This is a genomic window from Pseudooceanicola lipolyticus, assembly GCF_002786325.1.
In the GTDB taxonomy this organism is placed as follows: domain Bacteria; phylum Pseudomonadota; class Alphaproteobacteria; order Rhodobacterales; family Rhodobacteraceae; genus Pseudooceanicola_C; species Pseudooceanicola_C lipolyticus.
This window is the reverse complement of the sequence record NZ_PGTB01000005.1, coordinates 1-57,160: the sequence shown is the minus strand read 5'-3', so window position 1 is coordinate 57,160 and position 57,160 is coordinate 1. Positions and strand designations below refer to the sequence as shown.

Below are 57,160 nucleotides of genomic sequence, written 5' to 3'. Positions count from 1 at the left end.
CGCCCCCGCGCTTGCGCATGACGGGCATGACCGCCCGCGCGCCCAGAAACGGACCCTTCGCGTTGACCTCCATCATCCGGTCCCAGGCGTCGTCGCTGACCTCCTCCAGGGGCAGGTTCTCGTAGATCCCGGCATTGTTGATCAGCACGTCGACACCGCCATGGGCAGCAGCAATATCCGCGATGACACGCTCCCAATTGTCCGAACGGGTGACATCGAGAGAGACGGCGAACACCGCTCCAGTCGCAGACCCCGCCAGGTCCGCCGCCAGGGCCTCGGCTGGTCGGGTGTCAATATCGGCTATGGCCACCGTTGCGCCTTCGGCGGCAAATCGGCGCACAATGGCCGCGCCAATGCCCCGGCCGCCGCCGGTGACCAACACCACCTTGCCTGCCAATTTCATTTCGCCCTCTTTCATCGTTCCGCGGCGCGTTCTAGCCGACATTTACCCCCGCGGCACCATCAACCCGCAGGGAAATTCCGCTGACAAACCCGGATTCATCCGAGGCCAGGTACAGCGCGGCATAGGCCACATCCCAGCCGGTGCCCATGCGGTTGCGCAGCGGCACCCGTTTGTTCCGGGCCGCCTCGACCTCGGCGCGGCTCTGCCCCCACATGCGGGCACGGGTATCGACGGCCATCGGCGTGTCCATCAGACCGGGCAGAATTGCATTGGCGCGCACGCCGTGGGCAGCGTTGGTGATGGCCAACTGCTCGGTAAAGGCAACCATCGCCGCCTTGCTGGCCTTGTAGGTCACCATCGGATTCTTCTCGATCGCCGCCAGCGACGAAATGTTGATGATCGATCCGCCGCCCTGCTCGATCATGATCGGCACCACGTGCTTGCAGGCCATGATATTGCCCCGCAGGTTCACCGCCATCACCCGGTCAAAGGCCTCTTCGGTCACCTCGGGCAGTTTGCCGTCGCCACCGGCCAGGCTGATGCCGACATTATAGTCGAGAATATCGATGCGGCCGAACTCTTCCATGCAGCGTTCGACCATCTGGACGAGGTCGCGTTCCGACGTGACATCGGCTCGCATCGCAATGGCGCTGCCGCCCTCGGCCGTGACCTTGTCGGCGGTCTCCTGCGCCCGTTCCAGGTGCTGATCCACGCAGAGAACCTGCGCCCCTTCGCGTGCGAACAGTAGGCAGGTCGCCCGCCCGTTTCCGACCGTCTCACCGGGGGACTGGCCCGCGCCGATCACGATGGCGATCTTGTTTTTTAGCCGCATCTCTCATGCTCCCTGAATGCTGCGCTGTCGCGAATGGTTGGCCGGGCTCAAAGCAATTCGAAACCGCGGTAATCGTTCTCGACCACCTCGTCGCATTTGCGGACATAGGCCGGCAGGCCGCCGATATAGGGCATGAACACCGACGGCTTGTCGCCGATGTTGCCGCCGTTGTACCAGCTCTTAACCGTGGATCGCAGGCTGCCCTGGGCCACCTCGTTGACGTGGGCAACCCAATCCGCTTCGGCTTGGGGCGTTGCTTCGATCACCCGCTTCTGCTTGCGGCGCATCGTGTCGATGGCCTCGGTCATCCACTCGACCGACATCTCGATCGACGGCAACATGTTGGTCAGCACGCTGGGGCTGCCCGGACCGGTCACCGTGAACATGTTGGGAAAGCCCGCCACGGCCATGCCGATATAGGTGCGCGGCCCGCCCTCCCAATGGTCTTTCAGTGCGCGCCCGTTGCGGCCGCGAATGTCGATGCGCAAATAGCTGCCGGTGATCGCGTCAAAGCCGGTGGCATAAACGATGCTGTCGAACTTCAACACCTCGCCACCCCGCAAGATACCCTCGGGCGTGATCCGTTCGATCGGCGTGCCGGCAATGTCGACAAGCTGCACATGGGGCAGGTTGAACATCTTGTAATAGCCACTGTCGACACAAAGCCGCTTGCCACCGATGATGTTCGTCGGGCAAAGCAGTTCCGCCGTCTCCGGATCCTCGACGATGGACCGGATCTTGTCCCGTACGAAATCCGCAGCAATGATGTTGGCGCGGTGGTCGTAAAGCATGTCGGCGAAACCGCCCAGAAAGGTCAGGCCGCCCTTCTTCCATCGGGCTTCGAGCACCGCTTCGACCTCCTCGCGGGGGGTTTCCACCGCCAGCCGTTCGTCGAAATCGTCCAGCAGACCGCCATAGACCGTCTTCGCCTTGGCGCGCAGTTCAGGATAGTTCGCCTTGAAATAGGCCACATATTCGGGGTCCTGCGGCCGGTTATGCGCTGGGATCGAGAAATTGGGCGTGCGCTGAAACACGGTGAGAGACTTTGCCTGTTTGGCGATCTCGACGCTGGATTGCATCGCCGTCGATCCGGTGCCGATAACCGCCACGTCCTGGCCCGAGAAATCCACCGGTCTATGCGGCCATTGCCCGGTAAAGTAACTGTTCCCCGAAAAGTCATCGAGCCCGGGAATATCGGGTTTGTTGAAGGATGACAGGCAGCCGACAGCCAAAACGAAGAAACGCGACCGGGTCTGTTTGCCGTCATCCGTGGTAATCTTCCAGTTCACTGCCTGATCGTCGAAATGCGCGGCCACCACCCTGGTGTTGAACTGGATATCGCGGCGCAGGTCGAAACGGTCGGCGACATGCTGGGCATAGCGCAGGATCTCGGGCTGCGGCGAATAGCGCTCGCTCCATTCCCACTCCTGCTGCAGCTCTTCGTCGAACTGATAGGAATATTGCATGCTTTCCACGTCTACCCGCGCACCCGGATAGCGGTTCCAGTACCAGGTGCCGCCCACGTCCGAGCCGGTCTCGAAAGCCCTGGCGGTCATTCCCATCTGGCGGAACCGGTGCAGCAGATACATGCCTGCGAACCCCGCGCCGACAACGATGACGTCGAAATCCTCATGATCCATTTCTCGCTCCTCCTCCTCTTCGTTTCCTGCCGGTTCGGCCCCCGTACAGGCCGACCGGCATCGTGCAGCGGCGTTTCACGGCCGCTTGTTTCATTCACTTCTTCCCGTCGCGCGGAAAACCCGGCGCATTTTCCGTGGGAAAATAATCGCGTCAAACCAGGCGCTTCAGCCGCTCACACTGCCCAGTTTCTCCTCCGGCATCGGCATCTCGAACGCATTTAAGGTGAAGGCGACCAAGCTGTAATAGCCAATCAATGCGACCAGATCGATCACCCCGCTTTCGCTCAGCTCGGACACCGCGCGCGCGTGCATCGCGTCACCTACGCGGCCGGACGCCAGCAGTTCCTTCGTGTAGTCATAAACCGCCCGGGCCTTCGAATCCTCCAGGTGCGGCGGCCTGCCCTCCTCGATATCGAGGATCACTTGTTCGGGCAGCCCGGCCCTGCGCGCAATCGGGGCATGGATCCCCCATTCGACCGGGGCATCCCAATACCCGGCCACGACGAGGATCGCGAGTTCGGACAGGATCGGTGGCAGACAGGTGTCATAGCGGCAATAGGCTCCCAGCTTCTGCGCGCATTCCGCCAGTTCGGGATTGCGCAGCCAGACCGGAAAAGGTCCACCCACCCGCCCACGACGGGACAGAATGTCGTCGTGGATCTCCCGCTGGCGGGGGGACAGCTTGTTCAGATCATGTGCGCTCAGACGCGGTGACATGGCAGGTTTCCCGGCAGGTTGATCTTGCAGAAGGGGTGCGGCGAGGGGGAACCGGCTACACGGTTTTCACCTCGCCCAGGCCGCTTTTCGCGCCGGTGATGTAGATGATCCAGCGATAGATCAGCACCGCCGTCATCAGCCCGGTGCCGATCGGCAGCAGGTAATAGGACGGCCAGATCACCACCTTGTAGCCCTGCTCTACGATGAACGAGCCTGCCTGGAACGATTTGTTGGCCTCCATCCAGGTCTTGTAGGTCAGCAGACCATAGACAACGGCGGAAAGCAGATAGGTCCAGGAATAAAGGTGATAGCGTGTTCTGATCGGCAGGAATTCGGTCACGACCTCCACGGTGATGTGCTCGTTCCGGGTTTCGACATAGGCAATCGGAATGAAGGCCACCACCACCATGTAATAATTCGAAACCATCGAAATCGTTGCCGGGATCGGGGCGTTGAACAGATATTTTCCGGCAACGTCGATGGTGATCTGAAGCATCATCAGGATGACCGCCAGCATACCCACCCAGGTCAACACCCGGATCATGCCCGCCATTACCCGACCAATCATTTGCATATTCGTTCTCCACCCTAGAAATTTGGGTTCAAGGTTGCCACGCAAGGGCCCGGGGAGGCCAGCCCTTGCGTGGCCGTGACGAGGGCAAGGTCAATGCTTTGTCCCACAGGCCTCGGAAACAACTGCTCGACTTGCAGACACCGACCAGTCCCCGCCTCACTCCATCCCGAAGGTCTTCGGGTCGAGCTTGGAATAGATGTTGTCCCAGTAGACCTGGGCGAGGACCTGCTTGTCACCGGCCGCATCGGCGGTGAGGCCTTTCCACTTTTCCACCAGCGCCATGATCTCGGCGACCTTCCTGCCGGTGTCGGCAACGCCGTAATCGGTGGCGAATTGCTGTTCGATGATCTTGACGTCATCCATCACGAAGGCATCGGTTTCAGCCACGAGATCCGGAGAGGGTTCAAGAAGCTCCACACCCTTGCCTGGCGCCGCTTCCATGTCAGCCACCGAAAGATTGTGATAGCCGAGGGTCATGTCGGCCTGCATCAGCGACATCGCCTCCAGGATGACGGCACGCTGTTCATCAGTAAGGCCCTGCCAGCTGGGAATGCCGAAATTGGCCGTTGCCGCGCCGGCAAAAACCCCGCCGGGCACCCTGAGGGTGACGTATTTGGTGACATCGGCGAGTGAATTGTTGGTCAATTCGCTGACCGCCGCCATGGTGCAGTCGATCACGCCCTGGCCAAGCGCCTCGTATTGATCATTGCCCGACATCGACACCGCGACGGCACCGAATTTCTCGGCCCAGCGAGAGAAATTCGGCGAACCGGATCTCAGCTTCTTGCCTTTCAGGTCCTCGATGGTGGCAACAGGTTGGTTGCACAGCAGCACGTAAGAGGCACTTGACATGCTGCCAAGAAACACCTGGCCCTGTGCCTTGTACTCGGCCAGGCATTCCGGGCAGTTGAAGAAGATGTACTCGGTCATCGCCCCCGTCATCGCGGCGCCCGGGCTGGCCACCTGCGTGCCCGCGGTCGACAGCATCGACAGGTTGGCGACAAGGTTGCTCTCGGCAAATTCGGCCGGGTAGTAAACAGGAAGAACAAAGCCAAGATCGGCGAGCCCGTCGCGGATCCCCGGCGAGGTTTCCTTCATGCTGAGCAGAGACAGCGAATAGACCTTGATCTCCAGGTCGGACCGCTCGGCCACGTAGTCCGCGAAAGCCTCATAGCTGACGACGGTAGAATTTTTCGGCGGAAGGCCAACCGCGGCTTTCAGTGGTTCGGCAACCGCGGCGCTGGATGCAAGCGAGGCCGCCAAGGCAAGCGGAACCCATGCAGTTTTGAGAAAAGTCGACCGTGCCATTTGATTCCTCCCAATCAAAACGTCGATGTCGCCTCATGTTCCACTAGTTGTTTCGTTATGCATAATGAAATGATGTAGAATTTCCTGTTCAAAAAGTAATACTTTTAATGCGGGAACAGCCCTCCATGCCGCGCCAAGATCCGGCGCGGTTTGAACTGGGTTGGTTGGTCTGCGGGCGAACCCTATGCGGGGCTAGGACCCAATGGTGCGGTTGGGCCGGTTCCAGGTCTTGCTGAGAAAGGCCGCCACGGCTGCATGGGCCTCTTCGGCGGCATCGACAAGGCCGAGAAATCCGAAAAAGCCGTGAATCATCCCCTCGAACCCCAGGTGATCCACCGCAACGCCCGCCGTGCGCAACTGTTCGGCATAGGCGACAGCCTCGTCATGCAGCGGATCGCATTGCGCGGTGATAACCAGCGCGGGCGGCAGATCCCCGGCAAGGTCGGCATTGGCCGGGCAGGCCCGCCAGTCGTCCCGGCTGGCGGGATCTGGCAGATAGTGGTCCATGAACCAGCGCAGGGTCGCCGTGCCGAAATTGCCATAGCCGGTGCCATAGCGCGCCGCCGAGGCGGTGCCGCCCCGATAATCGATCACCGGGTAGACAAGCACCTGCGCCGCGATGGCCGGGCCGCCGCTGCGCCGTGCCATGATCGCGACCACGGTGGCAAGATTGGCCCCGGCACTGTCGCCGCATAGGGCCAGGCGCGCCGGGTCCACCCGCAGGGCCTCGGCATTTTCGGCAACCCATCTGGTGGCGGCAAAGCTGTCCTCCACCGCCGCCGGAAAGGGATGCTCGGGCGCCATGCGATAATCCACGGAGATCACCGTACAGCCGGCCTGATGGGCCAGGTGGCGGGCGATGTCGTCATGGGTATCGAGGCTGCAAATCACATGCCCGCCGCCATGAAAAAACACCACCACCGGCGCCGCGGCCTCGTTGCTGGCCCGGTAGATACGCACCGGAACGTTACCAAACCCGATCCCTGTACGGGTGTCCTGAACCTCCAGCAACTGCGGCGGCGGGCTGGCCTCTTTTCGCGCCGCGGCAAGCTGTTCAGCCTGGGCCCGCCCAGCGGTCAGCCCCAGCTCTTCCACCGGCTTCAGCCCCGCTGCGGCGGTTCGGTCAAGAATGTCCTGAATCTGTGGGTGGACATCATCCGGCATGGTCGCCCCCTTTGTTGGTGTTCCGATCGCCCCGACCGACAGAAATACGGCTTCACGATGCCGGGCAAGGCCAATATCACAGGTGCCGCCGATCCGGCTACGCCGCCTTGGCGATTGGTGTCAGACGGCATCCTCAAGCAGCATGTCCGCCGCCTTCTCGGCAATCATGATGGTGGGCGCATTGGTATTGCCCGAAACCACCTTGGGCATGACCGAAGCATCAACAACCCTAAGCCCTTCGATCCCGCACACCCGCAACCGGGTGTCGACCACGGCCATCTGGTCGTCGTCATGGCCCATCCGGCAGGAACTGGTGGCATGAAAATTCGACCCACCGGTTTCCCGCGCATAGGCCAGAAACTCGTCATCGGTCTGTACATCCTTGCCCGGCGTCAATTCACATTCATAAAATGGCTGTATCGGGCGGGTCTCCATCAGGCGCCGCGCAAACTTCATTGCCAGAAGTGCCGTCTGCCGATCCGACTCGGTTCCCAATATGTTGGTCACGATCGACGGGGCTTCAAACGGGTCAGACGATTTGGCATGCACCGAACCCCGGCTTTCCGGACGCAGCAGCGTCGGCCCGAGGGTGATACCCGGATGACGGTGCAGGCGGCGGTCCTGCATCGAGTTATAGCTGCCGGGAAAGACCTGCAAATGCGTGTCGGGCGTGGCAAGCTCAGGACGGGTGCGAAAGAAGGCATTGACCGGGTTGGTCGGGCTGGCCAGCACGCCGGTGCCGTTCATGTAGTATCGCAACCCCTCGGTCAGTCCCCGAATTCCGCGCGTGCGTTCGTTGAAGGTGCCGGGCGCGTTCTTCAGACGCCAGCGCAGGCGATAGACTTGGTGATCCTGCATACCCTCACCCACACCGGGCAGGTGGTGGGCCACCTCGATTCCGATCGCCCGCAGGCGGTTGGCGTCGCCGATGCCGGAAAGCTCCAGCATATGGGGCGACCCGTATACGCCACCGCTTAGGATCACCGCCCGGCCGGCGCGGGCCTCTGTCACCCGTCCGCCACGGCTATAGCGCACGCCCGAAGCCCTCTTGCCCTCCAACAGCACCCGCAGCACGTGGGCACCGGTATGCACATGGAGGTTGGGCCGTGACCGAACCGGTTTGAGGTAGGCCTGGGCAGTGCTGGAGCGGCGTCCCCGTTGCATCGTCACCTGGGCCAGGCCGATACCCTCTTGAACGGCACCATTGAAATCGGGATTGTGCGCCAGGCCGACCTCGGCACCCGCCTCGATCAGCGCCCGGCTGATCGGCGTCACCTCGGTCTGGTCGGTCACCTGAAGCGGCCCGCCGACTCCGTGAAATTCACATTCGCCGCGCTGGTTGTTCTCGGCCTTGCGAAAATACGGCAGCACATCGTCGTAGGACCAGCCGCGACAGCCCATCTGCGCCCAGGTGTCATAATCGGCCGGCTGACCCCGCATGTAGATCATGCCATTGATCGAACTGGACCCGCCTAGCACCTTGCCGCGCGGCAGATAATCGCGCTTGTTGTTCGCATAGGGCTCGGGTTCGCTTTCGAAACACCAGTTGATCTTGGGGTTGGTCAGCACCTTCCCGAACCCGAGCGGAATGCTCAGCCAGAAATTTCGGTCTTCCGGCCCGGCCTCCAGCAACAGAACCTTGGTATTCGGCTCTGCGGACAAGCGATTGGCAAGAACACACCCGGCCGATCCGGCGCCTGCGATAATGTAATCGTAATCCATCAAAGCAATTCCTGTCTGATATCTGGGATCAAATGCTGCGAGGGCGACTGAGGGGTCATGTCAGCACCGCGCCGCCGTCGACGCAGATCTCGGCGCCGGTCATGAACGAGGCCTCGTCAGAGGCGAGAAAAGCGACCACGCTGGCAATTTCGGAAGGATCGGCAAACCGCCCCAGAGGCAGGCGCGCCAGGCGCTCTTCGCGCGCGCCGGGCCTGGCCACCGCGGCACGTGCCATCTCGGTTTCGACCATTCCCGGATGGACCGAGTTGCACCGGATGTTGTCGGGCGCCCCGATCAAAGCCGCGGATTTCGTCAAAAGCCGCACCGCCCCCTTGGACGAAACGTAATGCGCCGCCCGCCCGCCGCTGATCCCGGCCATCGAGGACACGTTCACGATGGCCCCACCGCCGCGCGCGCGCATCACTGCCATCACCGCCCGCGTTCCCAGAAATGGGCCCTTTGCATTTATCGCCATTGTCTGGTCCCATGACGCGTCGGTGATGTCTTCCAGCGGGGACATGTCGAGAATGCCGGCATTGTTCACCAGGATGTCGACCCCGCCATGAACCGCGCGCAGTTGGTCGAGAACCGCCGCCCAGTCGGCCGAGCGGGTCACGTCAAGCCGCATCGAACTGGCGGAGACAGGGCCGGTCGCTTCTTCGTTCAGCCCGGTGACCAAGGCCTCCGCCGCTGCCTCATTCACATCGGTGACGGAGGTCACAGCGCCCTCGGCGTGAAATCTGCGCGCGATGGCCGCACCGATGCCGGTCGCACCGCCGGTGACCAGAGCCACCTTCCCGCCCAGGCCCAATCCTTGCCGTTTGCTCATCCTGTTTCGCCTCTGCTGCGCCTAGCCGACATTCACGCCGGCGGCGCCGTCCACCCGCAGGGAAATGCCACTGACAAACCCGGATTCATCCGAGGCCAGGTACAGCGCCGCATGCGCCACATCCCAGGCGGTGCCCATGCGGTTGCGCAGCGGCACCCGTTTGTTGCGGGCCTCTTCCATCTCGGCACGGGTCTGGCCCAGCAGGGGCGCCCGCATGTCGATGGCCATCGGCGTGTCCATCAGCCCCGGCAGAATGGCATTGGCGCGCACGCCATGGGCCGCGTTGGTGATCGCCAACTGCTCGGTAAAGGCAACCATCGCCGCCTTGCTGGTCTTGTAGGTCACCATCGGATTCTTCTCGATCGCCGCCAGCGACGAGATGTTGATGATCGATCCGCCGCCCTGCTCGATCATGATCGGCACCACGTGCTTGCAGGCCATGATATTGCCGCGCAGGTTCACCGCCATGACCCGGTCAAAGGCCTCTTCGGTAATGCCGGGCAGCTTGGCGTCGCCCCCGACGGTCCCGATGCCGACATTGTAATGCAATACGTCGATCCGGCCCCATTCGGCCACGCAATGCGCTGCCATCGCGGCCAGCTCGGCCTCGATGGTCACATCGGCCCGAAAGGCCTGTGCGGTTCCGCCCTCGGCCCGGATCGCCTCGGCGGTCTGCTCGGCGCTGTCGATGTCCCGGTCGACGCACAGCACCTTGGCACCCTCGCGGGCGAAGACCAGACAGGTGGCGCGGCCGTTGCCAATGGTTTCCCCCGGCGACTGGCCGGCGCCGATGACGATCGCGATCTTGTTTTCAAGTCTCATCGCGGCGCTCCTCACACGGCCTGTTTGGCATCGGCAGAAACCGCGTCACCGGGGACGAACCTGTCAAAATCGAGCTCTTCGTAACCGCCGCTGATCACCGCCTCGCAGCGGGCTCGGTATTCCGGCGCCGTGCCGCTATAGCGCACCAGCCCCCGTTTCTCCTTGCCCTGGACGTTCATGTTCACGCCGGTCATCCAGCTGTCGACCTCGTTCGCCAACAGGCCCTTGGCCTTTTCCGCGACAAAGTCGTGCCACTCCTCCACGGCCTCCGGTTTCGGCGCGGCGAGTTCGATGCCCTGCTGCTCCATGTGGCCGATCACCCGGCTGATCCAATCGACATTGTGCTCGATGGACCGTGGCTGGTTGCCCAATGCACCGTGGGGCCCCATCACCATGAACATGTTGGGAAAATCTTTTACCATCATGCCGACGAAGGTGGTCGGACCGTGCTGCCACTCTTCGCGCAGAGTACGGCCATTGCGCCCCTCGAACTCGATCTGGTTGAAGGCTCCGGTGATCCCGTCAAAGCCGGTGGCATAGATGATGACGTCGAATTCGAACTCCCGTTCGCTGGTGCGAATGCCAGTTGGGGTGATCCGCTCGATCGGCGTTTCCAGAACGGCAATCAGTTCAACATTGTCCTGGTTGAAGACCTCGTAATATTTTGTCTCCTGCGGCACGCGTCGCGTCCCGAAACCGTGATCCTTCGGGATCAGCATCTCGGCGACTTTCGGTGCTTTCACACGTTCGCGGATCTTGTCGGCGACGAATTCCGACAATTGCCGGTTCACCTCGCGATTGGTGTGAATGTCGTGGAAGTTTCCTTGCCAGATCCCGAAACCGGGTGTGGCGTACAGCTTTTCCCAGAAAGCGATCCGCTCTTCCTGCGAAACATCCAGGGCGCTTCGCGGATCATGGGTATGGATAAAGCAGGCCGCCGTGGTCTGGCAGTGTTTGAAAATCTCCGGATAGCGCGCGCGGATATCCTCCATTTCCTCGGTGGAGATCGGCGCGTTATGCAGCGGCGTGCACCAGTTGGGGCGCCGCTGGAAAACGGTGAGGGACTTGGCCGTCTTGGCAATCTCCTGGATCGCCTGGATGCCGCTGGCGCCGGTGCCGATGACCGCGACACGCTTACCATCGTAATCGATGCCCTCTTTCGGCCACAGGCCGGTATGGCACCACACGCCCTTGAAGTCGTTCACCCCTTCGAACCGGGGCATGGTCGGTATCGATAGCAGGCCGATGGCGGTGATCAGATAGCGGGTGACGAATTCGGTACCATCCGTCAGCGTCACCCGCCATCGGTTGCTCTCCTCGAGATATCGCGCAGAAGCGACCCGCGAGTTGAAGCGGATATCCTTTTTCAGGTCCAGCTTGTCGGCCACCAGGTTGCAATAGCGCTGGATCTCCGGCTGGCCGGCAAAATGCTCGCTCCAGCTCCATTCCTTCAGGATCTCTTCGTTGAAGGAATACCCGTAGGACCAGCTTTCGGAATCGAAGCGCGCGCCGGGGTATTTGTTCCAATACCAGGTGCCGCCCACGCCGGTGCCGGCCTCCAGCGCAAGCGTGTTCAAGCCAAGCTCGCGCAGGCGGTACAGCTGGTACATGCCGGACATCCCGGCGCCGATGATGATCGCATCATACTCGGTGTGTTCAGCGGCGCGTCGGGCGGCCTTGTCCTTGCTGTCGTAGCTCATATTCAATCTCCAGGCACTGGGAGGTTTCTGTCGTCAGGCCGAGTTCAGCCTTTGCGCGAACGGCCCAAACCGCCCGCGCATCTGTGTCTGCATTCGTCGCGACGCCCGTCAGGCCACCGCAAATCCTTCGTAATCGTTGGCCACCACCTGTTCGCACTTCTCGATGTACGCGGGCAGTCCGGCGTTATAGGGCATGAAGACCCTTGGCTTTCCGGGAATGTTCGAGCCGAGATACCAACAGTCGGCATGGTATCTCAGGCTTGGCCGCGCCACCTCGTCACAGTGACGCACCCAATAGTCTTCTGCGGTCTCGGTGGCTTCGATGACGGATTTGTCCTGTTCCCGAACGTATTCGATCGCGTCGGTGATCCATTCGACGGACTGTTCGATCGTCGGGAGCATGTTGGTGAAGACGCTCGGGCTGAGCGGCCCGGTGACGGTAAACATGTTGGGAAACCCGGCGACCGCCATGCCAAGGAAATTGCGCGGCCCGGCCTCCCAGTGGTCTTTCAGCCTCACACCGCCGCGGCCACGGATGTCGATGCGGTTATAGCTGCCGGTGAACGCATCAAAGCCGGTGGCATAGACAATGCTGTCAAACTCGTGCTCGACGCCGCCGCGCACGATCCCCTTTTCGGAAATGCGCTCGATCGGCGTGTTGCGCACCTCCATGATGCTGACGTTCGGCCGATTGAAAATCTGGAAATAGCCGGTATCCACGCAGATCCGCTTCACGCCGATCTCGTTGGTCGGACACAACAGTTCGGCGGTCTCGGGATCCTTCACGATCTCGCGGATCTTCCGGCGCACGAACTCGGCCGCAAATTCGTTGGTGTCCTTGTCGTACATCGAGTCTGTATAGCCGCCAAGAAAGGTCAGCCCCCCTCGCCGCCAGCGGCGCTCGAGCTCCTTTTCCATGACGTCCTTGGGCGTATGCTTGCCCTCGGTTTCGCCCCAATCATCAAGCACCCCGCCATAGATCTGTTTCGCACGGGCGCGCAGCTCGGGATAGTTGGCCTTCACATAGGCCACGTATTCGGGGTCCTGGGGGCCGTTGTGCGATGGGATCGAATAGTTGGGCGTGCGCTGAAACAGGGTCAGGCTCTTCGCCTGCTTGGCAATCTCCGGACTGGATTGCATCGCTGTCGAGCCAGTGCCGATCATGGCGACCCGCTGTCCGGTGAAGTCCACCGGTTCATGCGGCCACTGCGCGGTGAAATAGCTGTTGCCCTTGAAATCATCGATCCCGGGGATCGCCGGCTTGTTGAAGGACGACAGGCAGCCAACCGCGGTCAGGAAATACCGGGCCCGGACCTGGGTGCCGTCCTCGGTTGTGATCAGCCAATCCTTGCTGTCGTCCTGGAACCGGGCCGCTGTCACGCGGGTTTCGAACTGGATATCGCGGCGCAGGTCGAAACGGTCGGCGACATGCCGCGCATAGCGCAGGATCTCGGGCTGCGGCGAATAGCGCTCGCTCCATTCCCAGTCCTGCTGCAACTCCTCGTCGAATTGATAGGAATATTGCATGCTTTCCACGTCCACCCGCGCGCCCGGATAACGGTTCCAGTACCAGGTGCCGCCCACGTCCGAGCCGGTCTCGAAGGCTTTTGCCCGCAGGCCCATCTGCCGCAGCCGGTGCAGCAGATACATCCCGGCAAACCCCGCGCCCACCACGACCGCATCGTATTCGTCTTGCACCATTTCTCTCCTCTCGTATCTGTCGGGCCGGTCGGCCCGAATTCGGTTGCGCCCGGATGGCGCGCCGCTGGCCTCAGCCGAGGACTCGCGGCAGGTACAGGGTGATCTCGGGAAACATGATCAGCAGCACGACCACGATCAGGTCGGCGAATAGGAACCAAAGAACACCGCGAAAGATCGTCGATGTGGAGGCCAAGTTTCCAACCACGCCCTTGATGACGAAGACGTTCAGCCCGATCGGCGGCGTAATCATCCCGATCTCCAGGAATTTCGTCAGCACGATGCCGAACCAGACCAATGAGAAATTCGTGCTCTCGATGATCGGCAACAGGATCGGCAGCGTCAGAAGCATCGCCCCCAGCGGTTCAAGGAACATGCCCAGGACGAGGTAGATCAGCGAAATCGCGATCAGGAGCAGGATCTCGTTTGCACCGATCCCAACGATCATTTCGCTCAGATAGTCGCCAGCGCCGCTGAAGGCGAGAAAGCGCGTCAGCATGCTGGCGCCGATTGCGATGATGAACAGCGCGCCGGAGGTCAGCAGGGTTTCCAGCAGGGCGTCGCGGAACTTTTTGAGCGTCAGCAGCCCTTTGACGCCAGCAATGACAACCGACACGAAGGCACCGACCGCACCTGCCTCGGTGGGGGTGAAGACCCCGCCAAACAGGCCGCCAAACACGCAGACGACCAGCAACAGGACGGGCCAGATTTCCTTCAGCGCGGCGATACGCTCGGAAAGCGGCACCACCTCGGTCATGCGGGGCGCCAGTTCGGGCTTGAGCGTTGCCCGCGTCATGATCACCGCCACATAGCCCACGGCCGTCATGATGCCGGCGCCGACCCCGCCAAGGAAAAGCTGGTTGATCGGAACCTCGGCAATGATGCCGTACATGATCATCAGAATGCTGGGCGGGATCAGGGCACCGATGGTACCAGCGGCGGCAACCGTGCCGGTTGCCAGGCTGGTGTCATATTCGCGGCGCATCATCTCGGGCACCGCGATCCGGCCCATCGCGGCCGCACAGGCCACCGATGACCCGGTCACGGCGGCAAAACCGGCTGCGCCGAAAACCGAGGCGATGGCCAGGCCACCCGGCAAACCCGACAGCCACACCCTGGCCGCGTCGAACAGGCCCTTGGTCAGCCCGGCATGAAAGCTGAAGAACCCCATCAGCAGAAACATCGGCACCGAGCTCAGCTGCCAGGTCGCCGCCATGTTGTAGGGGATGATGCCGAGCGAACCAAAGGCCGCCCTTTCGCCAACCAGAACCCAGATTCCGGCAAAGGAAACCCCGATCAGGCTGACCCCGATCGGGACCCGCAGGGCGATCAGCGTCAGAAGAATGGCTATACCGGCAAAGCCGATCTGAATGTCCGTCATTTAGGGTGCTCCATCCTCAAACCGATGCGCCGCACCCGCAGGCCAAACGAAATTCCGCGCAGAAATCTTGCTTGCTGCGCTATTTTGCACCTCGAAACAGGTGATTTGAGGGACTGCATACCGACTCCTCCCTAAGTTCTCGATGCACTCTGCATGTACTAAACGCGAACGCGTTGGTAATGAAAAATGAAAGTTTGCGCCCAGAGGCGGCAAAAAAGTTATGGAAAGACGAGGCTATTCCGCCTGTCGATCGCCGCGCCAAACATGCGCCGGATCGACGGGCCCCAGATGGCCGGACGCCCAGGGGACACTTTCGGATGGTTAACCATGCGCGATCAGTCGAGGGCCGCAATGGCCATTGTCGGATCGCGATCGACACGGCCTGTGGGCGCATGATGGGCGGATCGGCGCGGACCGCTGGCAACCGGTAAAAATCCGGCACCCGTGCCACGGCCGGGCAACTTTTGGACCAGTGCCGGAGTGCCAAACCTGTCAAAGGCGGCTACCATCCCGGCAGCGTCGACCGCGCCGCAGCAAGGGGGCCGGCGCGGTCTGCTTATATAGGGGCCGATGATCCCGCGTACCGAAATCCGCGGGGCCACTTTGGCGGCTGTTTCGGGTCCCGGTGGCTAACCCTTGACCCCCGACATCGTGATCCCCCGCACAAAGGCCCGCCGCGCGAAGACAAAAACCAGCAGCATCGGGACCGTGACAACCGTCGCTGCCGCGAAGGTGCGCCCGTAATTGATGTCAAAGGTCGAGCGGTATTGCATCATCGACAGGGTCGCCGTCATCTTCTCCTGGCTCTGCACGACAATCAGCGGCCAGTAGAGATCGTTCCAATGCGCCACGAAGGAGAAAACCGAAAACGCCGCCGCTGCTGGCACCGCCGCGGGCAGGATCAGGCGCAGCACGATCTCGATCTCGCTGAAACCATCGACCCGCGCCGCCTGGATGATTGAATCCGGATAGCTCCGGAAGAACTGGCGGAACAGGAAGATCGCGAAAACCGAAACGAAGAACGGGAACATCATCGAGAAATAGGTATCCAGCAACCCGGCTTTCACCAGGCCAAGATAGATCGGGATCGAGGTGACGTTGATCGGCACGGTCAGGCAGGCGATGACCGTCCCCAAAAGAATGGTCGATCCGGTGAATTTCAACTTTGCCAGGGCATAGGCCGCCGGGACCGCGGTTGCCAACTGCACCACCAGGATGCCGATGCAGACGATCAGGCTGTTTCCGAGATAGCGCAGGTAAGGCTGTGCCACGAGCACGTCGTAATAGTTCTGCCCGCCCGCGAAGGTCTGCGGCCAAAGGCTGAAATCGGCATCGAACACTTCCGAAGTCGGCTTGAGGCTTGACGACAGCATCCAGAGGAAGGGAAACACCATCAGCCAGGCCCCCAGCAACAGCACCAACGTGACCAGGATACGCCCCGGCGTGACCCGCGACAGCGCGGCGCTGATGCGGCCCGGGACCGCGACGGGGCGAGGTGCGCTCAGATCGCTCATGTCATTTTCCCTTATCGCGCGGTGCGGTCGGCCAGCAGGGTCTGGATCAGCGCAAAAACAAAGATCACCCCGAGGAAGAAGACCGACAACGCCGCCGCATAGCCCATGTTGAAATATTCGAACCCTTCAAGGAAGGTCAGGTAAAGGAACACCTCCGAGGCGTGGTCCGGCTGGCCCTGGGTCAACAGCGCCACCGTATCGAACAGCTTGAATGCCGTGATCGAAGAGGTCACCGCCACAAAGACCGAGGTTGGCGCCAGCGCCGGCCAGGTGACGCGCAGGAACTCGTCCACCGGGTGATCCGCGCCGTCGATCTTGGCCGCGTCATACAGGCTGCGCGGGATCGCAGTGAGCCCGGCGATGAACAGCACCATGTTGAACCCGATGATCGCCCACAGGGAAATTCCCGCCAATGACACCAGCACCACTTCGGGCGACCCGAGAAAATTCACCGGCCCCAGCCCGAGGCTGCCCAGCCATTCGTTCAGGATGCCCTGCCGGCTGTCCATCAATGCGGACCAGACCAACGCCATCGCGGTCAGCGTCGAGGTCACCGGCATGAAATAGACGATCTCGAAGAAGGATCGGAACTGTTTGCGCTTCTGGATCGAGATCGCCAGCAGCAGCGGGATCACAAAGGCGCAGGGCAGGAAGATGGCCGCGTAGATCGCCGTATTGCGCAGGGCATTGCCGAATTGCGCATCGCCGAACATCCGCTTGTAATTATCCAGCCCGACCCATTCCCAATAATCGCTGATCAGCGTGTAATCGGTCAGCGAGGCCAACACGACGGCGATCATCGGCACCACGTAGATCAGCGCAATCAGAAGGCTTGCAGGGGCCACCATCGCATAGGCCAGCCGCGCCTGCCGCCGCCGCAAAAGATTTTCCGCCCTCATGCCGGTATCTCCGCGCGCGCCATCACCGCCGGCCCGGCAACCCGCTGCCCGTCCGCTGCGAACAGCAACACCGCACCCAATGGCACCTCGGCCGCGAAAGTGTCGGGAACCGGGATCGGTGCCGAACCATCGGGGGCTTTCTGCAGTCGCAGCCGCAGGGGAATATCCGGCGCATGGGCCAGGCTGCCATGCACCACCAATTCGCCGCCCAGATCCTCGACCGCGCGGCGCACCACCTGCAAGCCAAAGCATCCCCCGGCCGTGCCGGCATCCGCCAGCCGGATCGCCTCGGGCCGGATACCCAGCATGAGGTCGGTGCCTTCTGCCTGCCCGCTGGCCACCGGCAGCGCCTGACCGGCCAGCTGCAGCGCACCCGCGGCGGCGCGCACCGGCAGAAGGTTCACCTCTGGCGAGCCGATAAACCGCGCCACGTCCGCCGAGGCCGGATCGCCATACAGCGCTGCCGGAGGACCAACCTGCAACAGGTGTCCTTCCTGCAGCAGCGCCACCCGGTCCGACATGGTCATCGCCTCGACCTGGTCATGAGTGACATAGACAAACGTCAGCCCCGAATTCCGGTGCAGTTCGACGATCTCGCGCCGCACCTCGACCCGCAGCTTAGCGTCGAGATTCGACAGCGGCTCGTCCATCAGGAACAGGCTCGGATCGCGCACCAGTGCCCGCCCCAGCGCCACCCGCTGTCGCTGACCCCCCGAAAGCGAGGCGGGTCGCCGGTCCAGCAGATGCGCGATGCGCAACTGCTCGGCCACCTGCTGCACCTTGGCGGCGATCTCGCGCCGGGTTTCGGCATGGCGGGGCGTGAGGAACTTGGCCCCCGGCAGCCGTGCCCGCATCGGCAGGCGGCCCATCACCAGCGGCATCGCCATGTTCTGCGCCACGCTCATATGCGGGTACAGCGCATAGTCCTGAAACACCAAGGCCACGTTGCGCGCCTTGGGGGTGGCCTGGTCCACCGCTTTGCCATCAATCTCGATCCGGCCGCTATCGGCGGTCTCCAACCCGGAAATGATCCGCAGCAGGGTCGATTTTCCGCAGCCCGAGGCGCCCACCAGCGACAGGAACTCGCCGTCCTGAACCTCGAGGCTGATCCCCTTCAGGACCCGGGTTTCGCCAAAGGATTTCTTGATGTCGGTAAGGGTGAGACGTGCCATGTCCTGAACCTGTCAAAATGCAGGCGGGGGCCCGGAAGGCCCCCGCCCGGTTGGATGGTTGCGCAATCAGCGCTGCATCAGCTTCTCTGCGATGGCCTTCAGCTCGGCAGCGCCGGCCTCCGGCGCCGTCTCGCCCAGCATGACGGCACGGATCACCGAACGCTGGTCGCGCCAGATCTTCTCGGACTGGGTGCCCGGATAGCCGTACCAGGCGCCGGCCCGGTCATATTGGCTCGACGGCGTCGCAAAATAAGGCTCGGCCTTGTAATAGGCGCCGAGATATTCCTCTTCCAGCGACATCACGTTGGTCGGCAGATAGCCGGTGTTCTTGGCGGTCAGTTCCTGGCCTTTCGGGCCGGTGAGGAACTTCAGGTATTCCCAGACCGCAGCCTGTTTCTCGGGGTCCTGGGTGGTGATGATCCCTGCATTGCCGCCGGTGGGCAGAGTGCCATTGGCGTCGTCCCACACGGTGAACTTGATCGAGCGCAGGTCAAAACCTTCGCCCACGCGTTCCTGCATCAGCTTGGCCGAGGCGGGAGAATTGGCGTAAAATCCGACCTTGCCCGAGGTGAAGGCGGTCAGCTGAGTGTCGATATCGGTATGCGGATCATAACCGCCCTCGGTCACGATGCGGCGGGCCAGCTTCATCGCCTCGACGCTGCGGCCGTCCTGGTCAAAGGTGACCTGATCGCCGGCGTCGTTCAGCATTTGACCGCCCTGCTGCGCGATCAGCACCTGGAACGGCCAGTCGTCGCCCCACTGGTCCACCGCATAGGACATGCCGTCGATGTCATCGCCAAGCGCGTCGATTTTGGCCGCCAGCGCCAGCACGCCGTCCCAATCCGTCGGGAAATCTTCGACGGCAACACCCACCTGCTGCAGCAGGTCGGCATTCACATACCACTGGATGACGGATGCGTTGAAAGGCATGCCGTATTGCACGCCGTCGACCTGGCCCAGTTCCAGCATTTGATCGGTATAGTTGGCCTCTTTCCAGCCGGCCTCTTCCTGCGCCATCAGCGTCGAAAGATCGGCAATCTGGCCGCGCGCCGCCATGGCACGCGCCAGCGAGGGCAGCTGGTTATAGGCTTCGAAGGCGCAATCGGGCAGCGTGTCGGTGGCCGAGCCGCGCATCAGCTTCAGGTGCGTGTCCGAATAGTTCTGCGCGGGGGCGGCATAGATCACCTCGATCTCGTCCTGCATCGCGTTGAACATCTCGGCCAGCGGCGCGTGTTGACGGCTCAGATGGCCGGCATTGGTCAGGCAGGTGATCTGGGTCTGGGCCTGAACGGCACCTGCCAAGGCAAATGTGGCCAGCGCCGCCAGCTTGAATTTCGAGATCATGAGTCTTCCTTTGCGGTCGGGGGCCTGCGAAGCGGGCCGTGAAGGGCAAATGTCGCCAGGGCGTGAACCCGGAACATGCGCGGCTGACTAGCCGGGCAGTCGTGACGGAACGGCGACGGTTTTCCAAAGTCTCGACAACGGTTCTGTGAAAGAATGATGAACTTCGCCGGGACAAGGCGGGCCGTCGCATACCTGTCACGCAACCAGCCTATGGCGCCCTCCATCAAGGAGACTGCCCGCATGAAGATCATTCACATCACCGACACCCATCTGGTGCCTGCCGGCCAGACGCTGCACACACTCGATCCCGCCGCGCGGCTCAAACGGGTGCTCGACGACGTCAACCAGACGCACCCGGACGCCGATCTGGTGGTGCTGACCGGCGACCTGACGCAGGACGGCAACCCGGCCGCCTATGCCCTGCTGAAGTCATTGCTGTCCGAGTTGTCGATGCCGGTGCGCCTGCTGCTGGGCAATCACGATGCGCGCGACAACTTCCGCGCCGCCTTCCCGGATCATCCCGTCGACCGCCACGGGTTCATTCAGTCGATGATGCCGGTCCCGGGTTCCGATGACCGGCTGCTGTTCCTCGACAGCAATTCCGCCAGTGAAATCGGCGGCCGGTATTGCGAGGCGCGTGCCGCCTGGCTGCGCGAAACGCTGGCGGCCTGCCCGGAAAGCCCGTTGACCGTCTTCATCCATCATCCCCCGGTGGCGCATGGTATGGCGCATTTCGACAATATCGGACTGCATGACAGCGAGGTGCTGATGCAGATCCTGCGTGCGCATCCGGGCGGAGTGCGGCACATCTTTTTCGGCCACATCCACATCCCGATGACCGGCACCACCCGTGACGGCATCGGCTTTACCGCCGGCCGCGGCTGCACCCATCAGTTCCGCCAGGAGTTCAGGAACCCCGCTCCCGACTGGATCGCCGGCGTGCCCAATTACGCGGTGATCACGCTGACCCCCGAGCTGTTGTCCTGCCACGGCGTGGATACGATAGATGCCCAGGCAATCGCGCCGGCGAACGTTTGCGCCGGCCCCTGACGGGAATGCGCGGGGCGCCCGTTCTGGTCGGCTGGATCGGATTGGGCACCCTTGGTTTACCCAGCACAGGCGGTAAAAGGGTGCCGCCCCTCAGCGGCCCTTCCAGACCGGGTCTCGTTTCTCGGCGAAGGCGCGGGCGCCTTCGCGCTGGTCTTCCGCACGGTATAGCCGCTCGACCGTCTCGAACTGGCTGCGCACCACGCGATTCATCGCGTCCTGGAACTTCATATCCTCGGCTTCTCGCACGATTTCCTTGAGGGCGGCAAAGACCAGCGGCGGCCCGGATGCCAGGTGGTCGGCAAGATCGCGGGCCTGGCGCATCAGCTTCTCGGCGGGCACCGAGCGATTGATCAGACCCCAGCCAAGCGCTTCGGTCGTGTCAAACCAGCGCCCGGTCAGCAGCAGCTCCATGGCGATATGATAGGGGATGCGCTTGGGCAGCTTGATCGACGCGGCGTCGGCCACCGTACCCGAGCGGATTTCCGGCAGGGCAAAACTGGCGTGATCGGCGGCCAAGATAATGTCGGCCGACAAGGCCAGTTCAAGCCCGCCACCACAGCAGATGCCGTTCACCGCCGCGATCACCGGCTTGTTCAGGTGCGGCAACTCCTGCAACCCGCCAAAGCCGCCGGGGCCGTAATCGGTATCGGCCGCCTCACCTTCGGAGGCGGCCTTGAGATCCCAACCGGGGCAAAAGAACTTTTTCCCGGCACCGGTGATGATCGCAACGCGCAGGTCGGGATCGTCCCGGAAGGCGAGAAAGGTTTCGCCCATCTCCCGGCTGGTCGCACTGTCGATGGCATTGGCCTTGGGGCGGTCGAGCGTCACCTCGAGCACGGCGCCGCGCCGTTCGATGCGGATGTTCTTGGTCATGCGGGATCTCCCATCCGGATGAGTGCGTCCGCCACGATTGCGCCGGAGGTGCCGCAAATCAACGGATTGATTTCAATCTCTTCCAGCGATCCGGACCGCGCCTCGACAAAGCTTTGCAACAGCATGACCGAATCCAGCACCGCTTCGATATCTGCCGCCGGCCGACCGCGATAGCCGGTCAGCACCGCGCCCGTGCGCAGACCGGCCAAAGCGGTGCGGATCTCGTCGCGGCTCACTGGCAGCAACAGCGACCAGGTGTCGCCGACCAGTTCGGTCAGGATGCCGCCCATTCCAACGGTCAGAACAAAGCCATGCGCCGGATCATGCGTAATGCTCACCAGCAGCTCTGCCAGATTGTCGGTGATCATCTCTTCGACGAGAAAGCGGGTACAACCCATGGCGCGGGCGGTTACCTCTACCGCCGCGGCACTCGCAATCCCCAGAACAACGGCGCCCTCCTCGGTCTTATGCGCCAGTCCCGTGCCCTTCAGCACCACTGGAAAGCCGATCTGCTCTGCGCAGGCGGCGGCCGCCTGTGCTGTCGCCGCAATCTGCGCGCGCGGCACCCGCAATCCCGCCGCCGACAGAAGCGCCTTTGCCTCCGCCTCGTCAAAAACCCGCGTTTCGACGTTGCCGCGGGGCCGCAACAGCGGCGCCGTTTGCACCGCACCGCGGGTGCCGGCCGTGGCGGCCGCCCGAATGGCGCGGAGGGCCTCGCTCATACCGCACAGCGGCGTGACCCCGGCCGCGATGAGCCTGGCGCAATAGTCTTCCGGTAAACCTTCGGGCAACAGCGACACCACCGCCATCGGTTTGCCCGTCAACCTCCGGGTCTCGATCACGGCCTCGACCACTTGCTCGAAGTCCAGCGCCGAAAAGCGATCGGTGCGCGGCATGTCCAGCACAACGCATGTCAGCGCCTGATCCGATTGGGCCAGGGCGCTGAAACAGGCCACCAAGGCGGCGCGATTGCCCCAGATATGGGTGTTGTAATCCAACGGGTTGGCCAGGGCGACCCGCGGGCCCAGAACCGCCTGCAAAGCCTGCCGCTGAGCCGGGTCGAGGGGAGGAAAGGCCAGCCCGGCCGCGGCCCCCAGATCCGCCATCAGCGAAGCTTCGCCCCCCGAGCAGGAGGCAGAGGCGACGGTTGCGCCGGTCAAACCGCCAGTGACATGGCACAGTTTCAACGCCTCGATCAGTTCCACAGCCGAGTCGACCTGGGCGATGCCAAGACGGGCAAAAAGGGCCCGTGCGCCTGCATTGCTGCCAACCAGCGCGGCAGTATGCGACACCGCCGCCGAGCGTGCATTGTGCGACTGGCCCACCTTGAGGGCCACGACCGGCTTGCCAAGCGCCCGCGCGCGCGCCGACAACTGTTCCAATGCAGGCAGGTCGCTGATCCCTTCAATGTGAAGGCCCACGGCGGTTATGCGCGGGTCCTCCAGCAAGTCGATGCCCAGTGCGGCCATGGAAGTTTGCGCCTGATTGCCGACCGCCACCGCAACGGCCAGCGGCAGCCCCCGGCGCTGCATGGTCAGGTTCAGCAACACGTTCGACGACTGCCCCAGAATGGCAACCCCGCTGTCCAGAGCGACCATTCCGTGGCGGTCCGGCCAAAGCGCCACGCCCTCCAGCATGTTCACAAAGCCATAGCAATTGGGCCCGAGAATGCGCATCGCCCCGGTGGCTTCGACCAGCCGTGCCTGCAGATCAGCCCCATCGTGAAGCTCGACAATGGCCTCGGCATAACCGTTTGCAAAACAGACCGCCCCACCGCAGCCCAAGACCGACAGATGGCCCACCACGTCGATGGTCTTTTCCCGGTTTACCCCGATGAAAGCCGCGTCGGGGACACCCGGCAAAGCCGCGACAGACGGGTAAGCGGGCAACCCCTCGACCTCGGGCCTGGATGGATGCACCGGCCAGACCGGGCCATCAAAGCCGCTGTCGCGGCATTGCGACACGACAGCGGCGCACCAGGACCCGCCACCGACAACCGCAATCGATCCGGGAGAGAACAGGCGCGAGAACCGCTCCATATCAGGCGCCCAGCGGCCGGAAAAGTTCGCGGCTGATGATGTGGCGCTGAATCTCCGAGGTGCCGTCCCAGATCCGTTCGACACGGGCGTCGCGCCAGAACCGCTCGATCGGCAGGTCATCCATCAGGCCCATGCCGCCATGGATCTGCAACGTCGCGTCGGTCACCCGGGCGAGCATTTCCGTGGCATAGAGCTTGGCCGAGGCGATTTCCCGGTTCGCCGGCAATCCCTGGTCCAACCGCCAGGCCGCGGCCAGTGTCAGCCAGTCCGCGGCATCGATTTCCGTGATCATGTCGGCGATCTGAAAGCTGACACCCTGGAATTTGGCGATGGGTTGGCCGAATTGGCTGCGACCGGCGGCATAGTCCAGCGCATGATCGAAGACGCGCCGCGCCCGGCCCACCGCCATGGTGGCCACCGAGATCCGCGTGGCGTAAAGCCACTCGTTCATCACCTCAAAGCCACTGCCGACCACGCCCAGAACCTGCGCATCGGGCAAGCGGCAATTGTCGAAGTACAGGATGCTGTTCTTGTACCCCCGGTGCGAAACCGAACGATAGCCATTGGCGATCTCGAAGCCCGGAGTGCCGCGGTCGACCAGAAAACAGGTGATCTGCTTCTTCGGGCCGCGCGGGGTGTCCTCCACGCCCGTGGCAACAAACACCACCACGAAATCGGCGTGATCGGCCCCCGATATGAAATGCTTGGAACCGTTCAGCACCCAGTCGCCGCCCTCTCGCACCGCCGAACATTTCATGCCCCTGACATCCGAGCCCGCCTCCGGCTCGGTCATTGCCAGCGCGTCCATTTTTTCGCCGCGCACCGCCGGCAGCAGATAGCGGTCGACCTGGTCGCCGGTGCAGGCCATCAGGATGTTCTGCGGGCGCCCGAAAAAATGGGTCAGCGCGACCGAACCGCGCCCCAACTCGCGCTCGACCAGGGCGAATTCCAGGTGGCTCAACCCCGGACCGCCCACGCTTTGAGGGAAATTCGATGCATAGAAGCCCAGGTCGAGGCACTTCTGCTTGATGTCCTGGGCGATCTCGGCCGGAACCTCGCCGGTTTTTTCGACAAGCGCTTCGTGCGGATAGATCTCGCGCTCGACGAAACTGCGCACGGTCGAGACGATCAGCTCCTGCTCGTCGGTCAATCCAAAGTTCATGCGCGACCTCTTGATCGGATGGACCGAGAGTGAAATGGATCTTGCCGCCACATCGTGCAAAACTGGCACATGATCGTGCAGAACAGGCCGAAAATGCGACGCCCTCTCGATCTCGCCGTGCTGCTGTTCCCGGCGTTTTCGAACCATTGCCTTGCCAATTCCATCGAACCGCTGCGCGCGGCGAACGCGATCGCAAGACGGTGTTGTTTCCGCTGGCGCTTCGTTGGATTGACCGAAGGCGAGGTCGTCTCGTCCAGCGGTCTGTCCGTCCGCATCGACAGCACGCTGGGACGTGCAGAGGGCGGCGATTATCTGCTGGTCATGCCCAGCTATGATGTTGTGGACCTGGATACGCCGGAATGCCGCCGCGCCCTGCGCAGTGCGCGCAAGCGGTTTGCGCACCTGGTCGGCCTCGATACCGGTTCCTGGCTTTTGGCAGGCGCCGGGTTGCTCGATGGGCGACGGGCGACGATCCATCGCGAGGTCCAGATCGCCATGGCCGAACGGTTTCCCGACGTCCAGGTTTTGCCGGACCGCGTGATCGATGATGGCGACATCCTGTCATGCGGCGGCGCGCAGACCAGTTTCGAACTGGTGCTGGACCTGATCGAACGCAATTGCGGCCCGCTGTTGCGGCTGGAAGTGGCGGCGCTGTTTTTGGACCGCAGCACCGACGCGCCGCACAGCTCGCGCCCACCGGTGCCCGGCGGCACCGCCGAAGCGGCGATCTCGATCATGCTGCGCCACATCGAGACACCTCTGCCCATCGCCGAGATCGCCACTCAACTGGGCATGACCCGCAAGCGGCTGGAGCAGAAATGCCAGACCCGTTACGGGATCGGCCCAAGAGACCTGTACCGCACCATCCGCCTGCGAGAAGCGCGCTGGCTGGTCGAAACCTCCTCCCTTTCCGTGCGAGAGATCGCGCTGCGTTGTGGCTATGCCGATCCCAGCGCCCTCACCCGCGCCTTCAGGCAGGCATTCGACCTCTCGCCCCGGGCGCTGCGGGCGCATCTGGACCGCGCCGATTGACCCGCCGCGCAAGCCTGCGACCATTCTGTGTTGGTCGCCGGTTTTGCTGATCACCCTGACTGCGCCGCGGCGGGTTGCCTGGCATCGCCACGCAATCTGCTAGGGCTTTTTCGCATTGCCCAGTTCCTTTGCCAGGTCGACACAAAGATCCTGCATCCTTTGCGGATCCGTCTCGCGCTGTGCCTGGATTTTCAGTCCGAAGATATAGGTCTGAATGCGACGCGCCAGGCGATCCGGATCGCTGGCCGGGTCCAGTTCCCCGGCGGCGACGGCCCGATGCAGGGCGTCGGCGATAATCGCTTCGATCCGCTCAAGCTGGCCAATCACGAATATGCGCAGTTCACCCGCCTGCGGCAGTTCAAGCAATGACTTCACCAGCATGCAAGCGGTTGAAGGCAGGTCACCGGCGCTTAGGTTGGCAAGACCCCGCAGATGCTGTTGCAGAGCCGCAAGCGGAGAAGGGCTCGACCGGATCAGGGTACGCAACTCGGTTTCCATGCGGACGGCATACCGGTCCAACGTCGCCCGAAACAGCGCTTCTTTGCTTTGGAACGCCGCATAGATGGAACCCGGACGCATCGACAGCGTTGCTTCCAGGTCCTTGAGCGAGGTGGCGTGATAGCCCTTCTGCCAGAACAGCCGCATCGCGGCCTCCAGCGCCTCTTCCCGGTCAAAAGTTGCGGTTCTAGACATGGGAAAAATTTTTAACCCCAGCGCGAGGCCGGACACAACGGCATCACGAAAAGTTGTTGAGTGATTGCTCAACAATATACTTGAGCAATCACTCAAGAAAGAACAGGTTCTGCCTCATTCGACAACCTGCCCAGAAAAGGACATAGCAGATGACCAAGTTCGAGAAGTTCGACGAATCCAACGCCCCCGCCGAAGCCGTTCCGCTGATCGAGAAATCCAAGGCCGCATTCGGGCGGCTGCCCGGCCTTCACGCGGTTATGGCCGGGGCGCCGGCGCTGCTGGACGGATACCAGGTCCTGCATCGTCTGTTTGCCGAAGAAACCAGCTTTGATGCCGACGAAAAAACCGTGGTCTGGCAAACTATCAATGTCGCGCATGAGTGCCATTATTGCGTTCCGGCCCATACCGGCATCGCGAAGGCCATGAAGGTCAGCGACGAGATCTCGAACGCCTTGCGCGACGAAACCCCGCTGCCCTCGGCCAAGCTGGAGGCGCTGCGCAGCTTTACCCTTGCCATGCTGGAAAGCCGCGGTCGGCCCAGCGAGGCACAGATGCAGGCCTTCCTGGACGCCGGGTACAACCAGCGCCACGTTCTGGAGATCATCCTCGGCCTGGCCCAGAAGGTGATGAGCAACTACACCAATCACATTGCCGAGACGCCCGTCGACGAGGGCATGAAAAAATTCGCCTGGACTCCGAAGTCTCAGCGCTGAGCGATTGAGGGCCGGAGCTGGATCCGGCCCTTCCTTCGTCGAGAAAAGTGGAGGGTCTCCGGATCCTTGGTCCGTGGGCGATAACCGATCCGACAGAGCCGCTCCACCCGGTCTTGCGATGGCGCCCCGTCTCGGGCGGGTCGCTGTCAGCTGGGCCACACGACCGCCCCAGGCATCCTCAATCCCAAACATCACCGCCGGAAGAATCCGCCGCCGGCCCGACCTTCGACCTTGCATGCGCTGCCGTTCCTCTGCACACCAACCGCGGCGCCGGCGGATGACGCGCGCCGTCGGATTATAACGCGGGTTTCGCCCCCGCCCCGGTCACGAAAAGGACCCGACAATGACCCGCAACGGTGGACAGCTGCTTGTCGAGAGCCTGATTGCGCTTGGCGCGACCAAAAGCTTTGGCGTGCCGGGCGAAAGCTATCTTGCCGTGCTGGACGCGCTGCATGACACCCAGGGGAAGCTTGACTATGTGCTGTGCCGCAACGAGGGCGGCGCAAGTTTCATGGCCGCCGCCTATGGCAAGCTGACCGGCCGCCCGGGCATCTGCATGGTCACGCGCGGACCCGGCGCCACCAACGCCTCGATCGGGGTCCATACCGCGATGCAGGACAGCGTGCCGATGATCCTGCTGGTCGGCCAGGTTGGCACCGACATGAAGGGCCGCGAGGCGTTCCAGGAGGTCGACTATCGCGCGGTGTTCGGCACCATGGCGAAATGGGCGGTGGAAATCGACCAGGTCGATCGTATTCCGGAAATCCTGTCGCGGGCCTGGACGGTGGCGCAGTCGGGCCGCCCCGGACCGGTGGTGATCGCCCTGCCCGAAGACATGCTGACCTCGTCCACCGAGGCCGCGCCGCTGGCCGGTCCGGTCGAGATCGCCGAGGCCGGCCCGAGCGCGGCGGCGATGACCCGCCTGCACGCGATCCTGACCGAAGCCAAACGCCCGCTGATCCTTTATGGCGGCTGCAACTGGCGCGGCGAGGGCACGGCGCCGATGCAACGCTTTGCCGAGGCCAGCGACATCCCGGTGGTCTCTGTCTTCCGCTATCAGGACCAGTTCGACAACACCTCGCGGGTTTTCTGTGGTGAAGCCGGTGTCGGCATGACCCCCGCAGTGAAACAGCTGATCCGCGATGCCGATGTGATCCTTGCGGTCAACAACCGCTTTGGCGAGAACTCGACCGATGGCTATACCTTGCTGGACGTGCCGCAGCCGAAACAGCGGCTGATCCATGTCCACGCCTCCGACATCGAGATCGGCAAGGTCTATCGCCCCGAACTGGGCATTCAGGCCGGGCCCAATGCCTTCGCCGCCGCGCTTGGCGGCCTGCCCCCGGTAGAGGGCAACTGGGCGACCTGGCGCGCCGAGGCCCGCGCAGCCTACGAAGCCGGTTTTGACCTGCCCGACCTGCCCTCGCCGGTCGATATGGGCAAGGTCTGCGCACATCTGCGCCAGGTGCTGCCCGACGATGTGATCCTGACCAATGGCGCGGGCAACTTCGCGGTGTGGTCGGGCAAGTTTTTCCGATATGGCCCGGCGGCGCGGTTGCTGGCGCCGCAATCCGGCGCCATGGGATATGGCCTGCCGGCAGCCATCGCCGCCAAGATCACCTGCCCCGACCGCACCGTGGTGTGTTTTGCCGGGGATGGCGATTTCCAGATGAATTGCACGGAACTGGCCACCGCGATGCAGACCGGGGCGCAGCCCATCATCCTGGTGCTGAACAACGGCATCTACGGCACCATCCGCGCCCACCAGGAACGCCACTATCCCGCCCGTGTCTCGGGCACGACGATGGAGAACCCGGATTTCGTGGCGCTGGCAAAAGCCTATCGCTTCCATGCCGAGCGGGTCGAAACCACCGCCGATTTCGCCGCCGCCTTCGACCGTGCCCTGGCGTCGAAAACAGGCGCGCTGCTCGACCTGAACATTTCACCCGAGGCGCTGACCCCGCGCCAGTCTCTCAGCGAGATGCGCGCCGCCGCGCTGGCCTCGGCGAAGGCCGGCGCATGAGGTGATCGGGTTCCGCGTCCGGGCCGGTGGCTGCGGCGGGATCACCCCAATCACGACGGCCTACCAGCGCCCGGCCAGACGGTGCCGGGGAAATTTTCTCCGGACAGGGTAGGAATTGCTTTAAGTTTAAAACATAGTCGCGATCAGGGAAGCATGATTGATTCGAGATGACCGGATACCAGCGCCAGGCCTATCGGAACGTTGTGATCGCCGCGCCGGTCACGGTGCCCTACCAGCGCTATTCCGAAGAAGCCGCGCATTGGTGGTTCGGCGCAGCGCTGCGCGGGCTGGCGCAGCGCTCGGGGATCAGCCATCGCGATTTCGACGGTCTCAGCGCGGCCAGCTTTTCGCTCGCGCCGGACAGTGCGGTGGCGCTGACCCAGCATTTCGGCATGTCGGTGCGCTGGCTGGATAACGTACCGCTGGGCGGCGCGGCGGCCACCGCCGCGATCCGCCGCGCGGCGCGCGCGGTCGAAAGCGGCGATGCCGAGGTGGTGGCCTGCATCGCCGCCGATACCAACCATATCGACAGTTTCCGCCAGTCCCTGTCGAATTTTTCCCGCTTTGCCCAGGATGCCGTCTATCCCATCGGCGCCGGCGGGGCGAATGCCAGCTTTGCGCATCTCACCGACCATTATATGCGCCGCTATAACGCCACGCGCGAGGATTTCGGCCGCATCTGCGTGGCGCAGCGCACCAACGCGCTGGCCAATCCGAATGCGCTCATGAAAAAGCCGCTGACGCTGGAGGCCTATCTGGGGGCGCCGCCGATTTCGGAACCGATCCACCTGTTCGACTGCGTGATGCCCTGCGCCGGGGCCGAGGCGTTTCTGGTCATGCGCGAGGAAACCGCGACGGCCCAGGGCCTGCCATTTGTTCGCCTCGCCGGTTCGATCGAACGTCACCACGCCTTTCCCGACGACCCGGTGCAGGACCGTGGCGGCTGGGCCCGCGATGTGGACGAGCTCTATGCCATGGCGGGTTGTGGGCCAGCGGATATCGACGTGTTACAGACCTATGATGACTACCCGGTGATCGTGATGCTGCAATTCGAGGATCTGGGGTTCTGCGCCAAGGGCGAGGCCAAGGAATTCGTGCGCGCGCATGACCTGACCTTTGCCGGGGATTTCCCCCAGAACACCAGCGGCGGCCAATTGTCGGCCGGTCAGGCCGGTGCGGCGGGCGGGCATATGGGCGTGGTCGAGTCGCTGCGCCAGCTGCTGGGCGAGGCCGGCGCGCGGCAGGTCAAGACGCCGCGCCGCGCAATGGCCCTGGGCTTCGGGATGATCAATTACGACCGCGGCCTGTCCTCGGGTGCCGTCATTCTGGAAGGATCCGGCGCATGAGCCTGCCGCCGCCGCCCAGGAAAAACCCGCTGCTGCGCACGGCAACGCCGCTGCTGCCACCGCAGCCACGGTCGCGCCGGGCCTTCGGCCTGACCGCCGCCGCTGCCGAAGGCCGCTTTGCCCTGCAAAAATGCGCCGACTGCGGCACCGTCATTTACCCGGCGCGCGATGCCTGCCCCGCCTGCCTGGGCCAGTCGCTGCGCTTTGGAAATGTTTCGCCCGGTGGCGAATTATTATCCGTCACCCGGATCCACAGCACCGCCGACCCCTGTTTCCGGCGGCTGGTGCCGATCCGCCAGGGCCTGGTGCGGGCCGATGCCGGGCCCAATCTCATTTGTTTCCTGCTGGGCGATTGCGCGCCGGGCGGTCGGGTGACACTTTCGCTCAAGCTGGCACCGGGCGGCGATCCGGTCGTCTGCGCGCGGCCCGAGGGGGCACCGCTGTCGGAAATCGAGGATGACCCCATGTGGCGACAACTGACCGCCAATCCCGAACATGCCCGCGTGCTGATCAGCGATGGCCGCCACCCGGCGGCGGCGGCGATGGCACGGGCGCTGCTGGGTGCCGGCGCGGCACAGGTCTATGCCGGCATCGCCGAGCCCTGGAAGCCCAGTCCCGAGGCCGACCAGCTGGCAAAGATCGACGGTGTCGAGGTGATCGACCTCGACCCGCGCGACGAACGCTCGGTCGCCGAGGCCGCCGCCGCGCTGGCCGGCAAGATCGAAATCGTGGTGCAGTGCGGGTTCCACTATCGCCCCGGCACGGTGATGGACGCCAATGCGCCGCTGCGGCTGAAGGATATGATGGAAGGCGGCGCGCTGGGGCTGATGCGGCTGGCCCAGGCCTTTGGTCAGGCGATGATGGCGCGCGGTGCTGACGAACCGCGCCCGGCCCTGGCCTGGGTCAACGTGCTGAGCCTGGCCGCGCGCATGGCGCATCCGATGGCGGCGGCGCATTCGGCGGCGCAGGCCGCCGAACTGTCGCTGGCGCAGTCGCTGCGTGCCACTATGGCGCCGGGCGGCATCCGGGTGATCAACCTGTTCCACGGCGCGCTCGACCATGGCTGGTTCGAAGCGGTGCCGCCCCCCAAGGTCGCCCCCGGCACCCTGGGCAAGGCCGTGGTGACCGCCCTGACCGAGGGGCTGGAAGACATGTTCATCGGGCCGGAAGCCGAGGATTTCCGCGACCGGTTCAATGCCAATCCCAAGGAAGTCGAACGAAAGTGGTGGAGCTGATGCAGCCGCGTGACCAATCCCCGGCAGAGCTGCTGAGCGCCCTGACCGGGATGATCGCCTCGGGCGGGGTGCAGCTGGTCGATCTGACCCGAACCCTGTCGCCCGACGATCCCACCATCGTGATGCCGCCGGAATTCGGCCAGTCCTGGCCGGTGCGGATCGAACGGATCTCGCGCTATGACGCGGGCGGGCCCGCCTGGTACTGGAACAATCTCAGCTTTGGCGAACATACCGGCACCCATTTCGACGCGCCGGCGCATTGGATCACCGGGCGCGACCTGGCCTGCAACACCGTCGACACCATGCCGCTGCCGCCGATGGTGGCGCCGGTTTCGGTGATCGACTGCACCAAGGCCTGCGCGCAGGATGCCGATTACCTGCTGACCCGCGAGGCGATCCTCGCCTGGGAAGAGGAACACGGCCAGATCGCGCGCGATGAATGGGTGCTGATGCGCAGCGGCTGGGGCGACAAGACCGGCGCGGCATATGCCAACCTTAAATCCGACGGCGCGCATACCCCCGGCCCCGATGCCGGCGCCATCCGTCTGTTGGTCGAGGAACGCGGCATCCTGGGCTTTGGCACCGAAACCATCGGGACCGATTGGGGCCAGGCCGCACATCTCAACCCGCCCTACCCGGCCCACAGCATCCTGCACGGGCATGGCCGTTACGGGCTGCAATGCCTGACCGGGCTGGAGGCGCTGCCGCCGCGCGGCGCCGTGCTGATCGCCGCCCCGCTCAAGGTTCTGGCCGGGTCGGGCAGCCCGTTGCGCGTGCTGGCGCTGGTGCCTGCCGCCGTTTGACCCGTTTCACCCAAGGATCCCGCCATGTCGTTCTGCTATTTCGTCCTGTTCAGCCACCCGCAGGATCCCACCCTGCGGCTCGCCCCGGCCCAGGCGGCGGCGCTGCGCAACTGCCTCGCCACGCTCCCGGGCCTGCGCAAGGCGCATTTTTACACCCCGGCCGAGGCACGCGACCGGTTCATCGATGACGGCGCGCCGCCGGTTTTCGGGCTGCAACTGTATTTCGACACGCTGCAGGCCCTTGAAAGCGCGGTTTGCAGCGGGGGCGCCTTTCACAGCCTGGTCCAGCAAGGCGGCTTGTCCAGCCTCGACGCGGCCAAGGCCGAACAGCAAGCGATGCTGCTGCGCCCCTATGACGTGCCCGAACCGAAACCGGCAAGCGCGACGGCAACCAGCTTTCTGGTCTGGTATCCCGGCCCGGCCGATGACCTGCAAGCCTGGCTGGGCGCCTATCTGCGCGGCCACGCACCGCTGCTGCGCCAGTTCCCCGGTCTGCGCGAATTGGAGATCCTGTCGCGGGTCGACTGGATCGACCAGTTGCCCTGGCCGCGCGTGCAGCATATGCAGCGCAACCGCGTGATGTTCGACAGTCCCGAGGCGCTGACCGAGGCGCTGTTTTCACCGGTGCGCGAGGCGCTGCGCGACGATTCGGCAACCGCCCCACGATACAGCGGCGGCAACCGGCATTACCCGATGCTGACCGAGGTTGTGGCCGGCCCCGCCAGCGCCTCCGCACGGTAAACGGTAAGAAAACTCCCTCCAACCTAAAGAAATCCAACCTGCGGGAGAGGCTGCGGCGCCATCTTGAGCACGGTGCGGAAACTTGTCGGGAAGCGACGGGATTTCTCTAACATCTTGTAATATCGAAATACCACTCAATGCGCGGGCATCGCCGCGAGACTCTTGCGACGACGTGCACAGCCAAGACTCATCCAAGCCACCCGCAAAACTATTTTAAGCTTGTAATATCTTGGCGGCTGTCGTGATGTAGGCCACACCCACCCCCCAATGGAGGCGCGCCATGTCGGACACAGATAGCCAGACCCTGTTTTCCCCCGAGGCCACCGCAGCCTGCCCCCTGCTCGACCCTGAAACCGCGCAACGCTATCGCGACGAGGCGCATGCGCGCGCCGACCGGCTGGAGCAAGAGATCCCTCCGGCGGCACGGACCCTGCCCGCGCTGCTGGCCGCGCGGGTTCAGGCGGATGGCGACGGGGCGCTGGTTGGCATGGACAGGGTGACCCTGTCGGCGGCAGAACTGGCCGACCAGGCCGCGCGGATCGCTGGCAGCCTGCGCGCAGCCGGGGTCAAAGCCGGCGACCGGGTCGCCATCATCAGCACCAACCGCATCGAGTTCATGCCGCTGTTCTGCGCGATTGGCTGGATCGGGGCGGTGGTGGTGCCGATCAACACCGCCTCGCGCGGGCTGCAGCTGCAACATATCCTGGAAAATTCGGCCGCCCGCCTGCTGGTGCTGGAGGCCGAGTTCCTGGCCAATCTCGACACCATCGACCGCACCGGCCTGGCGCTGGAGACCGTGTTCGTCCTCGCCCCCGACGCCGACCTGGAACTGCCCGACGGGGTGCGGCCGATGCCGGCCCCGGCCGAACCGCTGCCGGCGGTCGAGGTCAAACCCGCCGATCCGCTGGCCATCCTCTACACTTCGGGCACCACCGGCCTGTCCAAGGGGGTGATCTGCCCGCATGAACAGTTCTTCTGGTGGGCCATCACCACCGGGCGCCAGCTGGGAATTCGCCCGGGCGACGTGCTGCACACCACCTTGCCGCTGTTTCACACCAATGCGCTGAACTGTTTCTTCCAGGCGCTGGTCTTCGGTGCCGCCCAATCGCTGTCCCAGCGCTTTTCCGTCTCCGGCTTTTTCAAGGCGCTCAAATCCTCCGGCGCCGATGTGACCTATCTGCTGGGGGCGATGGTGCCGATGCTGTTGTCCCGCCCGGAAAGCGCGGAAGAACGTGACCACCACACCCGGATCGCGCTGGCGCCGGGGGTGCCGGCGCAGTTTCACGACGCCTTCCTGCGGCGCACCGGCATTCTGCTGCTGGACGCGTTCGGCTCGACCGAGTCCAACAACGTGATCCAGACCGAGGCGCTTAACCCGCGCCCCGGCATGATCGGCCGTATCACCAAAGGGTTCGATGCACGGGTGGTGGACGAGTTCGACAACGAAGTACCCGATGGCACCGCCGGTGAATTGCTGTTGCGCGCGGATGCGCCCAATGCCTTTGCACATGGCTATTTCGCGATGCCCGACAAGACGGTCGAATCCTGGAAAAACCTCTGGTTGCATACCGGCGACCGCGTCGTGCGCGCGCCCGACGGCTATTTCCGCTTTGTCGACCGGATCAAGGAAACCATCCGCCGACGCGGCGAAAACATTTCCTCCTTCGAGGTCGAACAGGGCGTGATGAGCCACCCCGCCGTCGCCACCGCGGCGGTGTTTCCGGTCGCCTCGGAACTGGCGGAAGACGAGGTGATGGTCGCCGTGGTGCTGAAAGACGGCGCCACGCTGAGCGGCGAAGAGCTCATCCGCCATTGCGAAACCCGCCTGCCCTATTACTCGGTGCCCCGCTATGTCGATTTCCGCCATGACCTGCCGCGCACCGAGAACGGCAAGATCCAGAAGTTCAAGCTGAAGGAAGAGGGAATCACCGACTCCACCTGGGACCGCGAAGCCGCCGGCGTTACGCTGCGCCGCTGAACGCCGACCCAATCCGACGGATCTGGAGGCCCGACCGCTGTGTCGGGCCCTGGCGATTGCCAGTTTTCGCAGCACACAAGCTACGAACGCAAAATATTCCGGCAAAAAATTCCCCAATATATCAAGCACCAAGAACTTTTTATGAAGGAAACTTGAAAGAATTTTGTTGCCAAATTTATTTCATACTTAAAGGTATACAGAGTTAACGCACGGTGTTGTCCATGTACGTACCTCTACGTGACAGAACCCAGCCACTGGCCCAGATGGTGTATCAGGGCCTGCTGCAGGATATCGCCGCACGGCGCCGTCTGGCCGGCGAACGGCTGGTCGAAGCCGAGATCGCCCGCGCGCTCGATGTGTCACGCACACCGGTACGCGAGGCCCTGAACCGGCTGGAAAACGACGGCCTGATCGAAAGCGCCAAGCCGACCGGCTATGTGGTCACCTGCCCGTCGATGGACGATGTGCGCGACATTTTCGAAATTCGCCGGGCGCTGGAACCGGTCGCCTTTGCCTCGGTGGTACGCGACGCCACACCCGAGCTGGCGGCTGATCTGACCCGCCGCCAGGAGGCCATCGAACAGGCCGAGACCCCCGCCGCGTCGGCGCAGGCCAATAGTGCCTTCCGGACGTTCTGGCTGGACCGTATCCGCAACCAGCGGCTGCGCGACACGCTGCTGCGCTTCCACATGCAGGTGCACCTGGTCCGCGCGGCGACGCTGCATTCCGAAGCCGGCCGCACCGCCGCCAAGGCCGGCACCCGCCGCCTGGCCCAGGCCTATTGCGACCGGGACGAGATCGCGGCCCATGCCGCCATGCAAGACTTTGTAGATGCCGCCCTGTCGTTTTTCGAACAGGCCGAGGCGGAGGGCGCTCTACAGACCCACCCCGCGCCCGAACGACGCGGGCAATAACATTGGCCAAAAGGCATGCCGATCAACGGCCGGGCCGCTCAACCACAGTGAGGAACACATGAAAACTTCCACTCTCATTCGAGGCGCAGCCGCAGCGGCCCTGCTTGCGGTGTCCTCGGTCACCGCCCAGGCCGAAGACGTGATCCGCGCCGTAACCTTCGTGCCGGCGCAGGTGTCGTTCGCGAAGAACTTCCAGAAGTTCGTCGACATGGTCAATGAACGCGGCGAGGGCGTCGTCAGCATCCAGGTGATCGGCGGTCCCGAAGTGATTCCGAACGAACGCATGGGTGACGCGCAGAAAAACGGCATCGCGGACATGTTCCTGCTGCCCGCCGGGCTCTACCTGAACCTGGTGCCCGAAGGCGAAGCCTTTGCCGGTTCCAACCGCAACCCGATGGAAGTGCGCGCCGACGGCGGGCTGGAGCTGATCAACGAAGCCTTCCACGAAAAGGGCAACACCCACGTGCTGTCCCATGTCGACGGCGGTGCCGGCTTCCACCTCTGGACCACCAAGGAGCCCACGATCAACGAGAACGGCGAAGTCGACCTGACCGGCCTGCGCCTGCGCACCTCGCCGCTCTACCGGGCCTTCTTCGAGGAACTCGGCGCGACCATCGTCGTGCAGGCGGCCGGCGAGGTCTATACCTCGCTTGAACGCGGCGTGGTGGATGGCACCGGTTACCCGATCTCGGGCATCCGCGATTTCGGCTGGGACAAGTTCCTGAAGTACCGGATCGATCCCGGCTTCTTCCAGACCGACGTTCTGATCTCGATGAACCTCGACGCCTGGAACGGGCTGTCGGATGAGGCGAAAGAGATCCTGAACCAGGCCGCCATCGACCACGAGATCGCGTCCTACGAAGCCGAAACCCAGCTGATCGCCGACGAGACCGCGGCGCTGACCGAGGGCGGGCTCGAGATCGTCGAACTGGAAGGCGAACAGCGCGACCTGTTCCTGACCAAGGCCTACGACATCAACTGGGCCCGACTGAAAGAGCGTGATCCGACCTATCACGATCAGCTCAAGGAAATCTTCTTCGAAGACTTCTGATGCCACGGCGGGCGCTGCCTGCGCCCGCCTCTCCCGCCCCGTCTGCCGCGAAAGACCCTATCCATGGCCATGATGCTGCGAGTCCTCGACTCGATCTCCAAACTCCTCTTCCTGCTGGGGTGCCTTTTCATTTTCGCGATCGTCTGCGTCGTGAACTACGACGTGCTGTCGCGCAACTTCGGGCTGCCGACGGCAATCTGGGCGGTCAACTCGGTCGAATACGCCATGCTGCATCTGACCTTCCTGGTGCTGCCTTACCTCGTGCTGACGCGCGGGCACGTCTTCGTCGGCGCCCTGCTCGCCTACATGCCGCAAGGCATGCGCCGGGTGTGGGAAACCGGCTTGCACCTCATCTCGGCGGCGATCTGCTTCTACATGTTCTGGTACAGCGGCCAGTCTTTCCTGCGCGGATGGGGTGACGGGTCCTACGAGGTCCGCGCCTTCGACATGCCGATGTGGGCGGTCTATTCGACCATGCCCATCGGCTTCTTCTTCGGCGGGCTGCAGTTCCTCGCCTTCTTCCCGCGGCGCGAAAGCTTCTTCGAAGCCAGCGCAGACGCGCACGCCGGTCTCTAAGGATACGCGACATGATGGACTGGACCCTCTCGATCGCGATCCTCATCGGCGGATTGCTGTTTTCCATGGGAATCGGGCTACCCGTGGCGCTCGGCTTCCTGCTGATCAACGTGATCGGCACCTATTTCTTCATGGGCGGCGTCCGCGGCATCGACCAGATGATTGCCAACGCCACCATGGCGGTATCGACCTATTCGCTGGCGCCGGTGCCGCTGTTCCTGGTCATGGGCTCGCTGTTCTTCCACTCGGGCCTGGCGCGCCGGGTGCTGGACGCGATCGACGTGCTGATCGGGCGCCTTCCGGCGCGCTTGTCCTATCTGACCGTCACCTCCGGCACCGTCTTCGCCGCGCTGTCGGGCTCGTCGCTGGCCAATACCGGCATGCTGGGCACGCTGATGGTGCCCGAGATGATGAAACGCGGCTATAAAAAGCACATGGCCATCGGGCCGATCCTCGGTTCGGGTGGCTTGGCGGTGATCATCCCGCCCTCGACGCTGGCGGTGCTGTTCGGGTCGCTGGCGCGGATCGACATCGGCGGCCTGCTGGTCGCCGGCCTGCTGCCCGGCCTGATCCTGGCCTTCCTTTATGCCATCCTGATCTTCGTCCAGGCGAAATGGGATCCGACGGCGGCGCCGGTCTATGACTATGTGCCCAAACCGATCGGCGAGCGTGTGCTGATCTTCTGCCGCGACATCCTGCCGATGGCGGCGATCATCTTCGCGGTGGTCGGCTCGATCCTCACCGGCATCGCCACCCCCACCGAAAGCGGCGCGCTCGGCATCCTGGCGGTGGGTATTCTGGCACTGATCTTCCGCGCGCTCGACATGAAGGCGGTCACCACCGCCGTGGCCGACGCCGCACGGGTGACCGGCATGACTTTCCTGCTGATCACCGCATCCTCGACCTTTGCCCAGCTTCTGGCGTTTTCCGGCGCCTCGAACGGCTTTGTCCGCTGGGCGACCTCGCTCAACATGGGTCCGACCGAAATGCTGCTGGTCATGGCGCTGATCCTGCTGTTGCTGGGCATGTTCATGGACCAGGTCTCGATGATGCTGATCACCCTGCCCGTTTTCGTGCCAATCGCGATGTCGCTGCAATTCGACATGATCTGGTGGGGCCTGATCATGCTGCTGATGCTGGAGGTCAGCTTTACCACCCCGCCCTTCGGACTGTTGTTGTTCGTGATGCAGGGGGTCAGTCCACGCGGCACCACGCTGCCGGAAGTGGCCCGCGCCGCGCTGCCCTATATCCTCTGCGTCTTCCTGCTGGTCGGCTTGGTGATCGTCTTCCCGACCCTGGCGACGCTGATCCCGTCGATGATGTAGGCGCCCGGCGCCGAACACCTGTCAAACCCGTCGCGCCCTGCGGGGCGCGACGCCCATACGGTGGAGCCGACCCCATGACCAATTTCGCGACCCATCTGGCCAGCCGCCTCGGCGCCGAGGTGATCACCCCGCGCGGCGCGATTCCCGCCAGGTATCACCACGACTGGACCGGACTCGACCCGGTCGAACCGCTGGCGCTGGCGCGCCCTCGCAGCACCGAAGAGGTCGCGGCGATCCTTTCGGCCTGCCACGCCGCGGGCATCGCCGTGGTGCCGCAGGGCGGGCTGACCGGCATCTCCGGCGGCGCGCATCCGGCCGCCGACGGTATCGTGATCAGCCTGGAAAGGCTGAACCAGATCGACGCGATCGACACCGATGCCGGCACCCTGACCGCCGGCGCCGGCGTGGTTCTGGAAACCGCGCAGCAGGCGGCGCGCGACGCCGGTCTGCTGCTGGGCATCGACATCGGCGCGCGCGGGTCGTGCCAGCTGGGCGGGGTTCTGGCTACCAATGCCGGGGGCAATACCGTGATCCGCTATGGCATGGCACGCGATCATGTGTTGGGGCTCGAGGTTGTGCTGGCCGATGGCACCATCGTCGAAGGCATGAACACCATGCTCAAGAACAATGCCGGGCTGGACCTGAAACAGCTGTTCATCGGATCGGAAGGCACGCTTGGCATCATCACCCGCTGCGTCCTGCGCCTGCATCCGCTGCCCCCGGCCAAGGCCACCGCCTTTGTCGGTTGCGCCGATACCGACAAGGTGATCGCCCTGCTGCGCGCAAGCCGCGCCGCGCTGGGGCCGATGCTGTCGAGTTTCGAGGTCATGTGGCCCAGCTTCTTCGACTTCATGTCCCAGGCCACCGGGTTGGGCTCGCCACTTGCCGACCCGCATGGTGCCTATGTCATCATCGAGGCCACGGGCTTTGACGCCACCGCAACCCGCGAGACGCTGGAACAGCTGTTCGAGACCGCCTTTGAAAAGGGTCTGGTGGAAGACGGGGTGCTGGCCCGCTCGGTCAAGGAGGAACAGGCGCTGTGGGCGGTGCGCGAAAGCCCGGCGGAATATGAACGCGTGCTTGGCCCGGTGATCCCCTTCGACGTGGGCATCCCGATCCGCCTGATGGATCACGCGGTCACCACCATCGGCGCGGCGATCAAGGCGGCCTATCCGACCGCCCGCGCGCTGTGCTACGGCCATATCGGCGATTCCAACCTGCATGTGGTGGTAAACGTGCCCGAGGCCGGGCGCGCCCAGCCGACCCACGAGGTCAAGGACCTGGTCTATGGCCTGGTGCGCGACATGGGCGGCACCGTTTCGGCCGAACATGGCATCGGCACGATCAAGCGCGCCTACCTGGCCCATTCGCGCAGTGCGGTTGAAATCGGCCTGATGCGCGGGTTCAAGGGCCTGCTCGATCCCAAGGGCATCCTGAACCCTGGAAAAAGTTTTGATGGCGTGGGGGCGGAATGAACGGACTGAGACAGAAAATCGCCGGGCGCAGCCCGCTTCGGGGGCCGTTCCTGGGCATCCCATCGCCGATGACGACCGAGATCGTGGCGCAGGCACAGCCCGACTTTGTCTGCATCGATACCGAGCACAGCCCCATCGGCGATGCGCTGCTGACCGAGATGATCCGCGCGGCCCAGCTGCATTCCGTCCCGGCGCTGGTGCGGGTGCGCAGCCAGCAGGCGCAGAACATCGCCGCCGCGCTTGACGCCGGCGCCTGCGGCATCCTGGTGCCGCATGTTTCCACCGCGGCCATTGCCGCCGACGTGGTGCGGGCCGCCCGGTTTCCGCCGCAGGGCAACCGGGGCGCAGGCCCGGCCCGCGCCGCCGGTTATCTGCGTGACATCGGCGGCTATATCGAACGGGCGCGCCGCGACACCGTGGTGATGGTGCAGATCGAAACCGTGGCGGCGGTGGACAACCTTCCCGAGATCCTGGCCGTCGAGGGGATCGACCTGGTGCTGGTTGGCCCCGGCGACCTGGCCGTCGACATTGCCGCCCGGCCCGGCGCGGCACCGCTGGAGCAGATGATAGACCGGATCCTCGCCGCCGCCGCGGCGGCGGATGTGCCGGCGGGCATCTTCGCCGAAGACCGCGACGCCAGCCGCCGCTGGCTCGAACGGCTGAGTTTTGTCATCGAAGGCTCGGACGCCTTCCTGCTGACCAAGGCCATCGACGCAGCGATGGCGCCGCTCGGCTGAGCGCTTCGGGGCCTGGCCCCGAAGCCCCGGAATGTTTGCACTTGCAGCAATTCGCCAAAACTACGCGCATAAATATCAGGCAGGCCTTCACTACTGAAATCCGGCAAATCCCGCTATTTTTCGCATCATTTCTCAATATCCGACAAATCCGGGAAAAAATTTCGATTTAAACCCCCGAGACAAATAGTTTGAACTTGAAAAAAGACGATACATGCATTTGCATATCTTTTGACTCACTACCTTCACCCAGCAGACAGAGGGGGATCAATTATGACTGCGAAAGACACCCTGGCCCATTTGGCCACAGCATTGCTCGACGGGTCGATCAAGGTGATCGACTGCACCGGGCCGCTTGGCCCCAACACGCCGCTGCTCAAGCTGCCGCCGGAAATCGCCGATGACACGCCCCCGATCGAGATCCACCAGATCTCGCGCTATGGCGATCGCGGCCCGTTCTGGGCCTGGAACTGGCTGAAGCTGGGTGAACATTCCGGCACCCATTTCGACGCGCCGCATCACTGGATCACCGGCAAGGACTATGCCGACGGATCGGTCGACACCATCGATCCGCAATATTTCATGGCGCCCGCCAATGTCATCGACTGTTCCAAACAGGCCGCGGAAGACCCCGACTTCCTGCTGACTGTCGATCACGTCAAATCCTGGGAAGCCGAAAACGGCGAGATCCAGGAAGGCGAATGGGTGCTGATGCGCACCGACTGGGACCAGTACAACACCGACGAGGCGAAATTCCTGAATGCCGACGAGTCGGGCCCGCATACCCCCGGCCCGACCGCCGAGGTGATCCAGTACCTGATGGAAGAGAAAAAGGCGCTGGGTTGGGGCTCGCAATGTATCGGCACCGATGCCGGCGCCGCCGGCGGGTTCGAAATCCCCTTCCCGGCGCATAACCTGCTGCACAAGCACAACCGCTATGGCCTGGCTTCGCTGACCAATCTCGACAAGCTGCCGGCAAAGGGCGCGATCCTGGTGACCGCGCCGCTGAAGATCGTCGAAGGCACCGGCTCGCCGATCCGGGCCATCGCGCTGGTCGCGGCCTGACACCGCCGCCATGACAGCCGCTCCGGATATCGCCATTGTCGGGTCGGGCATCAACGCCCTGACCGCCGGTGCGATGCTGGCCAAATCGGGCAAGCGCGTCGCGCTGTTCGATCAGGCCGATGACCCGGGCGGTTGTATGCGGACCGAACCGCTGGCCGAGGGGGCGGTCTACGACCCCCTCGCCACCACCTTCGTTTTGTGGGTCACCGGCGGGGCGCATGGCGTGCTGGGCGAGGATCTGGCCCGCCACGGCGTTGAATTCTGCACCACCGACACGCCGACCGGGGTGCTGCTGCCCGATGGCCGGGCGCTGACCTATCGCATGGACCGCGCCGCCAATGTCGCCGCCTTCGACGCCGCCGCGCCCGGTGACGGCGCGCAGCTGGCGGCGGACCTGGATGCCTTCGGCGCCAATGCCGACCTGATCTTCGGCCTGATGGGCGGCGATCCCTGGTCGAAATCCACCGCCAAACTCCTGGCCCGCGAGGCCTGGCAGCGCAAGCCGCACGGCCTGGCCGCCACGCTGGGCGACTCGCTGCAATCCATGCGCGGCTGGCTGGAACCCTCTTTCGACAGCGACCTGGCCCGTGCCCTGTGGGCGCCCTGGTGCCTGCATGCCGGGCTGGGCCCCGAAGCGGCGTTTTCCGGACAGATGGGCCGGGTGATCGGTTTCGCTCTGGAACTTGCCGGCGCGCCGATTGTCAAAGGCGGCGCCGCCAACATGGTGCGCGCGCTGGTCGCGATCATCGAGGAACACGGCGGGACCGTGCGCTGCAAGGCCGAGGTCGCCGAAATCACCAGCGCGGCAGGCAAGGTGACCGGGCTGGTGCTGGCCGATGGCGAGACGGTTGCGGCCGGCACCGTGCTGGCCTCGGTCACGCCGCATCAACTGTACGACCGGCTGGCGCCCTCTGCCGATCACGCCGAGGATCTGCGCAGCTATCGCTATGGGCGCGGTAATTTCCAGCTGCATTACCTGCTGAACGGGCCGGTCGGCTGGACCACCCCCGGCCTGGACAATGTGCAGCTTCTGCACCTGACTCCCGGCCTTGACGGCGTCTCCAAGGCGGTGAACGAGGCCGAGCGCGGGCTGCTGCCCGAGGTGCCGACAATCTGCGTCGGCCAGCCCTGCGCCGCCGATCCGGGCCGCGCCCCGGACGGGCAATCGGTGCTGTGGCTGCAGATGCCCGAGGCGCCGCGCGTGGTCAAAGGCGACGCCGCCGGCGACATATCCGTGCCCGCCGACGGGACCTGGAGCGCGGCGCTGCGCGAAGCCTATGCCGACCGGATCGAAGGCCTTCTGGCCAATCATATCGACGGCCTGCGCGACCGCGTCATCACCCGCCGGGCGATCTCTCCCTCCGATCTCGAAGGCTATAACCCCAATCTTGTCGGCGGCGATCCCTATGGCGGCGCTTGCACCATCGACCAGTTCTTCCTGTGGCGGCCCTTTGCCAGCAGCCGCCGCCACGACACCCATCTCAAGGGGCTGTACCATATCGGCGCCTCGACCCATCCGGGCCCCGGCCTGGCGGGTGGCTCGGGCTTTCTGACGGCGCGGGAGCTGGGCGCATGATCGAGCGCGCCGAAGTGCTGGAGGATTTCACCCCCTACCTGATCAACCGCATCATCGCCCGGTACAACAAGGGCGTGGAATCCGCCCTGAAGGCGGCGGGTGTCTCGGTGGCGCAGATGCGCGCGCTGGCCGTTCTGGCCGAAGCTGAGCCTTGCACCATCAACGAATTGTCGGTGCTGACGGTGATCAAGCAATCGACCCTGTCGCGCACGTTGGACAACATGGAACAGGCCGGCCTGATCCGGCGCGAGGCGCGCGACAGCGACAACCGCTATCGCCGGATCAGCCTGACCCCGGCAGGCTACGAGGCCTATAAAACCGCCTGGCCGGCGATGCTGGCGATGCAGGACACCATGCTTAACGCGCTCGACCCGACCGAACGGGTGACTTTGAACAAGCTGCTGGTGCGGGTGTTCTACGACATCCGGCACCACGAGTTCTGACGAAAAGGCAGACATGACCGCACCAATCGTCATCATAGGCTCTGGCATCAACGCCCTGGTCGCCGCCGCCGACCTGACCGCGCGCGGCAAAAAGGTGCATGTACTGGAACGCCACGCCACGCCCGGCGGCGCCGTGCGCACCGAAGAGCTGACGTTGCCCGGCTTCCGCCACGACGTGGCGGCGATGAACCTGTCGATGTTCGCCGGCTCGCCCTTCATGGCGGCGCATGGCCCGGCCATGGAACAGCACGGCCTGTCGCTGGTGCCGATCACACGGCCGTTTTCGCAGGCGCTGGAGCCCGGCGACTACATCGGTGTCTCCACCGATGTCGAGGAAACCCTCTCCACCTTCCAATCCGATGCCGACCGCGCCGCCTGGCGGGGCATGATGGCCGATTTCCCCGCCCGCGTCGGCGCGATTGGCGGGCTGCTGGGCACCCCGATGCGGCGCGGTCCGCTGGCGCGGTTCCTCTGGCAGACCTGGCGCCGGCTGGGCACCGCCGGCAGCCTGGAGCTGGCCCAGTTCCTGATGACCTCGCCGCGCGCCTGGTTGGATGCCAGTTTTGCCGATCCGCGGCTGAAGGCGGCGCTGGCCAGCTGGGGTCTGCATCTGGATTTTGCCCCCGACATCGCCGGCGGCGCGATCTTTCCCTATCTCGAGGCGATGGGCGGCCAGGCCATGGGCATGGTGATCGGCAAGGGCGGCGCTGATACCGTCACCCGCGCGCTGGTTGCGATGATCGAGGCCGGCGGCGGCACCGTCGAATGCAATGCCGAGGTGACCGCGATCCGCCAGGCCGGCGGCAAGGCCACCGGCGTTTCCGTGAACGGGCGCAGCATTGCCGCCGACACCATCCTCGCCGGGCTTGCCCCGCGTCACCTGCGCCGGCTGCTGGGCCAGGGCTCGGGCGATGCGCGCTTTGACAAGGCGCTGTCGGGGTTCCGCCACGCGCCGGGCACCATGATGCTGCACCTCGCGCTGGACGGGCCGGTGCCGTGGACGGCGGCGCCGCTGCGCCAGTTCGCCTATGTCCATGTCGGCCGCTCCATCGATGTGGCCGCCAAAACCTATGCCCAGGCCATGGCCGGGCTGCTGCCCGACACGCCGCTGCTGGTGGTCGGTCAGCCCAGCGTGTTCGACCCGACGCGCGCGCCCGACGGCAAGCATACGCTGTGGGTGCAGATCCGCGTGGTTCCGGCCGAAATCCGCGGCGACGCGGCAGGCCAGATCACCGCCACCGAATGGCCCGAGGTCAAGGAGGCGATGGCCGAGCGCGCGCTGGACCTAATCGAGGAACAGGCCCCCGGCCTGCGCCGGTTGATCCTGGGCCGCCACGCGGTGTCGCCGCTGGACCTGGAGACCGAGAACCCCAACCTGGTGGGCGGCGATCAGCTCTGCGGCTCGCATCACCTGACGCAGAATTTCCTGTTCCGCCCGGTGCGCGGCTTTGCCGATGGCCACACCCCGGTCAAGGGCCTGCATATGATCGGCGCCGCCTGCTGGCCGGGCGCCGGCACCGGCGCCGGCTCGGGCTATTTCGCGGCCCGCGCCATCGCATGAGGACACGTCAACCATGACCCGATCGCACAGGTAAGACCACGACCCAGCATGAGTGAGACCGGCCAACCGGTCCGAATGAACCCAACAGGAGTGTTGAATATGACGGATTTCACGACCCTTTCCCGCCGCGGCTTCCTCGGCGCCTCGACCGCCCTCGCCGCGCTTGCCGCCGCCGGTGTGCCGGCCCTGGCCCAGGACGGCAGCAGCCTGACCATCGCCTATAACATCCCGGTCCAAAGCTGGGATCCCACCACCGGCCCCGCCGCGGTGAACCCGGTGCTGCAGGCGGTCTATCTGGCGGTCTTCGACCGCTTCATCGGCCAGGCGCCCGATCTGTCCTTTGAACCCGGCCTGCTGACCGACTGGGGCTTTAACGAGGATAAGACCAAAATCACCATGACCGTGCGCGAAGGGGTGAAATGGCACAATGGCGCCGATTTTACCCCCGAAGACATCGTCTGGTCGCTGGAGCGTGCCGGCAAACCGGAAACCGGAAACCCGATCCAGTTCGTCTGGGGCAAGATCGGCAATTTCTCGATCGACGGCCAGGTGATCACCGCCGATGTGCTGCAATTCGAACCGGCGCTGTTCAAATGGATGGCGTTCCTCACCGGCTTCGTGATGCCCAAGGATTATTACGAAGAGGTTGGCGCCGAAGGGTTCGAAAAAGCCCCGGTCGGCACCGGGCCCTATATGGTCGACGCCTTCGAACAGGGCGCCTATGTCCGGCTCAAGGCCTTCCCCGACTATTGGGGCGAGGCACCCGCCTTCGAAACCGTGACCATCAAGTTCGTCACCGACAGCGCCTCGCGCGTGGCCGAGGTGGAATCGGGCAGTTCGGACATCACCGTGAATATTCCCTACGAGGATTACGACCGGCTGATCGCCAAGGACGGCCTGTCGGGCGAGGCGATCCCGATCACCGATATCGGCATGATCTTCCTGAACGACATCGAAGTGATGACGGACCGGAACGTGCGCCTGGCCGCGCATCACGCCATCGACAAGCAACTGATCATCGACCGGCTGCTGCGCGGTTACGGAGTGCCGCTCTCGACCCTCGAGGCGCCCGGCTATGCCGCTTTCGACGAAAGCATCGTGGTCGAATACGACCCCGAGAAATCGGTCGAATTGCTGGCCGCCTCCGGCTATTCCCCGGACAACCCGGTCAAGTTCACCATCCAGACCACCCGCGGCTTCAAGCCCAAGGATTACGAGATGGTCCAGGCCATCGTCGGCATGTGGCGCAAGGTCGGGATCGAGGCCGAGATCGAGGTTTACGAGATCGCCAAGCATTACGAGCTGCGTGCGGCCGACACGCTGGCGCCGGCGGCCTTCTACAACTGGGGCAACTCGATCGGCGATCCCTCCACCTCGACCGGCTTTGCCATGTTCGGCCCCTCGCCGCATTCGGTCTGGGACGGGCAGGACCTGATCGACCGGATCGGACCGCTGTTCGGCGAACCCGACGAGGAAAAGCGGATTGCCGGTTACAAGGCGGTGTCAAAACTGATTGCCGACGAGGGCTATGTGATCCCGCTGCTGCAATATGTCATGCCCATCGTGCACAGCGACGCGGTGACGGTGACCCCCTATACCTCTGGCGACCTGCTGCCGCAGGCCGTCGGCAAGGCCTGACGCCACCCGTCAGGCAGGCTCCGGGCCATTGCACCCGGCCCGGAGCGCGAATTTTCCGAGGGTTCCATGCTGCTGAAAACCGTTCTGGTCCGGCTTGCCACCATGGCCGTCACCCTGCTGGGCGTGGCCATCGTGGTGTTTACCCTGGTGCGGGTCGCGCCGGGCAATCCGATTGCGATGATGCTGCCGCCGGGCGCCACTGAAGAGGACATTGCCCGGCTGACCGCGCTGTATGGGCTGGACAAAAGCCTGCCGCAGCAATTCGTGATCTGGCTGGGCGGCGTGGTGCAGGGCGATTTCGGCACCTCGATCACCCTGCGCCAGCCGGTGGACGACCTGGTGCTGTCACGGCTGCCCGCCACGCTGGAACTGTCGGTCATGGCGCTGCTGATCGCACTGGCCCTCGGCGGGCTGGTGGCGGTGCTGGGCGCGCGGCACCGCGGCACCGGCGCCGAGGTCGGGCTGGACCTGACCAGCGGCGCGGTGCTGTCGATCCCCGATTTCCTGTGGGGGCTGCTCTTCGTGCTGCTGTTCGGGGTGCTGTGGCCGGTGCTGTCGATTTCCGGCCGCATCGACCCGCGGATCGAAATCGGCTTTGCCACCAATTTCTACCTTGTCGAGGGCCTGTTGCGCGGACGGTTCGACGTGGTCGGCTCGGCCCTGTCGCATATGATCATGCCGGCGATGTCGCTGGCCCTGCCGCTGGCGGCGATGATCGCGCAGCTGCTGAAACAGAACCTGAAAGGCGAATTGCTGCAGGATTACGCCACGCTGGCGCGGGTGCGCGGTTTTTCCGAAACCAGCGTGATCCTGCGCGAGGCGCTGCGCAATGCCGCGCTGCCCACCATCGCGCTGGTCGGGGTGCAGTTCACCTTCCTGATCGGCGGCACGGTGATCGTCGAACGGCTGTTTGCCTATGAAGGCTTGGGCAACATGGCCATCGACGCGGTGATCAATCGCGACCTGCCGCTGATCCAGGGCATCGTGCTGCTGTTCGCGGTGCTGTTCATCGCCATCAACCTGCTGGTCGACCTGTCCTACACCCTGCTGAACCCAAGGCTGCGCGATGGCTGACACAACCACCTCTGCACCCCGCGCGCATCACGGCGGCGGGCTGAACCTGCGCTTCTGGCTGCCGCTGACCTGGCTGGGCCTGCTGATCCTGGCCGCCCTTTTCGCGCCCTGGATCGCCCCGCATGACCCGCTGGCGCAGGACCTGCTGCTGGAACGCCTGCCGCCTTTCTTCCTGCCCGGCACCGAAGCCGGCTATTGGCTGGGCACCGACAGCCTGGGCCGGGATGTGCTGTCGCGGATGATCTACGGCGCCCGCATCGCCCTGTTCGTCAGCCTGATCGCCGCGGTGACGACCTGCGTCTTCGGCTCGGCGCTGGGGCTGCTGGCCGGGTTCTACGGCGGCTGGTGCGACCGGGTGATTTCCCGGCTGGTCGATATCTGGATGGCCTTCCCGCCCGTGCTGTTCGCGGTGCTGCTGGTCGCGGTGATGGGCACCGGGCTGACCTCGGTCATCGCCGCCATCGCGCTGATCGACTGGACCCGCTTTGCCCGCGTGGTGCGGGCCGAGACGCTGGGTCAGACCCGGATGGATTACGTCGACAGCGCCCGCATCGGCGGCGCGCAGCGGCTTTCGACCCTGCTGACCGAAATCCTTCCCAATGTGCTGCCCACCATCGTGGCGCTGCTGACGCTGGAAATGGGCATCGCCATCATCGTCGAGGCGATCCTCAGCTTTGTGAACCTGTCGATCTCGACCGACGACCCGACCTGGGGCTCGATGATCGCCGAAGGCCGCAACGCCATTCATTTCGCCTGGTGGGTCCTGCTGTTCCCATTGATCGCCCTGTTCCTCAGCGTGCTCAGCTTCTCGGTGCTGGGCGAAGGGCTGAAACAACGCTTTGACCCGGTGCTGCAATGACCGGCCCGACCCTCGACATCCAGAACCTGACCGTGGCGCTGCCCAACGGCGCGCCGCTGTTGCGCGACGTGTCGCTGCGGCTGCAGCCGGGCGAGGTGCGCGCGCTGGTCGGCGAAAGCGGCGCGGGCAAGTCGATGATCGGCAAGGCTGTGCTGGGCATCCTGCCACCCAAGGTGCGGCGAACGCGGGGCGAGATCCTGTTACGGGGCCAGCCTCTGAACGCCCTGTCCCCTGCCCGCCGCCGGCGCGAGGTGGCGGCATTCTCGGCGCTGATCCCGCAGGACCCGCTGACCGCGCTGAACCCGCTGCGCAAGATCGGGCCGCAGATCCTGGACCCGCTGCGCCGCATCCATGGCTGGAGCACCACCCGCGCCCGCGACCGCGCACTGGAACTGCTGGAGCGGGTGCAGATCCGCGCGCCCGAACGGGTGCTGGACAGCTACCCGCACGCCCTGTCGGGCGGCATGCGCCAGCGCGTGTTGATCGCCGCCGCCTTTGCCCCCTCGCCCCGTCTGATCGTGGCGGACGAACCGACCACGGCGCTGGACGTGACCGTGCAGAAAGAGATCCTGCGCCTGATCCGCGAATTGCAGCAGGAAACTGGCACCGCGGTGCTGTTCGTCACCCATGACATGGGCGTGGTGGCCAAGATCAGCCAGCAGGTCACCGTGCTGTTTGCCGGCAAGGTGATGGAGGACGCGCCGACCGCACAGGTCTTTACCGGCGCGGCGCATCCCTATACCCGCGCGCTGATCGCCGCGACGCCCAGTTCCGCCGACCTGACCCGGCCCTTTTCGCCGGTGCCATCTGACCTGATCGGCGAGTTGCACGCGCAGATCGCACGCGAGGATGCCCTGCGCAGCGAGGCCACCCGATGACCGCGCTGTTTTCTGTCCGCGACCTGTATCTGTCCTTCCCCGATCACAGCCGCAAGCCACTGTTCGGCCCGGCCCCGCGGATCGAGGTGCTGAAAGGGCTCAGCTTTGACATCCCCGAGGGCCGGATCACCGGCATCGTCGGCGAATCCGGCTCGGGCAAATCGACGCTGGGCCGGGTCCTGGTCCGGCTATTGGCGCCGCAAAGCGGCCAGGTTGCCTTTGCCGGACAGCAAATCGGCCAGCTGGACGAGGCCCACTTGCGACCGATCCGCCGCGATCTGCAGATGATCTTCCAAGACCCGATGTCTTCGCTCAACCCGCGCCACCGGGTCTGGCAGATCATCGCCCGCCCGATGCAGCGCTATGGGCTGGGCGGCGGCCGCGACAAGGCTGTCGAGGCGCTGGAAAAGGTCGGCCTGCCCGCTGAATTCGGCGCGCGGTATCCGCATCAGCTGTCCGGCGGCCAGCGCCAGCGCGTCGGCATCGCGCGGGCCATCGCGCTGGGGCCCCGGTTCATCCTGGCCGACGAGATCGTGTCGGGTCTGGACGTATCCAGCCAGGCCCATGTGCTGACCCTGCTGAAGGATCTGGCCCGCGACATGCAACTGACCGTGGCATTCATCAGCCACGACCTGTCGGTGATCCGCCATCTGTGCGACGAGGTGATGGTGCTGGATCACGGCCAGATCGTCGATCACGGCCCGGTGCAGCGGGTCTTCGATCAGCCCGGTTCCGATGTCACCCGGTCGCTGTTGGCGGCGATCCCGCTGCCCGAACTGGATGACGGCTGGTTCGACCGGTAAATGCGCCGCGCCGCTCAGGCCGCCGGTGCCAGCGCCCGGAAGGCCGAGCGCGCATAGATCAGCGCCTCGCGCTCGGGCGACAGGCAGACCTCGCTGATCTGGCCTATGAACACCGTATGGCTGCCCACCGTATTGGTGTCGGCCACCGCGCAGGACAGCGACGCCAGCGCACCGTTCAGCCGTGGCTGCCGGGCCCGGCATTCGCTCCAATCCGCGCTTTGGAACTTGTCGGCGCCGGTGACCCCGCCCGACCCGGCGAACAGCAGCGCAAGATCGCGGTCGGTCTCTGACAGCAATTGCACGCTGAACCGGCCATTGCGCGCAATCTCGTCACAGGTCGCGCTGGCACGGTTGACGCAGACCAGCAGGCTGGGCGGGCTGTCGGTCAGGGAACAGACCGCCGTGGCCGTCATCCCGCGCCGCCCGGCGCCGGTGCCGGTGGTGATCAGCGTCACCGCGCCGGGAAACAGGCTCATCGCCTGGCGAAAATCGTCCTTGGAGATGCGGCAGGGCGTGTCGGGTGTCATTCAGGTCTCCATCGCGCGTTTCAGCAACTGGTACAGCCAGGTCAACCCCGGATCGGCGGCAAGGGCCTCGTTGACCCAGAAATCTACGTCAAATTGCGGCACCGCAAAGGGCATTTCCACATGCCCGAACTCGCCATGCCGGTTCACCATCTGGCAGACCGACCACGGGAACAGCGCCACCAGGTCGGTGCGCCGCAAGATCTCCGGCACGATGGTGAAATGATCCACCTGCGCCGCCATACGATAGGGCACGCCCAGTTCGGCGATGACCTCGCGCGCCATCCGGTACCCCGTGGCGTCGCGACCGACATCGATAAAGGACTGCGCCGCAAAGGTCTCGGCGCTCCAGTCGGCGCCGGCATCGGGATGCCCGGCGCGGTAGAGGCACACGATCCGGTCGCGCAACAGTGTCCGCCCCAGGTTGCCGCCCTGCTCCAGCAGCGGCTGGTATTTCACCGCCGCATCCACCTGCCCGCTGCGCAATGCCGCCGACAGGTCATCGGGATGCACCCGGATCGACTGGACCCGCACCTGCGGCGCCTCGCGGTTCAGCGCCTCGATCAGGCGCGGCAACACCACGAATTCACCGGTATCCGACATCGCAATGCGGAAATGCCGCGTTGCCGTCGCCGGGTCGAAGGCGCGCGACTCGTGCATCGTGTCGGCGACGATCCGCAGCGCTTCTTCGAAGGCCGGGCGCAGCGCCCGCGCCGCCCGCGTCGGCTCCATGCCATTGCCGACCCGTACAAAAAGCGGATCGCCGAAATCCTCGCGCAGCCGCCGCAGCGCATGGCTGATCGCGGGCTGGGTCAGGCCCAGCCGGGTCGCCGCCGCGGTCAGGCTGCCGCCTTCGCAGATCGCCAGGAACACCTTGATCAGGTTCAGATCGAAACGGTGCAGGGCCTTGCTGTCCATCGCGAAACCGGCACTCTTCAGGCTTAGGGATAGCCGCGCGGCGGCTCCAGCCCGGCCAGAACCCGGCCCGCCTGTTCCATGGTGATGTCGGTCACCGCCGCGTGCTGGGTCACCACCATGGCGTCGCGCAGATGCCGCTGCATCTCGCTCTGCCGGGCGATCACTCCCATCCCCGAGATCCGATAGGCCTGCTGCACCACCTCGGCGCCCATATGCGCGGCATTGGTGGCACTGATCCGCAACAGGTTGGTCTGTTCCAGCGACACTGGATCACCGGCCATCAGCATGTCCCAGGCCTCTTCCGCGGCCTCGTAGAAAAACGCCCGCGCAGCGCGCAGCCTGGCCTCGCATTCGGCCAGTCCCGACAGGAAATAGCCGCGATCGCACAGCCGCGAATGGCCCACCATGATCTTGGCCGCGCCAGACACCGACTTGGCATATTCGATGGCCGCGCGCGCCAGCCCCAGATTGCAGGCGGCGTGGACCTGCGCCTGATAGGCCAGCGCCGGATACCGGTATAGCGGCTCGTCGATGACGCCGGGCGCACCGCGTTCGCAGATCCAGCGGTCGGCATAGAACTTGTCGGTCACGCTGGTGTCATGGCTGCCGGTGCCCTGCATCCCCGAGACGTCCCAGGTCTCGATGATCTCGACCTCATCGGCCGGCGCCACCGCCATCATCACTTTCGGCACTTCGTCGACCGGGGCGCCTTCGGCCCGCCCGGCGATGCCCACGCCGATCCAATCCGCCGCCATGCAGCCCGAAGCAAATTTCCACCGGCCGCTGACCTGCCAGCCACCCGGAACGCGCCGGGCCTCCTGCACCGGGTGCAGGCCGCCGGCAAACACCTGGTCGGGGCCGTCGGCATACATGATCTCCTGCGCCTCGACCGGCAGCGCCGCGGTATAGGTATTGGCCGAGCCGAAGGCCGCGACCCAGGCCGCCGACCCGTCGACCGTGCCGATCTTGTCGACCATTTTCAGAAAGTGATGCGGCGCCATGGCATCGCCACCGAACCGGGCCGGCGTCGCGGACCGGAAAATCCGCGCCGCTTTCATCAGCGCGACGATATCCTTCGGGATGTGGCGCTGCCTTTCGAACACGTCGCGGCGGGCGCGGATTTCCGCAAGCAGCCGGTCGAATTCCGGCGTCTGGGTCAGCCTGGAAAAATCAACCGTCACTGCCGGTTCCCCGGATGTCACGGCTATCGATTGTTGAGCGGTCATCGCGGCCCCCTGTCAGCATGGCAAAACCATGCATCCAGTCTGGGCATTATGCCACTTCATAATTGTAATGCATACTATGAACTGGATTTATATATTCAGTCGCGTGCCGTGCCATGCCGGATGTCCAGCATGATCGACACGCCGCGCGCCGCATCCGCCTCGGACACGTTGCGGAACATGTCGTTGATCCAGCCCCGGTGATTGACCGCCATTTCATCCATCAACGCCCGGCCGGATTCGGTGATCTTGACGACAATCGCCCGCCGATCGGTCGACAGGCTTTGCCGTTCCGCCAATTCATCGGCCACCAGCCGGTCGACAACGCCGGTGACATTGCCATTCGACACGATCAGGTGCTGCGACAGTTCGCTCATCTTCATCCCCTCGGGATGCGCGTGCAGCGCCGCCAGCACATCAAAGCGTGACAGCGTGGTGCCATAGCCCTCGCGCAGCTTCTCGCGCAGCCCGCCTTCGACATGGCGCACCGCCTTCAGCATCTGCAGCCACAGCCGCAACCGATGCACGGCAAGCCGGTCCTCCTCTCGATGATAATCCGCGATATCGTCCATCAGCCGGTCCTGGCAGTCGTTGAAATTGCTTCAAATATCAATGAATTCAGCGCCCGGGTAAAGCCGCTGATGCCTTGCATCGCGACCACCAGCACAGGACCCCACATGGCGCACCCTGCTGATCGTCGCATTTCGGCAATAAACCCAAGCAAGTGTCGACTGCCAGGACGGGACCGGCGGTTCCCCCGGCCGCGAATTCCATCAGTTTGAAAAGACTGCCTTTGAAGCATCCACGCTGCACAACAGTGCCGTCGAGGCGCGTCCACCCCATCAGTACCAGGCTCCCTGTTCCCCCGGCGATATCCGCAGGCCCTCAGCCGTGATTGGCCATCGAGGCTTCGGCCAGGGCGGCCTCCTGCAAGGCTTCGCTCAATGTCGGATGCGGATGGATCACCGCCGCGATATCCTCGATCCGCAGCCCGGTTTCGATTGCCTGGGCAAATCCGGCGGTCAGTTCCGACACGCCCGGCCCGGCGGCCTGGATGCCCAGGATCACATGGTCGGACTGCCGGGCGACGATGCGCACCATGCCTTCGGCATCGTCCAGGGTCAGCGCCCGGCCATTGGCGCGGAAGGAAAATTCCGACACCGTGACCGGGCCTTCGGTTTCGGCCTCGCGCGGCAACAGACCGACGCTGGCGATCTCGGGATCGGTAAAGCAGACGGCGGGCACACAGGCCTTGTCCCAGGCGTTGGCATGGCCGGCGATCACATCGGCGGCAATTTCGGCATGGGCCATTGCGCGATGCGCCAGCATTGGCCCGGCGGTGACGTCGCCGATGGCATAGACCCCGCGCATCGAAGTGCGGCAACGATCGTCGATCTGAATGAACGGGCCCTCCATCTTCAGCCGCAATTCCTCCAGGGCCAGCCCGTCGGTATTGGCGGTGCGCCCCACGGTCACCAGCACCTTGTCGAATTCCAGCGTCTCTGTCTTGCCGTCGTGTTCCACCTGTAGGCGGCCCGTGCCATCGTCCCAGCCCGTCACCTTGGTGTCCAGCCGTAGCCCGATGCCCAGTTCGCCCAACCGCCGCCGCACCGGCCGGGTCAGCTTTTCGTCATATTGCGGCAGGATCGTCGGCGTCGCTTCCAGCAGCGTCACCGCGCTGCCCAGCTTGGCAAAGGCGGTGCCCAGTTCCAGCCCGATATAGCCCGCGCCGATCACCGCCAGCCGCTGCGGCGGCTGATCCAACGCCAGCGCGCCGGTGGAATCCAGCACCTTGCCCCCGGTCGGCAGGCCCGGCAGATCGACCGGGCGCGACCCGGTGGCAATCACCACGTTCTCGGCCCGCACCGTGGTGGTGCCGGTATCGCCCACCACCTCGACCGTCTTGCCGTCGAGGAACCGGGCGCGCCCGTGCAAGGTTTTCACCCCGCTGCGTTCCAGCAGACCGACCACGCCGGACCGCAGGCGCGACACCACGCCATCCATCCACTCGCGCGTCTGGCCGAAATCCAAGCGGGGCTCGGCCACGGTGATGCCGTGCATGCCCTCGCCCGCCTGCCGCCGGGCGGTGGCGAACAGATCGGCCGCGTGGATCAACGCCTTGGACGGGATACAGCCCACGTTCAGGCAGGTGCCCCCCACCCGGCCGCTTTCGATCAGGATGGTATCGACCCCCAGCCGCGCCGCGCGCGAGGCGCAGACATAGCCGCCGGGACCGCCGCCAATCACCACAAGGCCACACCGAAGATCACTCATCGCGCCACTCCATGAACAACATCGCCGGCAGTTCCAGCAACCGTTTCAGCGCGGCAACGAATTCGGCCGCGCCCCAGCCATCCACCACCCGGTGATCAAAGCTGCAGGACAGGTTCATCATCCGCCGCGGCACAAATTCGGAGCCGTTCCAGACCGGCCGCACGGCAATCTTGTTGACGCCGACAATGGCCACCTCGGGGTGATTGATGATCGGCGTCGTCACCACCGCGCCCAGCGGGCCCAGCGAGGTCACCGTCAGGGTCGAGCCAGACAATTCCTTGGGCGAGGCGCGCCGCTCGCGCGCGGCGTCCGACAGGCGCCGGATTTCGCGCGCGGTGTCCCACAGGTCCAGTGCCTCGGCATGGCGCAGCACCGGTACCATCAGACCGGCATCGGTCTGCGTCGCAATCCCGCAATGCAGCGCCGCGTGGCGGGTGACCACCCCGGCCTCGTCGTCGAAGGTCGCGTTGATCTCGGGGTGATCCACCACCGCCTCGCTCAGTGCGCGCAGCAGGAAGGGCAACAGCGTCAGCCGCCCCCGCGCCTCGCCGAACCGGCTGTTCAACCCGGCGCGCAGCTCTTCCAGCGCCTCGACATCGACCTCCTCGACAATCGTGAAATGCGGGATCCGCTGCTTGGCCAAAGCCATGCGCTCGGCAATCGCGCGGCGAATACCGGTGACGCGGATTTCCGCCTCGCCCGTGCGGGCAACCGGGCCGCCGCTGCGCACCGGCTCGGCACCGTGGGCGATGAAATCGTCCAGATCCTCGTGCAGGATGCGCCCCGCCGGACCGCTGCCGCGCAGGCGGCGCAGGTCGATGCCCAACTCGCGCGCCCGGCCG

At 64.4% G+C, this 57,160-nt stretch carries 51 protein-coding genes (1 of these 51 cut by a window edge); 24 read left to right on the top strand and 27 right to left on the bottom strand.

The window, feature by feature from the left end; translation table 11 throughout:
* The 17 genes from CVM52_RS03735 to CVM52_RS03655 all read right to left on the bottom strand — a co-directional run.
* A protein-coding gene (locus tag CVM52_RS03735; RefSeq protein ID WP_172720896.1) for an SDR family NAD(P)-dependent oxidoreductase crosses the window boundary here: on the bottom strand, window positions 1–403 show its 5' portion. It extends 344 nt beyond the left edge of the window; 403 of the gene's 747 nt are visible here — the first part of the coding sequence; its start codon is at window positions 401–403; its stop codon lies beyond the left edge, outside the window.
* A gap of 31 nt (window positions 404–434) precedes the next feature.
* A complete protein-coding gene (locus CVM52_RS03730) occupies window positions 435–1,235 on the bottom strand; it encodes an SDR family NAD(P)-dependent oxidoreductase (protein WP_100161256.1) in 801 nt (266 codons plus the stop codon).
* A 47-nt stretch (window positions 1,236–1,282) separates the two neighbouring features.
* Entirely contained in the window at window positions 1,283–2,875 is a 1,593-nt protein-coding gene (locus CVM52_RS03725; protein ID WP_100161255.1) for a flavin-containing monooxygenase, read from the bottom strand.
* A 165-nt stretch (window positions 2,876–3,040) separates the two neighbouring features.
* The gene (locus tag CVM52_RS03720) at window positions 3,041–3,592 is read right to left on the bottom strand and encodes a carboxymuconolactone decarboxylase family protein (protein ID WP_100161254.1); all 552 of its coding nucleotides are present in this window, start codon (window positions 3,590–3,592) and stop codon (window positions 3,041–3,043) included.
* Between the two features lie 55 nt (window positions 3,593–3,647).
* Window positions 3,648–4,166, bottom strand: coding sequence for a TRAP transporter small permease (locus CVM52_RS03715; protein WP_100161253.1), 519 nt, complete (start codon window positions 4,164–4,166; stop codon window positions 3,648–3,650).
* Between the two features lie 156 nt (window positions 4,167–4,322).
* Window positions 4,323–5,474 (bottom strand): C4-dicarboxylate TRAP transporter substrate-binding protein, encoded by a 1,152-nt coding sequence (locus CVM52_RS03710; RefSeq protein ID WP_100161252.1) that lies wholly within the window; start codon window positions 5,472–5,474, stop codon window positions 4,323–4,325.
* 192 nt (window positions 5,475–5,666) lie between these two features.
* Window positions 5,667–6,638, bottom strand: coding sequence for a LipP1 family hormone-sensitive lipase (gene lipP1 / locus CVM52_RS03705; protein ID WP_100161251.1), 972 nt, complete (start codon window positions 6,636–6,638; stop codon window positions 5,667–5,669).
* Window positions 6,639–6,758: 120 nt separating this feature from the next.
* On the bottom strand, window positions 6,759–8,360 hold the full coding sequence (locus CVM52_RS03700) for a GMC family oxidoreductase (protein WP_100161250.1): 1,602 nt from the start codon (window positions 8,358–8,360) through the stop codon (window positions 6,759–6,761).
* A 55-nt stretch (window positions 8,361–8,415) separates the two neighbouring features.
* Window positions 8,416–9,189 carry an SDR family NAD(P)-dependent oxidoreductase gene (locus CVM52_RS03695; RefSeq protein ID WP_205964865.1) on the bottom strand — a complete coding sequence of 258 codons (774 nt, stop codon included), beginning with the start codon at window positions 9,187–9,189 and terminating at the stop codon, window positions 8,416–8,418.
* Window positions 9,190–9,210: 21 nt separating this feature from the next.
* Entirely contained in the window at window positions 9,211–10,011 is an 801-nt protein-coding gene (locus CVM52_RS03690; RefSeq protein WP_100161249.1) for an SDR family NAD(P)-dependent oxidoreductase, read from the bottom strand.
* A gap of 11 nt (window positions 10,012–10,022) precedes the next feature.
* Window positions 10,023–11,711, bottom strand: a complete 1,689-nt coding sequence (locus tag CVM52_RS03685) for a flavin-containing monooxygenase (protein WP_100161248.1) — start codon at window positions 11,709–11,711, stop codon at window positions 10,023–10,025.
* Between the two features lie 108 nt (window positions 11,712–11,819).
* Window positions 11,820–13,412 (bottom strand): flavin-containing monooxygenase, encoded by a 1,593-nt coding sequence (locus CVM52_RS03680; RefSeq protein WP_100161247.1) that lies wholly within the window; start codon window positions 13,410–13,412, stop codon window positions 11,820–11,822.
* A gap of 70 nt (window positions 13,413–13,482) precedes the next feature.
* Window positions 13,483–14,790 carry a TRAP transporter large permease gene (locus tag CVM52_RS03675; protein WP_100161246.1) on the bottom strand — a complete coding sequence of 436 codons (1,308 nt, stop codon included), beginning with the start codon at window positions 14,788–14,790 and terminating at the stop codon, window positions 13,483–13,485.
* Window positions 14,791–15,419: 629 nt separating this feature from the next.
* Window positions 15,420–16,304 (bottom strand): carbohydrate ABC transporter permease, encoded by an 885-nt coding sequence (locus CVM52_RS03670; RefSeq protein ID WP_100161245.1) that lies wholly within the window; start codon window positions 16,302–16,304, stop codon window positions 15,420–15,422.
* An 11-nt stretch (window positions 16,305–16,315) separates the two neighbouring features.
* Entirely contained in the window at window positions 16,316–17,203 is an 888-nt protein-coding gene (locus CVM52_RS03665) for a carbohydrate ABC transporter permease (RefSeq protein WP_205964864.1), read from the bottom strand.
* Complete coding sequence (locus CVM52_RS03660) at window positions 17,200–18,375, bottom strand: ABC transporter ATP-binding protein (RefSeq protein ID WP_100161244.1); 1,176 nt, start codon at window positions 18,373–18,375, stop codon at window positions 17,200–17,202. Before CVM52_RS03660 ends, CVM52_RS03665 begins: the two co-directional genes overlap by 4 nt.
* A 66-nt stretch (window positions 18,376–18,441) precedes the next feature.
* A complete protein-coding gene (locus CVM52_RS03655) occupies window positions 18,442–19,719 on the bottom strand; it encodes an extracellular solute-binding protein (RefSeq protein ID WP_100161243.1) in 1,278 nt (425 codons plus the stop codon).
* 240 nt (window positions 19,720–19,959) lie between these two features.
* Between CVM52_RS03655 and CVM52_RS03650 the strand changes: the two genes are divergently transcribed.
* Window positions 19,960–20,769, top strand: a complete 810-nt coding sequence (locus tag CVM52_RS03650; RefSeq protein WP_172720895.1) for a phosphodiesterase — start codon at window positions 19,960–19,962, stop codon at window positions 20,767–20,769.
* Between the two features lie 90 nt (window positions 20,770–20,859).
* On the opposite strand, the gene CVM52_RS03645 is transcribed toward CVM52_RS03650, so the two are convergent.
* The 3 genes from CVM52_RS03645 to CVM52_RS03635 are packed head-to-tail and all read right to left on the bottom strand — an operon-like array spanning window position 20,860 to window position 24,843.
* A complete protein-coding gene (locus tag CVM52_RS03645; protein WP_100161241.1) occupies window positions 20,860–21,642 on the bottom strand; it encodes a carnitinyl-CoA dehydratase in 783 nt (260 codons plus the stop codon).
* The gene (locus CVM52_RS03640; protein WP_100161240.1) at window positions 21,639–23,681 is read right to left on the bottom strand and encodes an acetate--CoA ligase family protein; all 2,043 of its coding nucleotides are present in this window, start codon (window positions 23,679–23,681) and stop codon (window positions 21,639–21,641) included. Before CVM52_RS03640 ends, CVM52_RS03645 begins: the two co-directional genes overlap by 4 nt.
* A 1-nt stretch (window position 23,682) precedes the next feature.
* The gene (locus tag CVM52_RS03635; protein ID WP_100161239.1) at window positions 23,683–24,843 is read right to left on the bottom strand and encodes an acyl-CoA dehydrogenase family protein; all 1,161 of its coding nucleotides are present in this window, start codon (window positions 24,841–24,843) and stop codon (window positions 23,683–23,685) included.
* 93 nt (window positions 24,844–24,936) lie between these two features.
* Here CVM52_RS03635 and CVM52_RS03630 point away from each other — a divergent pair, with 93 nt between their 5' ends.
* Entirely contained in the window at window positions 24,937–25,875 is a 939-nt protein-coding gene (locus CVM52_RS03630) for a GlxA family transcriptional regulator (protein WP_205964863.1), read from the top strand.
* Between the two features lie 99 nt (window positions 25,876–25,974).
* Here the strand turns inward: CVM52_RS03630 and CVM52_RS03625 are convergent, their stop codons facing one another.
* On the bottom strand, window positions 25,975–26,640 hold the full coding sequence (locus CVM52_RS03625; RefSeq protein WP_240620851.1) for a TetR/AcrR family transcriptional regulator: 666 nt from the start codon (window positions 26,638–26,640) through the stop codon (window positions 25,975–25,977).
* Between the two features lie 77 nt (window positions 26,641–26,717).
* Between CVM52_RS03625 and CVM52_RS03620 the strand changes: the two genes are divergently transcribed.
* From CVM52_RS03620 to CVM52_RS03515, 22 genes are all read left to right on the top strand, one after another.
* The gene (locus CVM52_RS03620) at window positions 26,718–27,281 is read left to right on the top strand and encodes a carboxymuconolactone decarboxylase family protein (RefSeq protein ID WP_100161236.1); all 564 of its coding nucleotides are present in this window, start codon (window positions 26,718–26,720) and stop codon (window positions 27,279–27,281) included.
* 343 nt (window positions 27,282–27,624) lie between these two features.
* Window positions 27,625–29,304, top strand: coding sequence for a thiamine pyrophosphate-dependent enzyme (locus CVM52_RS03615; RefSeq protein WP_100161235.1), 1,680 nt, complete (start codon window positions 27,625–27,627; stop codon window positions 29,302–29,304).
* A gap of 167 nt (window positions 29,305–29,471) precedes the next feature.
* Window positions 29,472–30,650 carry a thiolase family protein gene (locus tag CVM52_RS03610; RefSeq protein WP_100161234.1) on the top strand — a complete coding sequence of 393 codons (1,179 nt, stop codon included), beginning with the start codon at window positions 29,472–29,474 and terminating at the stop codon, window positions 30,648–30,650.
* Window positions 30,647–31,885, top strand: a complete 1,239-nt coding sequence (locus CVM52_RS03605; RefSeq protein WP_100161233.1) for an SDR family oxidoreductase — start codon at window positions 30,647–30,649, stop codon at window positions 31,883–31,885. The genes CVM52_RS03610 and CVM52_RS03605 overlap by 4 nt, the downstream gene beginning before the upstream one ends.
* The gene (locus CVM52_RS03600) at window positions 31,885–32,688 is read left to right on the top strand and encodes a cyclase family protein (RefSeq protein WP_100161294.1); all 804 of its coding nucleotides are present in this window, start codon (window positions 31,885–31,887) and stop codon (window positions 32,686–32,688) included. Before CVM52_RS03605 ends, CVM52_RS03600 begins: the two co-directional genes overlap by 1 nt.
* Before the next feature lie 24 nt (window positions 32,689–32,712).
* Window positions 32,713–33,429 carry a hypothetical protein gene (locus CVM52_RS03595; protein WP_100161232.1) on the top strand — a complete coding sequence of 239 codons (717 nt, stop codon included), beginning with the start codon at window positions 32,713–32,715 and terminating at the stop codon, window positions 33,427–33,429.
* A 280-nt stretch (window positions 33,430–33,709) separates the two neighbouring features.
* Window positions 33,710–35,407 (top strand): ATP-dependent acyl-CoA ligase, encoded by a 1,698-nt coding sequence (locus CVM52_RS03590; RefSeq protein ID WP_100161231.1) that lies wholly within the window; start codon window positions 33,710–33,712, stop codon window positions 35,405–35,407.
* A 221-nt stretch (window positions 35,408–35,628) separates the two neighbouring features.
* Window positions 35,629–36,321, top strand: a complete 693-nt coding sequence (locus tag CVM52_RS03585; protein WP_100161230.1) for a GntR family transcriptional regulator — start codon at window positions 35,629–35,631, stop codon at window positions 36,319–36,321.
* 58 nt (window positions 36,322–36,379) lie between these two features.
* Window positions 36,380–37,372, top strand: coding sequence for a TRAP transporter substrate-binding protein DctP (gene dctP, locus CVM52_RS03580; protein ID WP_172720894.1), 993 nt, complete (start codon window positions 36,380–36,382; stop codon window positions 37,370–37,372).
* A gap of 63 nt (window positions 37,373–37,435) precedes the next feature.
* A complete protein-coding gene (locus CVM52_RS03575; RefSeq protein WP_100161228.1) occupies window positions 37,436–37,948 on the top strand; it encodes a TRAP transporter small permease in 513 nt (170 codons plus the stop codon).
* Between the two features lie 11 nt (window positions 37,949–37,959).
* Complete coding sequence (locus tag CVM52_RS03570) at window positions 37,960–39,273, top strand: TRAP transporter large permease (protein WP_306372747.1); 1,314 nt, start codon at window positions 37,960–37,962, stop codon at window positions 39,271–39,273.
* Window positions 39,274–39,347: 74 nt separating this feature from the next.
* Window positions 39,348–40,748 (top strand): FAD-binding oxidoreductase, encoded by a 1,401-nt coding sequence (locus tag CVM52_RS03565; protein ID WP_100161227.1) that lies wholly within the window; start codon window positions 39,348–39,350, stop codon window positions 40,746–40,748.
* On the top strand, window positions 40,745–41,485 hold the full coding sequence (locus CVM52_RS03560; protein ID WP_100161226.1) for an HpcH/HpaI aldolase family protein: 741 nt from the start codon (window positions 40,745–40,747) through the stop codon (window positions 41,483–41,485). Before CVM52_RS03565 ends, CVM52_RS03560 begins: the two co-directional genes overlap by 4 nt.
* A gap of 270 nt (window positions 41,486–41,755) precedes the next feature.
* Window positions 41,756–42,547: a cyclase family protein gene (locus CVM52_RS03555; RefSeq protein ID WP_100161225.1), complete on the top strand. Its 792-nt coding sequence runs from the start codon at window positions 41,756–41,758 to the stop codon at window positions 42,545–42,547.
* Between the two features lie 10 nt (window positions 42,548–42,557).
* Window positions 42,558–44,123, top strand: a complete 1,566-nt coding sequence (locus CVM52_RS03550; protein WP_100161224.1) for a phytoene desaturase family protein — start codon at window positions 42,558–42,560, stop codon at window positions 44,121–44,123.
* Window positions 44,120–44,566, top strand: a complete 447-nt coding sequence (locus CVM52_RS03545) for a MarR family winged helix-turn-helix transcriptional regulator (RefSeq protein WP_100161223.1) — start codon at window positions 44,120–44,122, stop codon at window positions 44,564–44,566. Before CVM52_RS03550 ends, CVM52_RS03545 begins: the two co-directional genes overlap by 4 nt.
* A 13-nt stretch (window positions 44,567–44,579) precedes the next feature.
* Complete coding sequence (locus CVM52_RS03540; protein WP_100161222.1) at window positions 44,580–46,127, top strand: phytoene desaturase family protein; 1,548 nt, start codon at window positions 44,580–44,582, stop codon at window positions 46,125–46,127.
* 99 nt (window positions 46,128–46,226) lie between these two features.
* Window positions 46,227–47,765: an ABC transporter substrate-binding protein gene (locus CVM52_RS03535; protein WP_100161221.1), complete on the top strand. Its 1,539-nt coding sequence runs from the start codon at window positions 46,227–46,229 to the stop codon at window positions 47,763–47,765.
* 66 nt (window positions 47,766–47,831) lie between these two features.
* Window positions 47,832–48,839: an ABC transporter permease gene (locus CVM52_RS03530; RefSeq protein ID WP_100161220.1), complete on the top strand. Its 1,008-nt coding sequence runs from the start codon at window positions 47,832–47,834 to the stop codon at window positions 48,837–48,839.
* Window positions 48,832–49,698 carry an ABC transporter permease gene (locus CVM52_RS03525; protein WP_100161219.1) on the top strand — a complete coding sequence of 289 codons (867 nt, stop codon included), beginning with the start codon at window positions 48,832–48,834 and terminating at the stop codon, window positions 49,696–49,698. The genes CVM52_RS03530 and CVM52_RS03525 overlap by 8 nt, the downstream gene beginning before the upstream one ends.
* Window positions 49,695–50,576: an ABC transporter ATP-binding protein gene (locus tag CVM52_RS03520; protein WP_100161218.1), complete on the top strand. Its 882-nt coding sequence runs from the start codon at window positions 49,695–49,697 to the stop codon at window positions 50,574–50,576. Before CVM52_RS03525 ends, CVM52_RS03520 begins: the two co-directional genes overlap by 4 nt.
* Window positions 50,573–51,379: an ABC transporter ATP-binding protein gene (locus CVM52_RS03515; RefSeq protein ID WP_100161217.1), complete on the top strand. Its 807-nt coding sequence runs from the start codon at window positions 50,573–50,575 to the stop codon at window positions 51,377–51,379. The genes CVM52_RS03520 and CVM52_RS03515 overlap by 4 nt, the downstream gene beginning before the upstream one ends.
* Before the next feature lie 14 nt (window positions 51,380–51,393).
* Here the strand turns inward: CVM52_RS03515 and CVM52_RS03510 are convergent, their stop codons facing one another.
* From CVM52_RS03510 to CVM52_RS03485, 6 genes are all read right to left on the bottom strand, one after another.
* Window positions 51,394–51,906 carry a flavin reductase family protein gene (locus CVM52_RS03510; protein ID WP_100161216.1) on the bottom strand — a complete coding sequence of 171 codons (513 nt, stop codon included), beginning with the start codon at window positions 51,904–51,906 and terminating at the stop codon, window positions 51,394–51,396.
* Window positions 51,907–52,821 (bottom strand): LysR substrate-binding domain-containing protein, encoded by a 915-nt coding sequence (locus tag CVM52_RS03505; RefSeq protein ID WP_100161215.1) that lies wholly within the window; start codon window positions 52,819–52,821, stop codon window positions 51,907–51,909.
* Between the two features lie 23 nt (window positions 52,822–52,844).
* On the bottom strand, window positions 52,845–54,002 hold the full coding sequence (locus CVM52_RS03500; RefSeq protein ID WP_205964862.1) for an acyl-CoA dehydrogenase family protein: 1,158 nt from the start codon (window positions 54,000–54,002) through the stop codon (window positions 52,845–52,847).
* A gap of 140 nt (window positions 54,003–54,142) precedes the next feature.
* Window positions 54,143–54,616 (bottom strand): MarR family winged helix-turn-helix transcriptional regulator, encoded by a 474-nt coding sequence (locus CVM52_RS03495; RefSeq protein WP_100161213.1) that lies wholly within the window; start codon window positions 54,614–54,616, stop codon window positions 54,143–54,145.
* Between the two features lie 313 nt (window positions 54,617–54,929).
* Window positions 54,930–56,318, bottom strand: coding sequence for a dihydrolipoyl dehydrogenase (lpdA, locus tag CVM52_RS03490; protein WP_100161212.1), 1,389 nt, complete (start codon window positions 56,316–56,318; stop codon window positions 54,930–54,932).
* A partial coding sequence (locus CVM52_RS03485; RefSeq protein WP_100161211.1) for a dihydrolipoamide acetyltransferase family protein occupies window positions 56,311–57,160 on the bottom strand: 850 nt, incomplete at its 5' end. The genes CVM52_RS03485 and lpdA, both read right to left, overlap by 8 nt.

What these genes read in the sequence shown, in the direction of transcription:
- CVM52_RS03730 (WP_100161256.1), bottom strand. Translation starts at nt 1,235, where the DNA reads ATGCGGCTAAAAAACAAGATCGCCATCGTGATCGGCGCGGGCCAGTCC.
- CVM52_RS03725 (WP_100161255.1), bottom strand. Translation starts at nt 2,875, where the DNA reads ATGGATCATGAGGATTTCGACGTCATCGTTGTCGGCGCGGGGTTCGCA.
- CVM52_RS03720 (WP_100161254.1), bottom strand. Translation starts at nt 3,592, where the DNA reads ATGTCACCGCGTCTGAGCGCACATGATCTGAACAAGCTGTCCCCCCGC.
- CVM52_RS03715 (WP_100161253.1), bottom strand. Translation starts at nt 4,166, where the DNA reads ATGCAAATGATTGGTCGGGTAATGGCGGGCATGATCCGGGTGTTGACC.
- CVM52_RS03710 (WP_100161252.1), bottom strand. Translation starts at nt 5,474, where the DNA reads ATGGCACGGTCGACTTTTCTCAAAACTGCATGGGTTCCGCTTGCCTTG.
- lipP1 (WP_100161251.1), bottom strand. Translation starts at nt 6,638, where the DNA reads ATGCCGGATGATGTCCACCCACAGATTCAGGACATTCTTGACCGAACC.
- CVM52_RS03700 (WP_100161250.1), bottom strand. Translation starts at nt 8,360, where the DNA reads ATGGATTACGATTACATTATCGCAGGCGCCGGATCGGCCGGGTGTGTT.
- CVM52_RS03695 (WP_205964865.1), bottom strand. Translation starts at nt 9,189, where the DNA reads ATGAGCAAACGGCAAGGATTGGGCCTGGGCGGGAAGGTGGCTCTGGTC.
- CVM52_RS03690 (WP_100161249.1), bottom strand. Translation starts at nt 10,011, where the DNA reads ATGAGACTTGAAAACAAGATCGCGATCGTCATCGGCGCCGGCCAGTCG.
- CVM52_RS03685 (WP_100161248.1), bottom strand. Translation starts at nt 11,711, where the DNA reads ATGAGCTACGACAGCAAGGACAAGGCCGCCCGACGCGCCGCTGAACAC.
- CVM52_RS03680 (WP_100161247.1), bottom strand. Translation starts at nt 13,412, where the DNA reads ATGGTGCAAGACGAATACGATGCGGTCGTGGTGGGCGCGGGGTTTGCC.
- CVM52_RS03675 (WP_100161246.1), bottom strand. Translation starts at nt 14,790, where the DNA reads ATGACGGACATTCAGATCGGCTTTGCCGGTATAGCCATTCTTCTGACG.
- CVM52_RS03670 (WP_100161245.1), bottom strand. Translation starts at nt 16,304, where the DNA reads ATGAGCGATCTGAGCGCACCTCGCCCCGTCGCGGTCCCGGGCCGCATC.
- CVM52_RS03665 (WP_205964864.1), bottom strand. Translation starts at nt 17,203, where the DNA reads ATGAGGGCGGAAAATCTTTTGCGGCGGCGGCAGGCGCGGCTGGCCTAT.
- CVM52_RS03660 (WP_100161244.1), bottom strand. Translation starts at nt 18,375, where the DNA reads ATGGCACGTCTCACCCTTACCGACATCAAGAAATCCTTTGGCGAAACC.
- CVM52_RS03655 (WP_100161243.1), bottom strand. Translation starts at nt 19,719, where the DNA reads ATGATCTCGAAATTCAAGCTGGCGGCGCTGGCCACATTTGCCTTGGCA.
- CVM52_RS03650 (WP_172720895.1), top strand. Translation starts at nt 19,960, where the DNA reads ATGAAGATCATTCACATCACCGACACCCATCTGGTGCCTGCCGGCCAG.
- CVM52_RS03645 (WP_100161241.1), bottom strand. Translation starts at nt 21,642, where the DNA reads ATGACCAAGAACATCCGCATCGAACGGCGCGGCGCCGTGCTCGAGGTG.
- CVM52_RS03640 (WP_100161240.1), bottom strand. Translation starts at nt 23,681, where the DNA reads ATGGAGCGGTTCTCGCGCCTGTTCTCTCCCGGATCGATTGCGGTTGTC.
- CVM52_RS03635 (WP_100161239.1), bottom strand. Translation starts at nt 24,843, where the DNA reads ATGAACTTTGGATTGACCGACGAGCAGGAGCTGATCGTCTCGACCGTG.
- CVM52_RS03630 (WP_205964863.1), top strand. Translation starts at nt 24,937, where the DNA reads ATGCGACGCCCTCTCGATCTCGCCGTGCTGCTGTTCCCGGCGTTTTCG.
- CVM52_RS03620 (WP_100161236.1), top strand. Translation starts at nt 26,718, where the DNA reads ATGACCAAGTTCGAGAAGTTCGACGAATCCAACGCCCCCGCCGAAGCC.
- CVM52_RS03615 (WP_100161235.1), top strand. Translation starts at nt 27,625, where the DNA reads ATGACCCGCAACGGTGGACAGCTGCTTGTCGAGAGCCTGATTGCGCTT.
- CVM52_RS03610 (WP_100161234.1), top strand. Translation starts at nt 29,472, where the DNA reads ATGACCGGATACCAGCGCCAGGCCTATCGGAACGTTGTGATCGCCGCG.
- CVM52_RS03605 (WP_100161233.1), top strand. Translation starts at nt 30,647, where the DNA reads ATGAGCCTGCCGCCGCCGCCCAGGAAAAACCCGCTGCTGCGCACGGCA.
- CVM52_RS03600 (WP_100161294.1), top strand. Translation starts at nt 31,885, where the DNA reads ATGCAGCCGCGTGACCAATCCCCGGCAGAGCTGCTGAGCGCCCTGACC.
- CVM52_RS03595 (WP_100161232.1), top strand. Translation starts at nt 32,713, where the DNA reads ATGTCGTTCTGCTATTTCGTCCTGTTCAGCCACCCGCAGGATCCCACC.
- CVM52_RS03590 (WP_100161231.1), top strand. Translation starts at nt 33,710, where the DNA reads ATGTCGGACACAGATAGCCAGACCCTGTTTTCCCCCGAGGCCACCGCA.
- CVM52_RS03585 (WP_100161230.1), top strand. Translation starts at nt 35,629, where the DNA reads ATGTACGTACCTCTACGTGACAGAACCCAGCCACTGGCCCAGATGGTG.
- dctP (WP_172720894.1), top strand. Translation starts at nt 36,380, where the DNA reads ATGAAAACTTCCACTCTCATTCGAGGCGCAGCCGCAGCGGCCCTGCTT.
- CVM52_RS03575 (WP_100161228.1), top strand. Translation starts at nt 37,436, where the DNA reads ATGGCCATGATGCTGCGAGTCCTCGACTCGATCTCCAAACTCCTCTTC.
- CVM52_RS03570 (WP_306372747.1), top strand. Translation starts at nt 37,960, where the DNA reads ATGATGGACTGGACCCTCTCGATCGCGATCCTCATCGGCGGATTGCTG.
- CVM52_RS03565 (WP_100161227.1), top strand. Translation starts at nt 39,348, where the DNA reads ATGACCAATTTCGCGACCCATCTGGCCAGCCGCCTCGGCGCCGAGGTG.
- CVM52_RS03560 (WP_100161226.1), top strand. Translation starts at nt 40,745, where the DNA reads ATGAACGGACTGAGACAGAAAATCGCCGGGCGCAGCCCGCTTCGGGGG.
- CVM52_RS03555 (WP_100161225.1), top strand. Translation starts at nt 41,756, where the DNA reads ATGACTGCGAAAGACACCCTGGCCCATTTGGCCACAGCATTGCTCGAC.
- CVM52_RS03550 (WP_100161224.1), top strand. Translation starts at nt 42,558, where the DNA reads ATGACAGCCGCTCCGGATATCGCCATTGTCGGGTCGGGCATCAACGCC.
- CVM52_RS03545 (WP_100161223.1), top strand. Translation starts at nt 44,120, where the DNA reads ATGATCGAGCGCGCCGAAGTGCTGGAGGATTTCACCCCCTACCTGATC.
- CVM52_RS03540 (WP_100161222.1), top strand. Translation starts at nt 44,580, where the DNA reads ATGACCGCACCAATCGTCATCATAGGCTCTGGCATCAACGCCCTGGTC.
- CVM52_RS03535 (WP_100161221.1), top strand. Translation starts at nt 46,227, where the DNA reads ATGACGGATTTCACGACCCTTTCCCGCCGCGGCTTCCTCGGCGCCTCG.
- CVM52_RS03530 (WP_100161220.1), top strand. Translation starts at nt 47,832, where the DNA reads ATGCTGCTGAAAACCGTTCTGGTCCGGCTTGCCACCATGGCCGTCACC.
- CVM52_RS03525 (WP_100161219.1), top strand. Translation starts at nt 48,832, where the DNA reads ATGGCTGACACAACCACCTCTGCACCCCGCGCGCATCACGGCGGCGGG.
- CVM52_RS03520 (WP_100161218.1), top strand. Translation starts at nt 49,695, where the DNA reads ATGACCGGCCCGACCCTCGACATCCAGAACCTGACCGTGGCGCTGCCC.
- CVM52_RS03515 (WP_100161217.1), top strand. Translation starts at nt 50,573, where the DNA reads ATGACCGCGCTGTTTTCTGTCCGCGACCTGTATCTGTCCTTCCCCGAT.
- CVM52_RS03510 (WP_100161216.1), bottom strand. Translation starts at nt 51,906, where the DNA reads ATGACACCCGACACGCCCTGCCGCATCTCCAAGGACGATTTTCGCCAG.
- CVM52_RS03505 (WP_100161215.1), bottom strand. Translation starts at nt 52,821, where the DNA reads ATGGACAGCAAGGCCCTGCACCGTTTCGATCTGAACCTGATCAAGGTG.
- CVM52_RS03495 (WP_100161213.1), bottom strand. Translation starts at nt 54,616, where the DNA reads ATGGACGATATCGCGGATTATCATCGAGAGGAGGACCGGCTTGCCGTG.
- lpdA (WP_100161212.1), bottom strand. Translation starts at nt 56,318, where the DNA reads ATGAGTGATCTTCGGTGTGGCCTTGTGGTGATTGGCGGCGGTCCCGGC.